Source organism: Variovorax sp. AC103, from assembly GCF_979254005.1.
Genome location: NZ_CEEDFC010000012.1, coordinates 167,749 through 215,043, shown reverse-complemented (window position 1 = coordinate 215,043; position 47,295 = coordinate 167,749). Strand labels below are relative to the sequence as shown.

The window sequence follows — 47,295 nt, the reverse complement described above, 5'->3', positions numbered from 1 at the left end:
GGTTAGGGTTATCACGTGGGTCAGATTTAGATGGAAATCACCGGGCCAAGTGGGTCACTTCTGGATGGAAATCAACAGATCTCTTCCGTGTCGTTCCGAAGTTGCGTCTCTTCCTCATCCGCGGGCGTGCGCACAAGAAGGACGACAGGGCGATAGCCGCCTCGCTGCGCCTCCACGCGAAGTTCAAATCGGAAGCCGCGGTACTCCAGGGAGTGGCCGTCGGAGCTGGCTCTGTCGTCGTTTGTCATGGGTGTGCTTCGCGAGATGCGCAAAGCGTGCGCTACCGTGGGCGAGACGGGAAGCAGGCACGCGGGGGCTGAGTCTGAAGGACGGGGCCCCGTGCGAGCCCGAGCTTGGGGAGTGGTCGAAGTCGCGCGCCCCCGAGTCGCGGCAGGGAGGCGCGAGGTCGAGCACTTGTCCGATGGAAGCACGCGGGCCGAAGTGTAGCTTGGGCGCAGAACCCATTCGAACCCGCAAACGAAAGGACCGCACTATGACAGACCCACAGCACGCAGGCCCCCGTCCGCCCTTCGACACACCGGAGCAGTCGCCGCCCGGCTTGGAGTCGAAGATGGAGCCCAAGCCGGACTTCGGCGAGACCTCTTATATCGGGAGCGGCAAACTCAAGGGAAAAGCAGCACTGATCACAGGCGGAGACAGCGGCATCGGCCGCGCCGTGGCACTTGCCTTCGCGCGGGAAGGCGCAGACGTGCTGATCTCGTACTTGGCGCAGGAAGAATCCGATGCACAGGCCTGCAAGGAACTGATCGAGCGCGAAGGCCGGGTGTGCGTCGCGGTGCCGGGCGACATTTGCGAGGAGGCGCATTGCAGGAAGCTGGTCGACACCGCCGTGCAGCGCTTCGGCAAGCTCGACATCCTCGTGAACAACGCGGCGTTTCAGATGAGCCACAAGGACCTGGGAGAGATCAGCGCCGAAGAGTTCGACCGCACCTTCCGCACCAACGTCTACGCCAACTTCTTTCTCTGTAAAGCGGCCGTGGCGCACATGAAGCCGGGCAGCGCGATCATCAGCACCGCCTCGGTCAACGCCGACAAGCCGAACGCCACGCTCGTCGCGTACGCGGCGACGAAGGGTGCTATCCAGAACATGTCGGGCGGCATGGCGCAGCTGCTGGCCGACAAGGGCATCCGCGTGAACTGCGTGGCGCCAGGCCCCTTCTGGACGCCGCTGATTCCTTCGACCATGCCGCCGGACAAGGTGAAGGAGTTCGGCACGCAGACGCCCATGAAGCGCCCGGGCCAGCCCGCCGAGCTGCAGGCGGTGTACGTGCTGCTGGCGTCCGACCAGGCGAGCTACATCTCCGGCGCCACCATTCCGGTGACGGGCGGCGTGCCATTCATCTGAGGCGGCGGCGATGTTCGCGCATGTGCAGATCGGCGCAAGCGACCTGACCCGGATGTGCGCGTTCTACGACCGCGTGCTGATTCGGTTCGGCCTCCAGCGGACGGTGCCGCTGGAGGCGGCCGGGCCCGCGGGCATCGTCTGGCGGGAGCCGGGGCGGCGCTGGCCGCAGTTCGTCATTGGCGCGCCCGTCGATGGCGGCGAGGCCACAGTAGGCAACGGCACCCAGGTGAGCTTCTTGGCAGTCTCGCGCGTGGTGGTCGACGACGCTTGGCAGGCCGCGATGGAAAACGGAGGTGTGGACCAGGGCCGACCCGGCTTGCGACTGCGCTATGCGTCGGACTTCTATGCCGCGTACTGCCTCGACCCGGAAGGGCACAAGCTCTGCTTCGTACACACGGTTGCTATGCTTGGCTGAGAGCACAGGCGGCCTCGATTGATCGTTATCGGGCTGCATTCATTCGCCGATTTTCGACGATCTCTTCGAGCACTTCTTCAAGGCTCGACCAGGTCGGAAACAAGATGGCGTCGTCCGAAGAACTCCAGCGGCCGCCGGCGGAAATCAGTTGCGCGGCGAGTTCCCCGTTAGCTCCCACGAGGGCAGATTGCGACCACCCAATTCTTGGCAAGGTTTCTCGCACTTCGCAGCCCAGTCGAGTCGCCAGTTTTTGGGCGCGCAGTCCGCTCCGACCTGCAGGAGAAAGCATGACAGTCCTCCAATTTCTCAGCTTCAGGTGCTGTGTTCGCTAGCTACACGAGCCTCCCATTCCTCGATGAACTGGTCGGCGCGAAACTGCAAGCGGGCTTGGGCTGCCTCTCGGCTGCCTTGAAGTGCAAGAACGAAGACACAACGAGTCTCTCTGCCTTGCCGCAACTCTGCCTTCCCCGAGACCGCACCGTCGAAGTTCTGCGTCAGCACGACATCGCAGTGCCAGCCGACAGGAAGATCGAAGTCGAGACAATGAAGAGACATAGCAAAATGATAGGCTTTCTAGCGAGTCGCCGCCAGGTTTCCATGGCTCACATGGTTTTTTGACGCTTGGCCAAAAGACTCATTTCTGTCTGGACGGAGAGCGCGCGTGTCGCACTTGGAGGTACTTGTCGCCCACCACTGCGCGGGCCCGATGGTAGAAGTACGAGCTACGTGCAATACCCAACTGTGCAAGGAGCTCTGGCAGGCCGTAATGCTCCTTGATTGCGTCAATCAGCAGTGTCTTCTCCCGGTTGGACAGGAGCTGCAGATCGACGCCCAGGCCTTTTTTTAACAGTTCATTGGCCTTATTCAAGAGGTCCTGCTCAAGGCGCAGTTGCCTGACTTCGCGGCGCAACGCATCAACTTCGCGATCGAGCTCGTCGCGCTCTTGAGCCCGCGGGGACTGATTGGTGTGTTTCATGGATGCGGGTGCCTCACGTCCCAGAAGCTGGTTCTTCCAGTTGCAGCAGATTCGCGTTGACGCCTTGGGCCATTGCCACTGCCGCCATCGACATGCCCGGCTGCATGCAGCTGGCCACAGCGTTCGCCTTGAATTCGTCGCTGTGAATGCGACGTCGCCGACGTGTGCCGGCTTGCTGATCGGGGATAGTGCTCAGGTGTCCACCAAGAGTTGTTGATGGGGACTAGGCTCCTATGCTCCGAGCAGGCTTTCAAGATGGTTGGACAGGACGCTCACAGAGATGTGGCATTGGCTCCCGCGCAACTCGTCTGGCCATTCGTGGGCAGCGCTTGAAGCCCAATCTATTCGTCGCCTTGCCAATTGGTTGCCGGTTCTTCCGATGGTCAGCCCATGGATCGAAGGTCTGGAACGAAAGAGTGCTCTCGCGCCCTAGGAATTTCTCAGTGCGAGCGGCTCTTGAGCCGGCAAGGTCGTCCTACACCTTGTTCAAGCAGCAATGGCCGAGCCGAGTGGGAGGCGAACGCTGAACTCGGTGCCGTGTCCCTTTCCGTCGCAACGGACATCGACGAACCCGCCATGGGCGTGAACAAGATCCCTCACCAGCGAAAGCCCAACCCCGAAGCCGCCCTCCGACTGCTGAGGATTTTCTTGGGTGAACAGCTCGAAGATCACCGGAAGCAGGGAGGGATCGATGCCAACGCCGGTGTCCTCTACCTTTATCACCGCGTGATCGATCTCCACGGTGAAGCGAAGCCAGATCTTTCCGCCCGCGGGCGTGTACTTGATGGCGTTGTGGAGGAGGTTGAACACGATTTGGTGCAGCCGCTGACGGTCAGCCAGGAGGGGGACAGGCGCAGCGGGAACCAGGACGGACAGGGTTTGCTGCTTCTTCGCAGCGTCCGCAACCACAACGTTTGCAATATCCACGATCTCCGCGCCCAGGTCGAACGTGGTCTTGGTCAGGCTCAACTTTCCCGCCCCGAAGCGGACGACTTCCGCCAGATCGTCCATCATCCGATCGACCAAAATGACTTGCCGGTTGATTACGTCGACAGGCTTTGCCAGGTCATTGATCACCAGCCCCTTCTTGTCCATGATTTCGGCGGCAATGCGTGCCGGCCCCAGGGCGTTGCGAACTTCATGCACCAGGCGCCCAAAGAATGCGTCGCGTCCTTGAATGGTCTCGTGAGCGCGTCGAAGCCGGTTCTCCGTGGTCTCGATCTGCGCCCGCAGATTGGTTCGATCTGCCATGACCTTCACAAAGCCAACGTGCTGACCCTGGTCTCGCAGGGCGACCATGCTGCCCGTCACCCAAATGCGCGCGCCGTCCTTGCGCACATGCCAGCGGTCGTCTTCCGAGCGATGCGCAGAAACCGCGACTTGGCGTTCCAACTGAGGCAACCCCAGTTCGCGGTCCTCCTCAACGAAGAGCACGTCGATGAGTTGCCCCACGATCTCGCTCTCGGCATAGCCGAAGAGCGCCGCCGCGGCGCCTTGCCAAGACGTGATCACGCCTTCCGCATCGAGCAAAACGAAGGCGATGTCGGGCGACTGCTGCCAGAGCAGGGCCGCTGCTCTTGCCGGGTCGATTCCCTTAGCAGAAACAGCTGATCCCGTGGGGTCCGTTGGACGAGGGGCCTCGTTGTTGTATGCCGTCATACGCCTATCCTAGGCGGATCACAGGCCCGCGGCGAGCGATGCCCAGCTTCGGCGGCCATTCTCTGGCCACGGTTTCCTCGCCATGGGCGCAGGAAAACTGGTCAAGCGGCGAGGCGGTGCTCGTAGTACGGGCGCGCGCGGTCATCGAGGATTGCGTATTGGGCGTCCAGATTGCCTTTGTCCGGCCTTAACCAAGCGTCGATGTTCTCAAGCTTGAGTGGTATGGGGCAACGATCATGGCCGGCCGCCGCAATCTCTGGCGGCGGCTCATCCATGATGACGGCGAACGACAGCAGGTCTGGCTGTCCCGGCGCAGTCCACTTGGACCACAGGCACGCCAGCCACATGTCCTGCTCCGGCCTTGGCCTGAACTCAAGGACGGTGTCCTTGCCTTCAAGATCGACATGCTCATAAAAGGCATTGATCACCATGACACCGTGCGACACGCCAAATTGGCCCCGCCAAAACCCTTCGAGGTTGTCGCGCCGGGCGTTGTACGTACCCGGGTAGAGGAAATCGAATTTCTCGGGCTTGCCCGCTGACCTGCACTGGTAGCGCATCGGCTTGATCACCCGATGCCCGTCTTCCCAGATCATCACTGGCGCATAGACGCCCGGAAATATCCGCGCATCGCGTGGTTCTGGTTCGGCTCGCCTCAAGTCGGCCAGCTTGCCAAGTCCCCATTCCACCTTGGTTGTGGCGATGCGCACATCCTCGGACGCTTTCTTCGTCGTCTTGACTAGCAGCTTGCGCTGGCCATCGGCCAGGCGCTTGCGCTGAGCGAAAAGGTCTTGCTCGAGCTTGGTGGCTTGCTGGGTGTTGAATGCATCGATGAGGTGTTTGATGCCCCGCTCGTCCTCGTTCTCGGGGCTCATGAACGCGGCATCCATCGCCTTGGGATCTTGGTCTTCGGATTCGACTGGCGCTCGTAGTACAGCGCTGCGAAAGCGTCCAGCGTCAGCACGCCCCCGAACATCCGGAAGAACTGCTTGTAGTCGGCACGAATCTGGGCTGAGTAGCACATGCGTCACCTCCTGCGAATTCGCCCAGCGGGATTGCTGAGTTCGTTCATCTGGCCCGTACCGAGCGGCAAGAGGCCAACCAAATTTGTAAACCTTCTTGCTCAAGCTGCACGGCGCAGAGATACTGTACATCCATACAGTAATAGGAGCCTCGATGGCCATCTCCCTGTTGTGGGCTGATGGCGAAAACACGCCCCCAGTCCCACAGTCTTTCACGCCTTCCGGTGTGGCGCAACGCTGGCCCGTCGGGCTCCCGCACGCCGTGGAAGCGGCAATCTGGCGGGGTGATGCGCTCGGCTCGCCGGTCACGTCCACGCTCGGCACCGGCTTCGAGGCGCTGGACGCTGAGTTGCCTGGCAATGGCTGGCCGTGCCAGTCGTTGACGGAGGTCCTGCAGGTCCAGCCCTCTGTACTTGAATGGCGCTTGCTTGCCCCCGCGATGCGTGTCGTGGTCGCCCAGGGCAAGCAGATCGTCGTCGTCGGCCCGCCGAAGGCCCCGCATCTGCCCGGCCTGCGCCATCTCGGCCTGGATGAACGCCAGCTGGTGTGGGTCAACGCGGACAAGCCGGTGGAGCGCCTGTGGGCCACCGAGCAGCTCATCAAGGCCAACGCTGCGGGCATGCTGGTGAGCTGGCTGCCCCAGGCCCGCCAGGAACAGATCCGCCGCTTGCAGGTCTGCGCCCAGAGCTGCGACGGCCCGGTCATCCTGTGCCGGCCGGAGTCGGCCGCGCATGAAGCGTCGGCTGCGCCGCTGCGCCTGCAGGCCCGCCTGGGCGTCGACTGGGAACTGCACGTTCACCTGCTCAAGCGCAAGGGACCGCCGCATGAGGGCGAACTGCGCTTGCCCTCTATCCCTGGCGGGCTGGAAACGGTCCTGACGCCGCGCCTTCGCTACCCGAGCCGCCTGATCGCGGCCCGCCAGTGCAGGGAGCTCTCCCATGCTGTGGGCAGCCCTTCTTCCCGACAGCCTTCCGGACGACCCGCAGCGGCGCACTGAGGCGCTCGACGGGCTCGCGACGTGGTGTCTTCAGTTCACACCCCGCGTCGCTGTCCTCGAAGCGCTTTTGCAATGCCCGGCGGTCGTCATGGAGATGGAGCAGAGCTTGCGCCTGTTCGGCGGCAAGCGCCGTCTGGTCGAACGCGTGCGCGAGGAATCCAGGGACCTCGGCGTGCGGCAGTTGAGCTGGGCGCCGACGAGCCTGGCCGCGCTGGCCGTGGCCCGGGCTGGGCTGTCCAACGGCTTTGCCAAACCGCTCGCCCAGCTCCTCGACGCGCTGCCGCTTGAGACGCTGACGCAGGTAGCCACGCACCAGGCGACGCTGGCCCGGCTGGGCTGCCGAACCTTGGGCCAGGTGCGCGCGCTGCCGCGGGGTGGCCTGAGTCGGCGGTTTGACTCTCAGCTGCTGGCGACGCTCGACCAAGTCTATGGTCTGCGTCCCGAGACCTACCCCTGGGCGCAGCTGCCCGAGACCTTCCACGCGAAGCTGGAGCTCATGGCGCGGGTCGAGCACGCCCCCGCAATACTGTTCGGTGCGCGCCGTTTGGTGCTCCAGATGGCCGGCTGGCTCATGGCACGGCGCTCGGGCGTCACCGCCTTCACGCTACGCTGGTGCCATGACGCGATGCGCTCGAAGTCTGCGGGCGATGGCGGCGAACTTACCGTGCGCACTGCCCAAGCAACCCGTGACACGGAGCACCTGATTCGGCTGCTGGCCGAGCACCTCGACAAGGTCGAGCTGCTGGCGCCGGTCGGCGACCTAGAACTGCTGGCCACCGAGGTGCAATCGCTGGAGGAAAAGAGCTTCTCCATGCTGCCTGAGGCACGGCAGTCGGGAGAAAGTTTGGCGCTCGTGCTCGAGCGCATCGCGGCTCGTCTCGGGCCGGACCGGGTGCTGCGCCCCGTGATCCTCGAAGACCACCGAATGGAATGGATGTGCCGCTGGCGGCCTGCACCGGAGCCGGCACCGCGCGCAAGGAGCTGCATGGTCGAAGTGCCGCAGCCCACCTTCATCCTGGCGAAGCCGCTGCGCCTGGCGACACAGAACAACCGGCCGCTCTACCAAGGCGTGCTGCAGTTGCTCGCGGGCCCGCACCGGGTCGAAGGCGGCTGGTGGGATCGGACCACGCAAAGCGAAGAAGGAGAGCGGGTAGGCGAAGGAAAAGGAAAAGGGGAGGGCGCGCCTGCACCCGCGTCACCCGAGACCACTCGACACAGCGCCCGCGACTACTGGGTGGCCGTGAGTGAACACGCGGGCGTGCTGTGGATCTTCCAGATGCGCTTGGCAAAGGAAGGGACGGCGTGGTTCCTGCACGGCACCTTCGCCTGAGTGATCGCGTATGGAACTGCCCGACTACGCCGAACTCCGCTGCGTGAGCAACTTCAGCTTCCTGCGCGGTGCGAGCCAACCGGAGGAGCTCGTCGAACGTGCGAAGCAGCTCGGCTATACCGCCCTGGCCATTACCGACGAATGCAGCCTGGCCGGCGTGGTGCGCGCCCACGTGGCAGCGAAAGACCACGGCCTCAAATTGCTCATCGGCAGCCAGTTTCTCGTCGAGCCCGAGGATCTGGAACAGGATGCAACGCCGTTCACGCTCACCGTCCTTGCCTGCAATCTGGATGGCTACGGCAACCTCTCCGAGTTCATCACCAAGCTGCGCCGCGCGTCGGAGAAGGGCATATACCGATTGCCGCTTGCGGACATCCAGGGCCGTGAGCTCGAGAACTGCGTGGTGTTGGCGTCGCCGAAGCGCATGTGCTCGCCGGCGCAACTTCGCTGGCTCGGCAACTGGCTCCTGAAGCATTTCATGGGCCGCAGCTGGTTCGCTGTGGAAAAGCTCCGTGTGCTCGACGATGAGATGTGGTTGCACAGACTGGGCGAAATCAGCGCTGACACTGCAATCCCGCTGGTGGCTGCCGGTGACGTGCATTTCCATGTGCGTTCGCGCAAGCCTTTGCAGGACGTGATGACTGCGACGCGGCTGGGCAAGCCACTGACTGATTGCGGGCTTGAATTGCAGCCCAACGCCGAGCGTCATCTGCGCACCCGACTGCGGCTCGCGCAGACCTACACGTCTGATCTCCTTGCAGAGACGCTCAAGGTGGCTGCACGCTGCAGCTTCAGTCTCGAGGAGCTCCGTTACCAGTACCCCGACGAGGTCGTACCCCAAGGAGAGACCCCGGCCGGCTACCTGCGACGCATCACCTACGAAGGTGCAGGGCGCCGCTGGCCCGATGGCATCCCCGCCAAAGTACAAATGCAGATCGAACACGAACTCGTGCTCATCGCCGAGCTGAAGTACGAGCACTACTTCCTGACCGTGGCCGACATCGTGATGTTCGCGCGCTCCCGGCACATCCTTTGCCAGGGGCGCGGCAGTGCCGCGAACAGCGTGGTCTGCTACTGCACGGGCGTGACCGAGGTCGACCCGGCCCGCATGAGCGTGCTTTTCGAGCGCTTCATCTCCAAGGAGCGCAACGAGCCGCCGGACATCGACATCGATTTCGAACACGAGCGGCGCGAGGAAGTGCTGCAGTACCTCTATGCCAAGTACGGACGAGACCGTGCGGCCATCACCGGCGTCGTGATCAGCTACCGGCCCAAGAGTGCGATCCGGGATGTGGGCAAGGCCCTGGGCATGTCGCTCGAGACGGTCGACGCCATCGCCAAGGGGCACCAGTGGTGGGATGGGCGCGAGCTTCGGCCCGAGAGGCTGCAGGAGATTGGTCTGTCGATGGAGTCCCTCCAGGTGCAGCAGCTGATGCACCTTACCGGGCAACTGATCGGATTTCCTCGTCACCTGAGCCAGCACACGGGCGGCTTCGTGCTGACCAAGGGCCCGCTGTGCCGCATGGTGCCCATCGAGAACGCGTCGATGCCGGATCGCACCGTCATCGAATGGGACAAGGACGACCTCGACGCGCTGGGCCTGTTGAAGGTGGACTGCCTCGCGCTGGGCATGCTCACTGCGATCCGCAAGGCGCTGGACTTCATCGGCCTGCGCAAGGGCTGCGTGTTCGGCATGCAGGACATCCCGGCGGAGGACAGCACGACCTACGACATGATCTGCAAGGCCGACACCGTCGGCGTCTTCCAGATCGAAAGCCGCGCGCAGATGAGCATGCTGCCGCGCCTGAAGCCGCGTTGCTTCTACGACTTGGTCATCGAGGTCGCGATCGTTCGGCCAGGGCCAATCCAGGGCGGCATGGTGCATCCGTACCTGAATCGGCGCCAGGGCAGGGAGGCGGTCGTCTATCCGAGCGAGGCCTTGAAGGAAGCTCTTGGGCGCACGCTGGGTGTGCCGGTGTTCCAGGAGCAGGTGATGCAGATTTCGATCCTGGCGGCCGGCTTCACGCCTGGAGAGGCCGATGGGCTGCGGCGCTCGATGGCGGCTTGGAAGCGCAAGGGCGGTCTGGAGCACTACTACGACAAGATCGTCAACGGCATGACCTCGCGCGGCTATGAAGAGAGCTTCGCCAAGGCGATCTTCGAGCAGATCAAAGGCTTCAGCGAATACGGTTTCCCGGAAAGCCACGCCGCCTCGTTCGCGTTGCTGGTCTACGCGAGCTGCTGGATTAAGTGCCACCACCCGGCCGAGTTCCTGGCAGCCATGCTGAACTCGCAGCCACTGGGTTTCTATTCGCCATCGCAGCTTGTGCAGGACGCTCGGCGTCGTGGCGTTGATGTTCGGCCCGTGGACGTGATGTACAGCGACTTGGACTGCACGCTGGAGAACATGTCACACGAACCTGCGGTGCGCTTAGGGCTACGCATGATCGGCGGGCTCAAGTCGGCTTCGGCGGACCGCATCGTCGAAGCACGCGCGCAGCTTGTCTTCGACAGTGCGGAAGACCTGGCGCTGCGCGCCCGTCTCGAATTGCATGAGATGAAGCTGTTGGCCGCTGCCGATGCATTGATGAGCCTGTCGGGCCATCGGCGCCAGCAAGTCTGGGAGGCTGCGGGGCTGCGCGCGGCGCCTGCGTTACTGCGCGATGCGCCGGTCGATGAAGACTTCCTCGAACTCGAGGAGGCACCCGAAGGCGAGGAGATCGTATTCGACTACGCGTCGACTGGGTTGACCCTGCGCCGGCATCCTCTTGCGCTGCTGCGCGAGCGCCTGACGCTTCGAGGACTGATGACTGCGCACGACCTGGAGGAGATTGAGAATGGCGACCAAGTGAGCCACTGCGGCATCGTGACGCTTCGCCAGCAGCCGGAGACGGCGAAGGGGACGATCTTCCTCTCGCTGGAAGACGAGACAGGCGTCGTGCAGGTGATCGTGTGGATGAGCCTGCGAGAGGTCCAGCGCCAGGAACTGCTGGGCGCGCGACTCATGGCCGTCCACGGAACTTGGCGGCGCGAAGGCGCTGTGAAGAACTTGATCGCCGGGCGGCTGGAAGACCTGACGCCGTTGTTGGGGAGGCTGGCGTCGGCAACTGCTAGCCGGGATTTCAGATGAGCGAGGGAAGGCTCATATAGGCGCCTCAGGTCTACAAGAACTCGCTGGGTGAAGATCCAGGAGGCAGGGCTGCAGTCTTATATCCGGCCTGTTGTCCAGGCATATGTCTACTTACTCTATTTTCGCTGACGGCATTCCCCTCTCCGACATGGGCGAGCGCGTTGGATGGGCGTTTCTGGCTTGGCGGTCCTCGCCGACGCTTGGGCAGCATTCAAACCGGCTTGCTGGCGGCACCGCTGGCCAACAGCCTTGCTTGCCGAAAAGCACACTTTGACATTACGCTCCGGCGAAAAAACGATGAGGCTTTTGTAGCGCAGCTATGACATCTCCCTTTGGTCACGATCCCAAGACACAGGACAGCGCGGCTCGGAGAACGCTTCCGCTTTTTAATGGAAGGAGCGAAATGAACGAGAAGATTCGGCTCAACGATGAGCAGTGGAAGAAGCTGCTCAGCATGACCAACCGAGACAAGATCAAGACACATGAGGAGCCAAGCCATCGGTGGAGCCGGTTGAGGTCATATGGTTTGTTGGCACACGACAGTGAAGGCCGCGGCTACCTGACCGAAAAAGGCATGCACCGTTTAGGCCAAGGCAGATAGGGTGCCGAGGACTAGCCTGCCGCTCGCGGTGTACCGATGACTTGGGCCTTTGCGTCAGCCTACGACGGGCTTCTGCCGGCGATCGGCTTGCGAGGGGGACCCATCTGTGGACATGGTCTCAGCTCAAACCAACGTGTTTGCAGAGAACGATCGGTCAACCCACCTTGAGACTGTTCCGTGAGTCGGAGACGATGCTGTCCGCTGCACAGCGCCAAATCTAGAGGCAGAGGTACCGCGGCCGGTTCTGACGACATGCATGTCGCGCGAGAAATATATCATTACGTGATATATTCGTGGCGTTTCTCATTCGCTCTTGGCCATGCCCACATCCGTCCGCAAGCTCAGCAAAAAAGACTTCGAGTCGCTCTCAGAATTCCGCTACCAGATGCGCCGCTTCGAGCGTTTCTCCGAGCGCGCCGCACAGGGCGAAGGCCTCACGCCGCAACAGTATTTGGTGCTGCTTCACATCAAGGGCGCGCCCGGCCGCGAATGGGCGTCGGTGGGCGAGATCGCCGAGCGATTGCAGCTGCAGCCGCATGGGGCGGTGGCGCTCGTCACGCGCTGCGAGGCGCTCGAACTCGTGGCGCGCCGGCCCAGCGAGATAGACCGTCGTCAGGTCGAGATTCACTTGCTGCCCGCCGGCCAGAAGCTGCTCGACCGCCTGGCCGAACTGCACCGCGCGGAACTCCTGTCGCTCAAGGGCGCGTTCAAGGTGCCGCAGATCGATCTTCCCGACGCACCATGACCCCAGCCTCCCGCCCCCCTCGTGGCGACTTTGCCCTAAACGCGCGCCTTCTGCGCATCACCGCCATGGCCATCGCCATCGGCGCCATCAGCACCGTGGCCGCGCGCGTGCTGCTCGATCTGATCCGGTTCTTCACCAACCTCTTCTTCTTCCAGACCTTCTCGCTGGCCGACCGCTCGCCGGCCACGCACACGCTGGGCGCCTGGGTGATCGTGGTGCCGGTGATCGGCGGACTCATCGTGGGCCTCGTCGCGCGCTACGGTTCCGACAAGATCCGCGGCCACGGCATTCCCGAGGCCATCGAGGCGATCCTGTTCGGCAAGAGCAAGATGTCGCCGAAGGTTGCGGTACTCAAGCCGCTGTCCTCTGGCATCGTGATTGGCAGCGGCGGCCCGTTCGGTGCCGAGGGGCCCATCATCATGACGGGCGGTGCCATCGGCTCGCTGATCGCGCAGTACTTTCATCTGACTGCCGCCGAGCGCAAGGCGCTGCTGGTGGCGGGCGCCACCGCTGGCATGACGGCCGTGTTCGGAACACCGGTGGCCGCCGTGCTACTGGCGGTCGAGCTACTGCTGTTCGAGCTGCGACCGCGCAGCCTGCTGCCGGTGGCCGTGGCCTGCGCAGTGGCGGGCTTCACGCGGCCGCTGCTGATGGACGCAGGGCCGCTGTTCCCCCTGCAGACGGCCGTGCCCGGCCCGTTGGCCATGCTGTCGTGCGTGGTGGCAGGTGTGCTGTGCGGGGCGCTGTCGGCGTCGCTGTCGCTCTCGCTCTACAAGGTGGAGGACTGGTTCGGCAAGCTGCCCGTGCACTGGATGTGGTGGCCCGCTATCGGCGGCCTGGCGGTGGGCATCGGCGGGTACTTCCAGCCGCGAGCGCTGGGCGTGGGCTACGACGTCATCGGCGACCTGCTGCACGGGCATCTAGCGCTCGGCGTGGTGGCCGCGCTGCTGGCCGTGAAGGCCGTCATTTGGGCCATCTCGTTGGGCTCGGGGACCTCGGGCGGCGTGCTCGCGCCGCTGCTGATGATGGGCGCGGGCCTCGGCGCCGTGCTGTCGCACGTGCTGCCCGGCAACGACCCGATGCTGTGGCCGCTGGTGTGCATGGCGGCCACGCTGGGCGGCGTGATGCGCGCGCCACTCACCGCCACCATCTTCGCCTTCGGCCTCACGCACGACAGCAATGCGCTGCTGCCGCTGCTGGCCACCTCGGCAGTGGCCTACGGCTTCACGGTGCTCACCATGCGCCGCTCCATCCTCACCGAAAAGATCGCCCGCCGCGGCTATCACATCTACCGCGAATACGGCATCGATCCGCTGGAGCGCCACTCGGTCGACGAAGTGATGACGCGCGAGGTGCGTAGCATCGACGCGGCCCTGCCGGTGGCGCAGGCGATGTTCAAGTTCTTCGGCGACGGGCAGGCACACCGCGCGTTTCCGGTGCTGCGAAACGGCGCGGTGATCGGCATGGCTGACCGCGCGATGCTGGCCGCGTTGGGCACACGCAATCCGATTGCCACGGTGGGCGATGCCTGCGCCGATGTGCCGCTTTACTTCGCGCTGCCGAGCGACAACTGCCGCATGGTCGCGACCCGTCTAGCGCGCCATCGGATCGAACGCTTGCCTGTAGTGAAGGACGCGCAGTCGTTGGCACTGGTGGGCCTCGTGGCGCGTAGCGACCTGATCAAGCCTTCGCTGGCGCATTTCGAGGAGGAAGAAAAGCGCGAGCGCATGCGCGGACTGCCCTGGCAGGCCTGAGTGCTGGCGGGTCAGCAGTTCAATGTTCACCGACTTTGTGCTCGACGCCTTGAAGACAAGCCCTGTACCTGGGAGTCGTTGGCGGGGCCCGACGAGGTCGCTTAAAGCGAGGGCTATGCGACCTCAGCGCAAGCGAAAAACGAAGTTCTTTTGTCCGGCAGCAAATCTTGCCGAGATGCGGTTAGCTGCCGCAGCAGTATCCTGCGCGCTACGCTTCCTGGACGCCGGTCGCCTTTGCACCGTTTTGCTGCATCGGGCGCGAGTCGGTCAAGGGGCGAGAAGCGTCTTGTTCGCATATCGCAAGGTCGAACCCCGGCGCTGGGCTCCGCCGCCAAGCGCACGTTTGAGCGACTTGAGCGATTTCGGTTCGGCGCCGTCAATGTGTCGGCTTCTTCCCACAGCGCCGCGGCACCCCCACCGACGGATGAGTCCTGGGCAAGGGTGAGCATTAAGGCTCTTTGGAGAGGGGATGTCATGAGACCGCGCCCGCGCGTCTTTCCCGTAATCGATGTGCTTGACAGAGCCCAGGCCGTGCGCAACGCCGCGCTGGCTTTCGCCCTCGGAGCCGACGGAATCTTTTTCGATAACGCCGACGATGACGATGGCGTCTTGTTAACTATCGCGACCCAGCTGAAGTCCGCGTGGCCCGACAAGCTACTGGGCGCGAGCTACGCGACGCTGGGACCGGTGAAGGCGCTTCAGCGGAGCGTGCGCAGCGGGCTGGATGCCACTTGGACCGTGCGCACGGATGTCACTGCAAGAATGGCCTCTCGCGACGCCGTCGAAGCCGCGACATTGCTGAAGTCTCGCCCTGCCCACCGATTTTTCGCGGCGATTGCGTTTTGCGCGCGCGACGTCGAAGCAGAGCCTGGCTTAGCGGCCATTCGCGCACGCGAGCTGGGAATGATTCCGACCACTGGCGGAGATCGCATCGGCGGGTCGTCGCGAAAGTTGGAAACGATACGCGACGCCATCGGCAACGCGCCCTTGGCACTGGCCGGCAACTTCGCCGCCGGCCAACTGGGCTCATTGTCGAGTCTTCCGAGCCATCTGCTTGTGCACACTGCGGGTGATGCCGGCTTTGCATATCTGGACGTCGACGCGCTGAAGACCTGCATGACGCGCGTGACTGCGGCGGCATTTGGAAGCGTGCACACCTGAGCATCCGAACGCATGCGGTCGGAGCATAGGGTCCGCATGCGGCTCCATGCCGCCGAGGCGGCTGTCCACCGCGCCGCGGCGAGCCTCAGCACGGAATGAAATCGCGGAGCAATTGCCCCGCCTGGTAGACGGTTCGAACTCGGCTTTGTCGATAGAAGCTCCATCGGATCGAAGTACACAGCGTGCCGGTTGGTTCGCAGTCCGGGTCGACTAGCGGAACGGCACGAAAAGAAGGGCGCCCGATTTTCGTCAACCGCCGCCGATGCCGACGGTGACTTTTCCGGACCCCTGGCACGCCTCGCATCGCGCGCCCCCATCCGTCACCCCGGACCCGCCGCACCGGCTGCAGATCTGCTCGCCGGTGCCTGGTGTGCCGGGCGGCGCTTCGTCGCCAGGACTGGTCAATCCTTTCGGTTGATCCTTGCCGTCGCCTGCCGTGGGAAACGGCCAACTGGTGTTCTCCGCGTTGGTCATGGTGTTCTCCTGCAAACCGGATTGAGAAATGGACGATGCCTGCGAGGCTCGGTCATGTCGCTGGGCCCTCACGGCGCCATGACCTTGTCGGGCGTCATCGGCGTGCTGCGCACGCGTCGACCCGTGGCGTGGAAGATCGCGTTGCTCACCGCTGCGGCGACGCCCACGATACCGATTTCGCCCACGCCTTTTGCTCCGAGTTGGCTGACCACGCGGTCGTCCTCGTGCACGAAGAGCACATCGATGTCATGGATGTCGGCATTCACCGCCACGTGGTACTCGGCCATGTTGTGGTTCATGAAACGCCCTAGCCGGTGGTCTGAATGGGTTTCCTCGTGCAAGGCCTGGCTGATGCCCCAGACCACCGCACCAGTGACCTGGCTGCGCGCCGTCTTTGCGCTGAGGATGCGGCCCGCAGCAACGGCACTCACCACGCGTGTCACCCGCACCGTGCCCAGTGCCTCGTCCACCTTCACCTCGCAGAACACGGCCGAGTGCGTGGCGCGCACGTATTTGCGCTGCTTGAGCACGCTGGGCAGCAGCAGGTATTTCTCCTCCACGCGCTCCGTGTCGTTGGCCGACATCAGTACCGACAGCGCAATCCCCTTGTCAGGCGATTGTTTCAGGCGGATGTGCTGGTCGGCAAATTCCACGTCCTCGAACCTGGCCTTGGCCACGGGGGAATGCGGCAACGCCCTGGCCATGCGAAAGAGCTTGCGCTGCAGCTTTTCGCACGCGCCTTGCACGGCTGAGCCCACGGTCGTCACGTGCGAAGAGCCGCCTTCGATGGGCGCGACCGGCAACGTGGAATCGCCGAGCTGGAAGGTCACCCGCTCCAAAGGAAGACCCATGGCGGCAGCCGCAATCATGCCCATGACCGTGTACGTGCCGGTGCCGATGTCCGTCGCTGCGCTGCTCACCACGAGGCGCCCATCGGCGTGAAATACCGCGCTTGCGCGCGCGAACATCTGCATGGCGTCCCAGGTGCCGGTGGCCATGCCCCAGCCCACGAGTTCGTGTCCGTCTTGCATGCTGCGCGGCTCCAGCGGCCTCGCAGCCCATCCGAAGCGCTCGGCGCCTTGCTGATAGCAGGCGGCGAGCTCCTTCGTGGAGTAAGGCATGTCGTCCATCGGGTTGCGCTCGGCGTAGTTCTTCACGCGCAGCGCGAGCGGGTCCATGCGAAGGGCGTAGGCCAGTTCGTCCATGGCGACTTCCAGCGCATGCACGCCGTGCGCAGCACCGGGCGCGCGCATGTCAATGGGGCTGTATTGGTCGAGCGAGACGATCTGGTAACCGAGCTTGATGTTGTCGCACGCGTACAGCTGCCCTGACCAGTTCACCACCACTTCAACGTAGTCTTCGAAGCGCGAGGTCTCGGCAAGCGCTGTGTGCACGATCGCACGCAGCGTACCGTCGCGCTCGGCGGAGAGCTTCACACGCTGCAAGGTCTCGGGCCGGTGGCCAAAGGTGAACATCTGCTGGCGCGTCATCACCACGCGCACCGAGCGCTCCAGATGGACCGACGCCATCATGGCCAGGATGAGCTGGTATTGCGGGCGCAGCCCCGACCCGAACGCACCACCCACATAGGGATTGCGCACCGTCACCTTGTGCTTCGGCAGTCCGAACACATGTGATACGTACCAGCGGCTGTTCTGCGAGCTCTGTGTCTTGTCATAGATCACATACCGACCGTCGGCACTGCGCAGCACGGTGGACGCAAAAAGCTCCATCGGGTTGTGATGCTCGACGCCGCTGTAGTACTCGGCCTCGATGGACACCGGCGCCTGTGCGAACGCGGCTTCCGCGTCGCCCTTTTCATCGGGCGGCGGTGAATAGCCAGCCTTCAGGCGGCTCGGTGTGTGCGCACGGCCAAGGTGCGCCATGAGGTCGGTCTCGTGCGGCTGCGCCTCGTATTCCACGTGGACCAGCGACGCCGCGTACCGTGCTGCCTCGAAGGTCTGGGCCACGACTAGGGCGACCGGCTGGCCGCTGTAGCGGATGAAGGCGTCGTGCAGCGGCTTGAACGGCGAGCCGCCCGGCGAAGTCATGTCCTTGTAAAACACGCCGAGGGAACGTGTTTTGGGGTGGTTTTCGTGGGTCAGGACGTCCAGAACCCCTGCAACGGCAAGCGCGTCGCCCAGTTCCATGCGGACAATGCGGCCCTTGGCGATGGTACTGTTGACGATCACGCCATAGACAAGCTCCTGATCCCCCTCCTGCACTGGATGTTCGGCCGCGTAGCGCGCCTCGCCGGTCACTTTCGCCCGGCCATCCACACGGGACACCGGCATGCCTAGGCTCACGGGACCGGTGCCGACCTCGGCACCCGGCGCCCGCAGGGCTTCGATCAAGTCAGTCATGGGTGCTGCTCCTTCGTGTCCGGTCGGCCGGGCCCATCGTTGGGGTCTTGCGAGTGGGCCTGCGTGCCGGCGGTGGCGGTCTCGAGCGCGCGCACGATCGCTCGTCGCGCCATCACGAGCTTGAATGCGTTGTCGCCCTGGCTTTGTGCGCCGCGCAGCAGCACGTCGGCGGCGGCATTGAAATGGGCGGCAATCGGTGGCTTGCCGGCAAGCACCGCTTCTGCCTCCGGCACACGCCAGGGCTTGTGCGCCACACCGCCAAGGGCTATCCGCGCACTGCGCACCAGCCCTTGCGGATCGAGATCGAGCGCCGCCGCCACGGACACCAGCGCGAAGGCATAGGAGGCGCGGTCGCGCACCTTCAGGTAGGCCGAATGGGCTTCGTACTGCGCTGCTGGAGGCAGCTCGATGTGCGTGACGAGCTCGCCCGGCGCGAGCGTGTTGACCTGATCGGGCCGCTCGCCCGGCAAGCGGTGGAAGTCGGCAAAGGCGATGGTTCTGCGTCCGGTCCGCGACTGAACATGCACTTTGGCCTCCAGCGCGGCCAGCGCCACGCACATGTCTGACGGATGCGTCGCGATGCACGCGTCGCTCGCTCCGAGGACGGCGTGCTGACGGGTCAGGCCGCCGATGGCGGAACAACCCGCGCCCGGCTGGCGCTGTTGCATGGCGCGCCCACGTCATAGAAATAAACGCAGCGAGTGCGTTGCAGCAGGTTGCCCCCATTGGTGGCCATGTTGCGGATTTGCGGCGAAGCGCCGGCCAGCAGCGCGGCGTTCAGCAGCGGATAGCGACGCCGCACCGTGTCGGTGTACGCGGTTGCGGCGTTGCGCGCCAGCGCGCCGAGCATCAGGCCGCCGTCCGCCCCGGGCTCGATGCCGTGCAGGTCAAGCGCATTGAGGTCGATCAGGCGCATCGGCCTTTCCACGTTTTCCTTCATGAGGTCGACGAGATTGGTGCCGCCGGCGATCCATTTGGACCTCCCTTCGCCGCCTCCGTGGAAAGCCTCAAGCGCCTCCTCGACCGAAGCCACCTCGACATACGCGAACGGTGTCATGGCTTCGGCTCCAAGGCAATTTCGCAGACCGCATCGAGGATCTGCGGGTACGCACCGCAGCGGCAAATGTTGCCGCTCATGAGCTCCCGCACGTCGTCCACCGAGCGAGCCTGCCCCTCCGCGATGAGGCCCACGGCCGAGCAGATCTGCCCCGGGGTGCAATAGCCACATTGCAGTGCATCGTGCGTCACGAAGGCGCGTTGCAGCGGGTGCAGAAGGTCTCCGTTTGCGAGTCCCTCGATGGTGGTGATGTGCCGTCGGTTTTGCATGACGGCCAGCGTCAGGCACGAGTTGATTCGCTGGCCTTCCACCAACACCGTACACGCGCCGCACTGGCCATGGTCGCAACCTTTTTTCGTGCCGGTAAGGCCAAGACGGTCGCGCAGCAGATCGAGCAACGTGACCCAAGGCTCCACTTGGAGCGCGTGAGCGGTCCCGTTGACGTGAAGAGTGACAGGCAAGGGTGCCGGTCGTGTGTCGGCAGCCGGTACGCTGCCCGGCGGGGGCGAGACCTTGGCGTCCATGCGCGTTCCTTTCGTGTGAATGGAGTGTCGACTCCCCGACAAAAACTGCTTCAACCACCGTGCATTCCGCCAGCGTTTGCTGCTGTCGGACAAATGCGCGATGCGGCGTCACTCTCGAACAGGGAGGCCGCGCGCCGCTTGCACATCGTCGGGTGAGAGTGCGGCAGGCGCGTTCAGCGGAGCGTCGGGCCCGGAAACGATGCCTCGAGGGCCTAACACAACGTCTGCGCCCACAACGTCTGCGCCCGACTTGCAGATCAGCTGCGACACCTCTTCGAAAGTCGGCGCCGGCCCTAGCGTGAGGACATGCCATAGCGGCGTCAATGCAAGCAGCAGACCCACGACGAGCGCGCACCAGCCCAGGAAGCCCGCGTGGCGGACCTGCTGAATATCGACCTCATCCGCCATGCCGTGCCGCCAGTCGCAGCGCTTGGGCTTCAGCCGAGTGGCGGCGCCTGCCCGAGCGCCACATCACCCAGCCGCCGACGATCATGGCGGCACCCCATGCAAGAAAGCCGATGTCATAGGCGCCGCGATGCGCCGCGCTCACCAGCTCGTTGACGTGATGGACACCCAGGATGTGGTGATCGACGACGCCCTCGAGCACATTGAAGATTCCCCATCCCATCAGGCAACTGCCCCACATCAACCTGCCGGACCAGTACACATGGCTGCGGTGTGCGATGCGCCAGAAGCCATGGAGCGCCAGCACCACGAAGATGTAGGTTGCACTGTGGAAGATGCCGTCCCAGAGTGTGTTGAGCCGCAGGTTTTCCAGGGTGGTCGGTGGATACCAGCTGCTCACCATGTGGTGCCACTGCAGCAGTTGATGCAGCACTATCCCGTCGAAGAAGCCGCCCAGTCCCAAGCCAAAGAGGATGCCGGCGTGCGTCGGAAATCTTCCGAGCGGGTTCGATGTCATGGGGCGAACCTCCCGTGGTGTTCCTGCAGCAGCGCGCTGGCGCCAAGGAACTCCGCGAGTCGGGCGTCGATCTCTTCCGGTTCCTCGTGATGCAGCCAGTGCGACGCCTCGGGAATGTGAATGACCTCCGCCTGCTCGCAATAGCACAGGGCCGCCTCGGCAAGACCGGGCTGCAGCGCAGTGTCCGCGTCTCCCCAGAGAATGCGCACCGGCGCGGTAATTTTCCGGGCTGTCGGCGTGCTGAGCGGCATGGCGCGATACCAGTCGATCATGGCGCGCAGCGCGCCGGACTCGGCCCACACACGGCGGTACTCCGCCAGCTCGGCGTCGCCGAAGGTGCCACGTCGACTGGACTGCGTGAGGGCCGCAGCCAAAAGCGCGTAGTTGTTGACGCCCAACACGGCTTCGGGCACGACCGGCAGCTGGAAGAAGCCCACGTAGGTGCTACGCAGCATTTGGCCGGGGTGTGTGAGCGCGTAGCCCAGCAAGCTGCAAGGATGGGGCGCATTGAGGATCACAAGGCGCTCGACGGCGGCTGCGTTGCGCGCGGCAACGTGCCAGGCGACGATGCCTCCCCAATCGTGCCCGACCAGCGCGAAGCGCGGTGCGCCCAGCCGCGTCGCGATGCCGACCACGTCGTCCGCAAGAACGTCCAGCGCATAGGCGGCAATGCCCTGCGGTTTGGACGAGGCGCCGTAACCGCGCTGGTCGGGCACGGCAACTCGCCATCCGGCAGCCACCAGCGGCCCGATGGCACGTCGCCACGCGCCCCAGAACTCCGGGAATCCGTGCAGCAACAGCACGAGCGGGGCGTCCGCCTCGCCCGCAACCGCGACGTGCAGTTCGACGCCCGAGAGCGACACGGTCTCGTGCGAGATGGGGGGAAAGGACGAAAGGGAGACTGTTGAAGTGGCCATGGCGCGAACTTCAGTGGCCCATGAAGCCGAAGACGGAACGGCTCGTCGCCTGGTCCGGCAGCACGTAGACCACGCCTTGCCGACTGCCAAGCGCGGGCTTCACGTACCGGTCGTAGAAGGCGGCCGGCACGTTGATGCAGCCGTAGGTGATGCGGTTGTCGGCGGGCGTCGGCGTGGCAAGGCGTTCGAGGCGGCGTTCGGCCTTGACCACCGGCCGTACGCGGTGCATCGACACAGCCGCGTCGTAGTCCACCCAGACGATGTCTTCCCCCGACAAGTTGCGCCCCGGTTCGCTGGCAAAGCGGCCGGCCGGCGTGGTGCGCTCGTTCGGCTTGATGTCGGACATCTTTCGCTCGCCGATGCCCGGCACGGACACGTCTCCGCGGGCAAGCCCGAGCAGCACGGGCGACGAGGCCAGCAGCGCGCCATTGCCCTGGAAGACGAAGACACGGGCCTGCTGCTTGTCGACGACGGCGAACGGGCCCGCCTTGTTGTCGCCCGCCGCCACCGCCGCGCGCGCGAGCCGAAGTGCGTCGTCCGGCTCGGCGCTCGCTGCCATGGGAGCCAGCAGCAAAGCGGCCAGCGCGCCGTATTGGACGAGGCGAGACGTCATGGTGCGCGCTCCGGCTGTCGCAGTTGGCCGTGTTCGGTCGGCGGGTGTCAATTGCGATCGGCGCGGGCGGGCCGCATCGGCCTGCTGTTCGATGCCATGGCATTGGTGTCGTTGTTGCTGCCCGTGCTCATGCTGCCGGACATCGGCGCGCTCCCCGAGGTGCCGCCGGAGCCCGAGCCCGAGGCACTGTTGTTCTGCGGCGTGGTGCCGGTGGTGCCCATCGGGCCGCCTGCCGGGCTTTGCTGGCCGGCCGCGGTGGCGGGATTGGGGGATGCCGTCGTGGGCGGATTTCCCTGTGCGAAGGCGGTTCCCGCGGCGGTCAGTGCAAGTGCCGCGACAAGCTTGGAAGTTCTGTTCATGGCGAGTCTCCTTGATGTCGGTGATGAATGCGGTGAGGCATCCGGAAGGCCGGTGCAGAGCGACCGGTGATTGGCAATTTGCGTGCAGCGTGCGCGGCCCGCGTCGGCGGCCTGCGACGTATCCGGTAGGAGAGCTTCCCGGCGCCTGGGGGGCTCTCTAACGCAGCTTCCGCTTGAGCGTGGTGACGTCGTGGGTCGTGACGGGCCGCGCCGCGTTGCCCCACGACTGGCGTATATAGGTGAGCACCTGTGCCGTCTGCACATCGGTCAGCGTCGAATCGAAGCCCGGCATCGCCTGTGGAGAAGGTCCGCTCGCGCTTCGTGGCCCTTTTCCGCCCTGCACGACCAGGCGGATCAACGAGGTGGCGTCGTCGCCCAACACCGACGCATTGCCCGCGAGGCGGGGAAAGACTTCTGCCACGCCCTTGCCGTCCGGCTGGTGGCACTGCGCGCAGAACGACCTGTAGACGCGTGCACCCACCGATTCCACGTCTGACGTGCGGTCGCCCTTGCGCGGCCCTGGCCCGACCGCTGCACCCGCAGCCTGGGGCGTGTACGCGCCTTCCTCGCGCTGCGCCGGCAGCGTCTTCAGGTACTTGGCGACCGCACGGGCATCCGCCTCGGTGAGGTGCTGGATGCTCTGCTCCACTTCCTCGGCCATCGAGCCGAATGCCGCTTTTCCGTCGGCATGGCCGGTGCGCAGGAAGCGGGCGATCGCTGCGGCGTCGGAACGCCCGAGTCCGGCACCTTGCGCCCCCGTGAGGTTGGTCGCATACCAGTCGTCGTTGACCATGCCGGTGAGGAACAGGCGCGACGTTTCGTCATGCCCGCGTTCCTGGTAGGCCAGCCCGCGCGGCGTGTGGCACGAGCCGCAGTGACCGAAGGATTGCACCAGGTAGGCTCCCCGGTTCCACTCAGCGTCCTTGCCGGGCTTGCCGACGTAAAGGCCGGATGGAAGGAAAGCAGCCTTCCAGAAGCGCAAGGCCCAGCGCTGGTTGAACGGAAAGGGAAGCCGCGTCGGCGGCGGCGCGTAGTCTGACGCGTGCACGCCGCGCGTCAGGTAGTCGAACAACGCCTGGAGGTCCTCGTCGGTCGCCTTGGCGTAGGCGGTGTAGGGCATGGCCGGGTACAGGTGCCGATTGCCCGGGGCTGTCCCTTCTCGCATGACACGCTTGAAGTCGTCGATGCCGTACCGCCCGATGCCGTGCACCTTGTCGGGGGTGATGTTGGTGCTGTAGATGGGGCCCATCGGCGTGGACATGGGCCGCCCGCCCGCAAACGGAATGCCGTCGCGCGGCATGGTGTGGCAGTTGGCGCAGCCGCCAATGCGTGCAAGGTATTCGCCGCGCTTCAGCGAGTCGGTGTCCGCGGGCGCGACAGCTTGCGCCCGCGCACAAGGGGCCAGCGTGCAGAGTGCCAACGCGAGCGCTGCCAGCCGACAGCAGACCCGGCTCGGCCTCACGGCACCTCCGGCGCAGGCGAAGGCGATCTCGACGGCGTGCTCGCATGCCGCTCGTCGAGCCACCGCGCGACCATGACGAGCGCGCTCGCGAAGTACGCGAGCCCGCCCGGCACCCACATGACGAGGCCGCCCATCTGCTGGTCCTGCAGCGCATCGATGCCGAGCGCGGCAGAGGGCTCGACGTACAGCGGATACCAAAGGTCGGGCGCAAGCGCGAGCAGCGCACCCAGCGCACCGGTGTGGACCATGGTGGTGAACAGCGACAGGAGGGCCGCGCCGCCGGGGTGGCGGAAGATCGTCCACCAGAACACCAACGCGCTGGCCAGAAAACTCGTGTGCTGAAGCGTGTGGATCCATGGATGCAGCAGCGCGCCCTGGAACAGCGCCGGCATGTGCCACAGCCACAGCGCTGCCGCGTGCATCAGCCAGGCGCCCACTGGCGTGGTGATCCCGTTCCAGGCCACCTTGAACGGACGCCAGCGCACCGCGGTGCCGACCCGTTTGCGCCAGCGGGCCCGCAGCGCCCACACCCATACACCCAGAGGCCGCCCGAGCACCAGCAGCGGCGCCGCCACGATCATGAGGAGCTCGTGCTGGACCATGTGCGCGGAGAACAGCGCCGCGCACAGCCCGTCCAGTGGAGAGACCAGCGCCACGCCAAGAAAGAGCCAGCCGCCGAGGAAAGCCGCGGCTTGCCGCGCGCGCAATGGGCGCGCGCCGGCTCGGCTGCGCTGCCGAAGTTGTCGATAGCCGAGGAGGTAGAGCGCCAGGCTCGTCCCGAGCGCGGCTAGCACCAGCGGGTCGAAGCTCCACGAAACCCAGGAGGGCGCGGGTGCCGAAGGGTCGAGCACGTGCGCGCTCGCGGCAGGGGCCAGCAGCAGGCACGTCCAGGGCATCTTGCGGCCCGCAGCGCGGGCTGGGCGGCGATACAACGGGAAGGGGAGGGGTGGCGTGCGGGTGCTCATCGTGTTACTGGGTCAGCCCAGCGGCGCGAGATAAATGACGGCGTAGATCGGCAGCCAGCTGCCCACCACGAAGTACCAGTACAGCGCGTTCTCGCTGACGTCCACGAAGCGCTTTCCTTCGAAGGGCCCCTTGTAGAGAAGCACCGCCAGCACAGTGGTGTCGATGGTGTCGGTGAGCAGGTGCGTGGTGTGCAGCCCGAGCAGCAGCCAGACGACCGATCCGTAGGCATTGGCGTGCCAGCTCACATTGAGCGTAGTGAATTCGAGCGCGCGCACGCCCAGAAAGACCAGCGAGAACGCGACGCACACGGCCAGCCATCGCCGCGCGCGCCGACGGTCCTGGCGCTCGGCGGCGCCCTTAGCCATCTGGTTGGGCCAAAGGCTCAGCAGCAGGACGGCCGTGTTGAGGGTGCCCCAGCGCAGCGCGGGCGGCACGGCATCGATCGGCCACACCGATGCCACGCCTCGCAGGTAGAAATACATCATCACGCCGATGGCGAAGACCGTGCCCTCGATCAGCATCAGCCCCATCGTGCTCCACCACATCAGGCTTCCCTGGCCGAACGAATAGGAGGGCAGGTGGCGCACGTCCAGACCGCCCGGCTTGCCCGACCCACTCGGCTCGCTCGGTCTGTCGGTGGTGGCCGGACCGCGGTCGCCGATGGCCGTCATGGCGATTGCTCCAGCGCCAGTGCCTGCTCGGTCTCCCTGCGGCCCGGCCAGAACCAGCCCACCAGCGCGACTGTGACCGGCACCGCGCCCCACACCACGGCCCAAGGGGTGTACACCGACCCGATGAAAAGCAGGGTCGTGGCCAACGCGCCCAACAACGGCCACAGGCTTGGCTTTGGAAACAGTGGGCGGCTCTCGGGCCGGGCTTCCAATGCGCTGGTCACCAGCACCTCGCGGGCATCGGCGGCGAGGCCCGACACATGGGAAGGCCGGCCGGACGGCATCCACAGCGGCTCGCGCCCGCGGATCACGGGAAGCGCGTCGAAGTTGTAGGGCGGGGGCGGGCTGGCCGTGCTCCACTCCAGCGTGCCGGCGCCCCACGGGTCCGCAGGGGCACGCGCGTTGCCGCGAACACTGAGTGCCACGTTCACGAGGAACACCGCCACGCTCGCTGCAATAACGAAGGCGCCCACGGTGGCCGTGGCATTCATGCCGTCCCAGCCCAGGCCTTGCGAGTAGGTCCACACGCGCCTCGGCATGCCATGCAGGCCCAGCAGGTGCATCGGAAAGAACGCCACGTTGAAGCCGACGAAGAACAGCCAGAAATGCCAGCGACCCAGCGTCTCGCCCAGCATGCGGCCGGTGAACTTGGGAAACCAGTAGTAGATGGCGCCGAACAGTGGAAACACCGCGCCGCCGAGCAGCACGTAGTGCAGGTGCGCCACTACGAAGTAGGTGTCGTGCACCTGCAGGTCGAGCGAGACCGACGCCAGCATCAGCCCCGTCATGCCGCCCGCGACCAGGATGACGAAGAACGCCAGCACGAAGAGCAAAGGCGTCCTGAAGACGACCCGGCCGTTCCACAGCGTTGCGATCCAGCAGAAGATCTGCACCGCCGAGGGCACCGCGATGGCCAGGCTCGCAGCCGTGAAGAAGGCCTTGCCCACCTCGGGCAAGTTGGTGGCGAACATGTGGTGCACCCACAGCCCGAACGCCAGGAAGGCGGTGGCGACCAGCGCCAGCACCATCGCGCGGTAGCCGAACACCGGCCGCCGCGCAAAGGTCGGGATGATCGAGGAGATGAAGCCCAGCGGCGGGATGAAGATCAGGTACACCTCCGGATGTCCGAAGAACCAGAACAGGTGCTGCCACAGCAGCACGTCGCCGCCGCGCGCGGGGTTGTAGAAATGCGTGCCCACCAGCCGGTCGAGGATCAGCGCCGTGCTGCCGAGCATCACCGAGGGCATGGCGAACAGCACCATGAACTGCGTGACCAGCGTCGCCCACACGAACAGCGGCATGCGGCCCAGCGTCATGCCGGGTGCGCGCATCTTGAAGATCGTCGTGATCAGCACGATGGCCACCAGCAGCGCCGACAGTTCGGTGAAGGTGATCATTTGCGCCCAGATGTCCACCCCCTTGCCCGGCGCGTAGTCCGACGAGGCCAGCGGCACATAGCTGAACCAGCCGGTGTTCGGCCCCGAGCCGAGGAAGAAGCCCGCGTAGAGAAATGCACCGCCCATCACGAAGACCCAGAATGCGAAAGCATTCATGCGCGGAAAGGCCACACTGCGCGCGCCGATCATGAGCGGCACCAGGTACAGGGCGACCGCCTGCATCACCGGCACGGCGAACAAAAACATCATGGTCGTGCCGTGCATCGTGAACAGCTGGTTGTAGAGCTCGGGGCTGACCAGGCGCAGCCCGGGCCGCGCGAGTTGCAGGCGCATGGCCAAGGCGAGCAGGCCGCCAAGCAGGAAGAACACGAAAGTCGCGACGATGAATCGCCGCGCGATGGTCTTGTGGTCGATGGCCCGCAAGCTGCCGCGCCAGCCCGGCGGATCACTCCAGGTGGCGTGCAGCGCGCGCAGCACGCGCGGGCCGGCATGCGGCCCGTCGCGCAGCGGCTCCGAATGCACGGCTGCCGACCGCGGGCTCATTTCAGGCTTCCGAGGTAAGTGACCAGCGCCCGCACGTCGTCCGGGGAGAGCCGGCTCGAAGGCATGGTGCTGCCCGACTTCAGCGACTGCGGATCGACGATCCACGCGCCCAGCGTGGCGGGGTCGTTTTTAACCGTGCCGGCCGCGAGCAGGGCGCGGCTCGCCACATGGGTCAGGTCGGGCCCCAAACTGCCCGCGGCCGTCGTGCCGCGCACGGTGTGGCATTGCGCGCAGTTCGAAGACAGGAACAGCTGCGCGCCCCGCGCGGCTTCCACATCCGACGGTGCGTCGGCCCGCGCCTGCTGGGCCGTGCGCCATTGCGCGTAGGTGTCCGGCGGATCGGCACTGACGCTGAACGCCATCAGCGCGTGCTGCAGCCCGCAGAATTCGGCGCACTCGCCGCGGTAGACCCCGGGCTTGTCGGCACGCAGCAGCAACTGCGTGCTCCGGCCCGGCAGCATGTCTTTCTTGCCGTGCAGGCTGGGGACCCAGAAGGTGTGGATCACATCGACGCTTTTCAGCGTGACGATGACCGGGCGGCCCACCGGCACGTGCAGCTCGCTGGACACGGCGAACTCGGGCTTGCCCTGCGCGTCGAGGTAGCGGGCCTCCCACCACCATTGCTGGGCAGTCATTTCGATTCGCAGCGCGTCGGCCGCGGGCAGGCGGGAGAGCGCACGATCGGTCCACATGTCGGCGCCGAGCAGCACGACGAGCAGCCCCGCCGAGCCGACGCTCGCCCACGTCGTCCAACGTTTCGCAGTCCGCTCGGAGGCCACCGGCTGCGGCGCCTCGGACGCAGCGTGTGCCGCACCGCGAGATGCGCGCGTCAGCGCAACCAGCAGCGCGATGAGGATGGCGGCGAAGACCGCCATGCAGATCCACAGGGTCAGTTGCCACAGGTCATGGATGCGCCCCGCCTGCGCGCCGGCCGGGCGCAGGGCACTGTGGGTCGCGGGACCGGACCAGCTGGAGAGATCGGAAAGAACGAAAGCAGATCGCGCGAACACGCGGCCCGGCCCTATGGCATCGGGCAGTGACAGGTCGATGGATGAAACGAGGCGCAGCAACCCAGGCCTTTCGTCGTTCGTCGTGGACAACCACTTCTAGCAAATGCCCAGCAAGTTGCCAATCGGCGGCAAGCGCGAACACGAGGCCGAGGCGGTGGCGGGATCGCGCGTCAAAGCACGCTTGTCGTCACGCTCGCACGCCGTCATTCGGTGGGCGCCTACATGTGCGTGGTTCGCCGGTTCTAGCGTTGAGGGTACATAACAGAGCCGGAGCACACACCGTGACCGACAAAACGCATTCCGAGCCGTATACCCACGCTGCGGGCGGATGGGGCTCGCTCAAGGCAGTTGGAACATACCTGCTGCGCGAACGCATTCCCATCACCGGCGCGCAGGCGCTGCTGAAGCAGAACAAGCCCGGCGGCTTTGCCTGTGTGAGTTGCGCATGGGCCAAGCCGGAACATCCCCACCCCGCCGAGTTCTGCGAGAACGGTGCCAAGGCGACGGCGTGGGAGCTCACGGCCAAGCGGTTGCCGGCCTATTTTTTCCAGACGCACTCCGTCACCGAACTGCTTGGCTGGGGCGACCACGAACTGGAAGCGGGCGGCCGCCTGACGGTGCCCATGAAATGGGACGCCGGGAGCGACCGTTACCTCGAGGTGCCGTGGGCGCAAGCCTTCGAGGAGATCGGCGCCGAACTGAAGGCGCTGCGCGCGCAGGACCCCGCATCGGTGGTGTTCTATGCCTCGGGCCGTGCGTCGCTGGAGACCAGTTACATGTACCAGTTGCTGGCGCGGCTGTACGGCAACAACAATCTGCCAGACAGCTCCAACATGTGCCACGAGAGCACTTCGGTGGCACTGCCGGAGACCATCGGCGTGCCGGTGGGCAACGTTCGCCTCGACGACTTCGAGCAGTGCGATGCCATCTTCATCTTCGGCCAGAACACGGGCGTGAGCAGCCCGCGCATGCTGCACCAGCTGCAGGACGCGCGCCGGCGCGGCATATCGATCATCACCTTCAACCCGCTGCGCGAACGCGGCCTGGTCGAGTTCGTGAACCCGCAGTCGCCCACCGAGATGCTCACGCCGGCCCACACCGACGTCAGCACGCAGTACCTGCAGCTGAAGAACGGGGGCGACCTGGCGGCGCTCAGCGGCCTGTGCAAGGCGTTGATCGAGGCCGACGACCAGGCGCTGGCCACAGGCGGTGCGCGCGTCCTCGATGCCGCTTTCATCGCGCAGCACACGCACGGCTTCGAGGAATTCGCCGCCGCGATGCGCCAGACCGATTGGGCCGAGATAGAAATGGAGTCGGGTCTGGCGCGCGAGGCGCTCGAAGCGGCCGCCTCCACCTTCGCCAATGCGAGGGCCGTCATCGGCATCTATGGCATGGGCCTGACGCAGCACCGCAAGGGCGTCGAGAACGTGCAGATGGTGTCCAACCTGCTGCTGCTTGGCGGCCACATCGGCCGGCCGGGCGCGGGCATCTGCCCGGTGCGCGGTCATTCAAATGTGCAGGGGCAGCGCACCGTCGGCATCACCGAGAAGCCGGAGCTGGCGCCGCTGGACAAGCTGGCGGAGCTCTACGGCTTCGAGCCGCCGCGCGAAAAGGGCCTGAACACAGTGGAGGCCTGCGAGGGCGTGTTGGCGGGGCGCGTGCGCGCTTTCGTGGGGCTGGGCGGCAACTTCGTGCGGGCGGTACCCGACACCGACCGCATCGAGCCGGCCTGGCGCCGGCTACGGTTGACCGTGCATGTGGCGACCAAGCTCAACCGAAGCCATCTGGTGCACGGCGAAGTGTCGTACCTGCTGCCTTGCATGGGACGCATCGAGATCGATCGTCAAGCCAGCGGCGAGCAAACAGTCAGCATGGAGGATTCGACCGGCGTGATGCACGCGTCCAAGGGCGTGGCGGAACCGGCGGCAGACACGCTGCTGTCGGAAGCTGCCATCGTCGCAGGCATCGCGAAGGCCACGCTGCCGGAGAACCCGCGCGTACCCTGGGACGGATGGGTGGCCGACTACGCGCTGGTGCGCGACCACATCGCGCAGGCGTTCCCCGAGATCTTTCACGACTTCAGCGCGCGGCTCGCGGCACCCGGCGGTTTCCCACGGCCACTGGCCGCCAAGGAACGCAAGTGGAAGACGCCGAACGGCAAGGCCAACTTCAAGGGATTCGGCAACCTGCATGCCGACCCCGACATGCCCGAAAGCGGCGCCGATGTGCTGCGGCTCATGACCTTGCGCAGCGACGACCAGTTCAATACGACCATCTACAGCCTGGACGACCGCTTCAGGGGCATTCACGGCACGCGGCGCGTCCTGTTGATGAACCGCGGCGACATGGAGCGCCTGGGCGTGGCGGAAGGGACGATGGTCGACGTCAGCACCGCGAGCGATGAAGAGCCACCGCGTACGGTTCCGGGGCTGCGCGTGACGCCGTACGACATTCCAGCGGGTTGCGCCGCCGGCTACTACCCGGAATGCAACCCGCTGATTCCACTGACGCACCACGCCGAGAAAAGCAAGGTGCCGGCAGCCAAGGCGATACCGGTGAGACTGCGCCTGGCTGCCTGAACTGAAGAAGGGCGTCGAGGCCGGTCTGTCCTCGGGCCCGTTCAGTTTGTGCCTGGTCTTAATAGAGCTTCGTCAGGAAACAAGCTCAGGCGACCGCGCCAGTGAGTTCGGCCATGAGTTCCTCCTTGCGGGCGGACAACGTTTCGCGCATTCCGACGAGATCGAGCTTGCGTGCCGCACGAGCTTTAACAAAGATCTCAGCACGCTCCTCCTTCACGTGGTGGTCAATGTACTCGCCCAGCACCGTGACCTTCGCGTCAAACTTCTCGTCCACGTCAGCGGCTTGCTCGATCTGAGCAATCAGGTCCTTCGCGCTGGCATGTTCGACCTCTGCCTCGTCCAAGAGGTCGGTGTCCTTGATGGCTTCACGAAGCGCAGGGTAGAAGATCTCTTCTTCAATCTGGGCGTGCACCGTGAGCTCTAGGCAGATTTGATTGGCCAAATCGCGTCTCTTTTGCTTTGCGCTGGCGGCGCGGGATTTCGTCAGCGCCTCGTAGTCCTTGAACATCGCCTTCACCTTGCGATGGTCCGCATCGAGCAAGGTGCAAGCGTCGGGGGATGAGCGGGCGGTTGCCATTGAGAACTCCTTTTTTTCATGTGGGAGCTGAACATTGCCGCCTTTGCGCCGCTATCCAAGTAGGACGAACGCCATCGCTGCGTGTTCATCCACAGAAAAAAGCCCGGCACTGGGCCGGGCAAATGCACGCGATTTGGCTAGGCCAAATTCCCCACGAGCAACTGAGCTCGCAGCGAGCAGGATCAGCGATAGACGCTTTCGCCGCGAGTTTTCCAATTCGTTTCGAGATGGGCAGCGTCGTCGTCGTTTTTAGCGCGCAACCCCATCAGGATGCCGCCCTTCTTGATGCCTTCTTCATATTCCTTCACGCGCTCTTCGGGCATATTCCAGCCGACGAGCGCGCCGATCAGCCCTCCGCCTGCAGCGCCCGCACCCGCACCCGCAAGGGCCGCTGCGATCGGGCCGGCGATGACAATCCCGAGCCCTGGCAGCGCCAAGCTGGTGCCGACCGCCGCGATGGCCGCGACGATGGCTCCAACGGTTCCGCCGATCGCGCCACCGATGCCGGCCCCTTCGGCCGCTTTGTTGCCAAGCTCGGTTTCCTTGCCTGCCGTGGTGCCGGCGAAGTGACGATCGCGGGTTTCATCGGACATCACCAAATTCAGATCGTCCTTGGTATAGCCACGCTCGTGGGCTGCACCGTACGCAGCCTCAGCGCTTGCGCGATCGGGGAAAAGGCCGGTGACGAGGCGTCCGTCGCTGTCTTGGGCGCTGTTTGCGGGAATGATGGGTGTGTTCATATTGACTCCTGTTGATGGAAAAAGGCTGCGAAACAGACGAGCGTCAGTTCCGGTCGGCTCGGGCTGGCCGCGCGCCGGTCTGCGGCGCGGTGGCGTCAGTCGTGCTAGCAGAGCTGGTCGACGAGCTGGCTGCGGGTGCCACTTGCCGGGCCTTGTCGACGGCAGACGGAGACGTGCGCACAACCGTGCCAGTGTCCGAGCGAGGCACCGCCTTCTGCGTTGCTTCCGCCGCAGCCTGTGGGGTCGTGCCAACCGCTGCGGGCGTGCCTGCATTGGCCTGAGCCAACGCGTTGCTTCCCATAAAAGTGATAGCGGACATGAGTGCGATGCGCGACAACATTGTGTTCATTCAGTCTCCTTGGTGAATGCGTCTGACCTGACGGGTGTGTCCGGAACGCCAGTGCAATGTGACTACAGAATGAATGCGAGTCGGGCCGTCGAACCCCTGCCAAAGCGTAGGAGAAAGGCGTGTGACGGAATGCGTTTCACAGAAGGTGCGCACGGACCTGTTTCACAATCCTCGTCCCAGCGGAGGTGAATGCCTACAAGGAAAAAAGCCCGTAGCGTTAACCATCGGTGCTTCGAAACTCCGGCCACTTGCCCTATCGCTTTTGTTGAGCGGGGAGTTGTTCTTCGCGGTCTCGACCATCGCAGCGTGCGGTTGAGTTTTTTCTGTACTGAATGACTGATCTTTTCGATATCTATGCTCGCGAGTACCCGATTTGGCACATGGTCGTCCGTGGGACTGCGGTGTATTGGTTCTTGCTGCTGGTGTTCCGATTTGTGCTCCGCCGGGACGTCGGGTCGATGGGGGTGGCAGATTTGCTGTTCGTGGTTCTGGTTGCCGACGCGTCGAGCAATGCAATGCAGGGTGAATACAAATCCATCAACGATGGACTTGTCCTTTTGTCGACCCTCATTGCGTGGAACTTTGGTTTGGATTGGCTGAGCTATCGATCGAAGCTGGTTGCGCACCTGGTGGAGCCAACAGCGGCGGTCCTGGTGCGAAATGGTCGGCTAAACATGCGGACGCTGCGTCAGCAAATGATCACAGTCGAGGAGCTCAAGGGAAAGCTCCGAGAGGAGGGTGTGGAGGACCTGGCACAGGTAGGCATCGCTCGCCTCGAGAGTGACGGCCAATTGAGCGTGCTCAAAAAGGACGGCGGGAAGACAAACCCGCCGCCAAAAGATGCCGGGCCGCCTGGTGGCTGATCGCAGACCGAGCGGCCCGGCTCCGGGAAAGCTGGCGGCGGACCAAGCGGCCGGCGGTGCTGCGTTGCTCATCATCGACATGGTGAGCCGCTGGGAGTTCGAGGACGCCGACAAGCTACTGCCGCGCGCGAAGGCCATTGCGCCCTTCATCGCGAGGCTGAAGAAACGCGCGCGCAGTGCGGGTGTGCCTGTAATCTACGCGAACGACAACGCGGGTCGGTGGCGATCAGATTTTCGGGCGCTGATTGCCGAGGCACGGGAAGCGGGCGGGTCGGGCCGGGAAATTGCCGAACTGCTTGCTCCAGATCAGGACGACTATTTCCTGCTCAAGCCGAAGCAGTCTGCGTTCTTCGGCACGCCCCTGGAACTACTGCTTCAGCACCTTCAAGCCAAAAAGCTGCTGCTCACCGGTGTTGCGAGCGACCAATGCGTCCTGGTGACTGCTGCAGAGGCGGTCATGCGCGACTTCGGAGTCACCGTTCCGCGGGATTGCGTTGCTTCCCAGACACTGGCGAGGAATCGGCTGGTGCTACGCCAGCTTAAAGATTTCCACAACATTCCAACCACGCCTTCATCACGTTTGCGGTTCTGAAAACCAGCTGGGAAGCAATGAGCGACGCTCTCGACTTGATGCACTGGGGAGCATTCGCTCTGTCTTTGTGGCGGCCTGGCTCGTCGCGTCCACCAAGGAGCGCCGTAGAAACGTTGGCTTCTGGATATTCCTTCTAAGCAACGTGGCGTGGACCATCTGGGGCGTGCATACATCGGCCTATGCGCTCATCGCCCTGCAGGTCTGTCTGGCGGCGCTCAACATCCGCGGGCTCTCCAAAACAAAGAAGCCTGGCTCGTAGGTCGCGGTGCGGCCAAGTGGCGCAGAACGCTTCAAGGCAATCCCCTGACCAAGCCCGAAGCGCTTCATCTGCGCTCCTGTAAAGCAGCTTGCTCACGCACAAAGACTGGGCTTTCCTACTTTTCGCGGGCTCCGAAAGCCTGACATACGGGGCATGAAAAACATACTTCTTCGAGTAGCTGGTTTGTTGCTCATTTTGGGAGCCGTGGGCCTAGGCGCGACGGGCAAAGCTGCGGCGCAGCCCACCGGAAACCCAAAGGGAACCGTCGCGCCCCCCTCGAGCGACGCACAGAAGGCGCCGGCCGCTCGAACCCCCACCGGGGGATTCGGCGAAAGCGGAAAGATCATCACTGACGAGAGCACTGCCAAGGCCCGCACACAAACCAGCAAGCCTCCAGCCTCGATCGGCGGCGGCGGCAAGGCGACCCGCGACGGCGAGCCGGGCAAGTCCGGTAGCGGCGCCGCTGCAGGTGGCGCAGACCCCTCTGCCAAACCGGCGCCCCAGTAGCAATCCAACGCTCCGCAAGCACTCAATTCCAACGACAAGGGTTTCCATGGCCACCAGCAGCAGAACCTTGTGGAAAGGCGCGATCACGTTCGGGCTTGTCCACATTCCCGTGGGCTTGCACACCGCGAGCATCGAGCAGGGGGTCGACTTCGACTGGCTCGACAAGCGCAGCATGGATCCTGTGGGGTACAAGCGCATCAACAAGAAGACGGGCAAGGAGATCGACAAAGACAACATCGTCAAAGGCGTGGAATACGAAGACGGCAAGTACGTGGTGGTCTCCCCCGACGAGATCGAGGCGGTGTACCCGCGCACCACGCAGACCATCGAGATCCAGCGCTTCATCGACGCCAACGAGATTCCTTTCGTGTACCTGGAGCGGCCCTACTACGTGGCGCCCATCAACAAGGGCTAGAAGGTGTACGCGCTGCTGCGCGAGGTGCTGGTGAAGACCGGCAAGGTCGGCCTGGCCAAGGTGGTGATCGCAACCAAGCAGCACCTGGCCGTGCTGGTGCCTTCGGGCAAGGCGCTGGTGCTGAACCTGCTGCGCTGGGGCGACGAGGTGAAGACGCTCGAAGGGCTCGACCTCCCCGCAGCAGGCGTGAAGGGCGCCAACGTCACGGCTGCGGAAATGAAAATGGCCGAGCAGCTGGTTGACGACATGTCGGGGAAGTGGAACCCCGACGACTTCAAGGACGAATTCAAGCACGCGGTGATGAAGATCGTCGACAAAAAGGTGAAGGCAGGTGACACCGAGACGGTTATCCAGCCCGAAGAAGAGGCGCCCGGAGAATCCGCCCAGGTCATCGATCTCACCGAGCTTTTGGCGCGCAGTCTAAAGAGCGGCAAGGCAGTCAAGGCGCCAGCGAAAGCCGCAACCGAGGAAAAAGACGCTCCGAAGAAGAAAGCTCCCGCCCGCAAAGCCGCCGCAAAGAGAATGCAGCGCCGGCGAAAAAGCGGAAGGCGGCTTAGGACCTGCCATCCGAAGCAGCTTGTGCGAGTAGCCACCTACAACATTAACAACGTCGTCGCACGACTTCCCCAGTTGTGCGCTTGGCTTGATGTCACCAAGCCTGACGTCGTCTGTCTCCAAGAGCTCAAATGCACCGAATCGAAGTTCCCGTACGACGAGCTCGCCAGCGCCGGGTATGAAGCACTGGTGCACGGCCAGAAGACCTGGAACGGCGTGGCGATCCTTGCGCGCGGCGCAGCGCCCTTGGAGATACGCCGCCGGTTGCCCGGAGATCCAACGGACAAGCAGAGCCGATACCTGGAAGCAGCCGTGAACGGCATTGTGGTGGCGTGCCTGTATCTCCCGAATGGCAACCCATGGCCCGGTCCGAAATTCGACTACAAGATGTCTTGGTTTGAGCGCCTGAATCGGCATGCTTCCACATTGATCCGGTCCGGGCATCCTGCAGTTCTTGCCGGCGATTTCAATGTGGTTCCCACTGACGACGACATCTACTCGAGGGCGTCCTGGAAAGACAACGCCCTTCTGCAGCCAGAGCCGCGCGCGGCCTTCCGAAAACTGGTTAAGCAGGGATGGACAGACGCGCTCAAGCGAAAGAAGGGCGAGCGGGCCGCGTACACGTTTTGGAGCTACCTTCGCAACAGGTGGCCACGGGATGCAGGCTTGCGCATCGATCATCTTCTAGTCAGCGACGTTCTCCTCCCGCGTCTCAAATCCGCCGGTGTGGACAAGGCCATGCGCGGTCTTGATGGGACTAGCGACCATGCCCCAGCCTGGATCGAACTCGGTGGTGCACCTTAGGGCGTCGGCTCACGCAGGCCGTTCAGGGTCTGGGAAGGCGAACAGTGCAAGCCCGCTGGCGCGGAAAGCGGACCACGACCCTTCGGGTTGCGCAAGGCGGGTGGAAATTGCGTAGAGCACAGCAGGATTGGCACCAAGCCCGATGTGGCTCCCGTAGTAGACCTCGATGTTCTCTGCTTTCGCTCCTACCGGGATGGTGCTGGCACAGCATCGAGCTGCATGGCGCCGCTATGAATCGCCACCTTCACGTCGGGCAAAAAGTCAAAGCCTCATTCGTTGCACGGGCGTCGAAGGATCTCGTAGTCGATCGGCTTGAACGTGCCGTTGTTGGAGTTTTCGGACCGAGCACGCCGTCAGCCCACATATCAGGTTCATCTCCGCCCTGAGTTCGATGAAGTCGCCCGCTCGAAATGCGAAGGTTGCACCACGGCGCGAGCGGGGCAAATCATATGTGGCATGCAGGTCTGCGAGAGGTTACGCGCCCCATTGATAGTCGGGCGCGTCTGACGAACGTTGCGGCGCCCGAATTGAGCTTCTTCTAAACGCAGGCGTCTTCGCATGACGGCGATAGAGCATCCGGCGCGCCGTCGGAAGCGAGTGCCATCACGTCACATGGTCGCGCTCCGGCGGCACAGTGCCTGCGTGGACCTAGCTCTTCAGCATGAAAGTTGGTCAGGTTCTGTAAAGGTTTTTGCCTACCCTTGGGGCATGACTGAAAACAACATTCCTTCCTCTCAGCCACTGGGGTCGATGCCGCATACCGCGAGCGCAAGCTATGCCAAGCGTTCCCCAGTTTTAGCGGCCTTCGATCGATTCGCGAGTAGCGTCACTCGGTGGGCGGGCAGTCCCGCCGCTTTCTGCGTGGCCATCATCTTGGTGGTGGTCTGGGCCGCCGTCGGACCGATTTTCGGGTTCTCCGAGAATTGGCAACTGGTCATCAACACTGGTACGACCATCATCACCTTTCTCATGGTGTTCCTGATTCAACAAAGCCAAAACAAGGACAGCGTGGCGATGCACTTGAAGCTGAACGAATTGTTGGCTGCGAGCCAGAACGCCAGCAACCGAATGGTGGGCATCGAGGACCTTGACGAGCAGGCGCTACGCGAGTTGGCCGACTTCTACGTTCGTCTCTCCAAGCGCGCCAAAGAGCAGGGCGCGCCCAAGGGGCGCCATTCCATCGATGAGGAGTCGGAAGTGCTCTCGTCCCGCCGCGACGAACGTTGAAACGCGACGGGCCGCCACCGAAGGCCTATGAGTGGACGTTCGCATAAGAACGGATGGCGCCAGTGCCAAAATCGGGAAGTGGGTCGACCCGCCACGGCTTCGAAGAGCGGAGGTTCGCGTTGAAACTCGCGACGTGACGAATTGAGCTGGTCGACAAGGCGGGGGAGGCTCGGCCCGAGTTCCTGGAAGCCGTGCCCCTGGGCATCAGCTTTTGCCAGCTCGTGCTTCGAGACGGCGTGTTTCCGACAAGAAATTCGGCGCACGACGATCGCCTCGAGGGTCATCCGTTCAAGGGCGTGATGGTGGCCTATCACGGCGTTCCGATTCCGAGCCCGAGGGGAGGGCTGCTCGGGACGCTGTGCCACTTCGACGTTCTCGCGCAATCCCTCAGCGATGCCGAGTTTGAAAATCTGCGCGGCGTCGCCCGCATCCTCTCCGCCTTTCGTCTCTGGAGGCTCGCGTGCTTTGTGACTGGCGCGCTACTGCTCGTGTCTGGCGTCGGCCCGGATATCAAGCTTCAGGGCTCCGGCAGCAGCCGGAGCGGACAGTCAGACGCCCGCCGGATCGCCGCCGCCCGCATCGGCTCCGCTTCAGGAGGTCGCCGATGGAGGTCTTCCAGTTCAGTTTTTCGGGTGCCTTGCTGGCCATGTCATCGACCTGCCGGCGCGCCGGCGATAGCCCAGGTCGCCCTGGCGCAGCGGCCGCCAGCGCTGCCGCACCTTCGGCGCACGCTGCAAATGCGGTTTTTAACAACTTCAGGGATCGATATGTCGACGTCGAACAAATGCTCGAACACCGATGATTCCGCATCGATGAACATCTGGCTTCACCGGCAGGTGATGAACAAGGTCGCAGCCAACGGCGGCAAGGTTCCAGACGATTTGAAAGACTGAGCGTACGGCGGTCGCGCTGCTGAGCGAGAGAGCGCGACCTGACGCTGAGAGTCATCCTGCAGCTGCCTGCAGGCGCCGGTAGGCACTGAAGTGCCGGATGGCCATCTGCTTCTCACCCGAATCGGCGTACAACAGCGCGGCGTTTCGATGTGCATCGAGAAGGTCTGGTTGAAGCCGCAGAGCCCGCTCGTAGCTTCTGAGCGCGCCCTCGACATCGCCCGTGCCTTCATGCGCGACAGCGCGATTGAAGTGCATCAGGGGATCGTCAGGGCAGAAGCGAATACCATCTTCGTAGAGCTCGACGGCAGCTTCACATCGGCCGCCTTCGCACAGCATGAAGCCGAGGTTCAAGTAGGCGTGTGCGTAGGCGGGATCCTCGACCAGGATCTGCCGATACATGGCCTCGGCTTTGTGCGGCGCGTTCTCTTCCAACGCTTCGGCGCGCGCAAAAAGCTCCACCAAATCCACGCCGCTTTGGGTCGGCTCCTGCAGAGGCGGCAGGTGGCTGATGGAACCGCCGCCAGCTGCCAGCTGCAGGTCAAGAATCAGCTGACCAGACTCGGGCTCCCAGTGAGCTTCGGCAGATCGCACCGTCACACGGTCGCCTTCGGCCGTGATTCGTATGCCCGCGAGCGGGAATTCAGGAGGCATCGATGCCTTCAAAAGCCGCAAGGACCTCAGAATCTGCCGTGTGGGGATGCGCGCAGCGCGTAGTTCGTTGGCCGAGCGAAGCAGAACCTGGTCCTGGAAAGAGAACCGCCAACCTTTACCTTCCTCCTTCTCGGGCGTGACGAACCCCAGCTCGATGAGGCGGAGCACTGCATGCCTGGAAAGACCGAAAAACTGATTCGCGGCGCGCATGGATGCGGAAGTAGGATTCTTTGGGGCCGGTCAGCGCTTCATTTTGGCGCGTGGTGCGGGTACTGTCTTGGGGGTCGCTTTAGGAGCCCGCTGGGCCTTCGCCGCCGGCGGCCGGATTGGTGTCACGACCTGACTCGCGGCCGCGGACGCAGCCCGGGGCTTCTTGCCGGCGGCAGACTGCTTCTCCAAGCTGGCCATGAGCATCTGCGTGAGGTCGATCACCTGAGCTGAGCCGCCATCCTCCGGATGCTCGGCGGCGATGATTTCTTCGCCAGCGATCTTTGCGTCGATCGCCGCAAGAATGCGCTTCTTTTCTTCGTCCTCGAACATCGTCGGGTCATAGGCGTCCCGCGAGATCTGGTTGATCAGCTGCAGCGCCAACTTCAGTTCGGCCGCGGAGGGTTCCAGCTTTTCGATGTTGAGGTCCTTGAGCGAGCGCACTTCCTCGGCGTACAACAGCTGCTGGAGCACCAGGCCGTCGTCCTCGGCCCGCACCTGCACGACGTACTGCTTGGACTTCCAGGCCCACTTGGCCAGCGCGCAGCGGCCGCTTTCCAGCATGGCCTTCTTCAAGAGGTTGTACGGCTTGCCGCCGCGCTTATCTGGTGCCAGGAAATAGGGCTTGTCGTAGTAGATCGGGTCGACCGCATCCGCGGGGATGAAGGCGACGATATCGATCAGATGGCTGGCGCCTTCCTCTAGCGCCTTCAGTTCTTCCGGCTTGAAGATCACGAAGCGGTCTTCCTCGAATTCGTAGCCCTTGACCATTTCCGCACGCGGCACGATCTTCTTCGGGTTGTTCGCGGCGACGTATTGCTGCTTGACCCTCGAGCCTTCCTTGGAGAGCATATTGAAGTGGACCGAAGCCGAACTCTCGGTCGCGGTGTACAACCGAACCGGTATCGAGACCAAGCCGAAGCCAAGGGAAAGCGATGCGATCGATCTAGGGGCGGCCATGTTGTTCTCCTTGTCCAGAGAACAATGAACATGCCACCTTTCAAGGATTTGGGAAATAGGCCTGAATCGCCGGGCTCACGCCATTTGTCGGAAAGGTTGTGCAAAATCGTCCGATGACTTTACGAAGGCCTCCGTCTAGCAAGCCCGGCGAATATGCCGCTGCGTATGAGAGGGTGACCGATGGAGCGCTTTTCCGGCCTGGGCCGGACGGACGGGCTGAGACGTTCTTCGGCGACATCTGGGTGCCGGCGGGCTGGTCGAACTGCGACTTGCTCGAGCCTCTGTTCGTGCCTCGTGAATTAGGCGACAAGACCGATCGCGGTGTTAAAGACATAAGTGGGGATAGATGATGCCGATGGATTTTTTGCGCAGGATCGAACGATCTGAATTTCCGCTGGCAGTGGAAGACTTCAAAGACGTCAACTGCGCGGCTGTATTGAAAGCTGCGGGCCTCATCGAAGCTGAACTGGTTGAAGCGGTTCATGGCGATCTCGACACGTGCTGTGCGCTCATCAAATGCATCACGCCCGAGGGCCGGGCCGCGCTCGCAGGAAAGTTCCGCCCGGACGTCTAGCGCCGCGGGGAGAGACGTTCAAGGAAATCCAGGAGACCGTCTATTTCGGTGGACTTGTCGAAAATCGCGTCTGCCCCTAGCTCCAGCGCGCGGCGGCGCATTTCGTCGGTCGCATAGTTCGAGAAGAGGATGACGCACTGGCCCGCACGTCGATTTGCGCAGCTTGCAAGCACCCCGAGGCCGGACCCTTCGCGAAGGAACAGGTCCACCACAGCCAAATCCCAATCATCGTGACAGTCGAGCCAGGCAATGGCATCAGCTTCTGTTTCGGCGACGCCGTCCACGCGTGCCTCAGATAAAGCCTCGAGCGTCGGAATGAGGTTGTCGCGGATTACCTTGTTGTCTTCGACGAGCAATGCATGCAAAACCATGCTGCGAAAGCTAAGCTGCGCACCGGTCGTGGGTGTAGGAAAGACGACCGGCGGAAAGAAAGCATTTTGTCCGACGGGGGTTCGTAGCTGCAAAACCAGATCCTTGCACGACCGGCATTTCTCCTCCCTGCTGCCGGTCCTTTCCTGGACGGTGAAAGGATTGTGCCCAGGCTTCCCTGGGCACTTTTTTGTCAGCTGTTTAGCCTCCCAGCAAGCAGCAATCCCCGGAGCTTCCTCAGCGCGCCAGCGGGGCAATCTTCAATGGGTACGGCACAGGCAAGCATGAGGTTCATGGGGAGGCCCCAGTCTTCGACCAACTGGCCAGCGCAGTCGCGAAGCACGCCCTTTTCATCGGCAATCGCGCCATAGAGCGCCCGTACCCGATCGGAGTAGCTTCCAGCACCAACGCCGTATGCGACGACGGGGATGCCAAGTGCGTGAGCGGCCCCGACTTCGAAGACCGTCCCAGCGTCCGGCTCCGCGCCTCTGAAGGGTGCCAAGTTCGCAATCATCCCGTCTGCCCGTCGCAGCATCTGCATATTCTTTTCGAAGATCTGCTTCGGTGTGCCAGGGTTGGGGGCCGCATCGAATGGCGCCAACGCTTCCATTCCGAACTCATCACACGCGCGACTTAGCGTGCGGAAGTACTCGGCGGCATCGGAGCGGAACACATCGGGACCTGCGAGGTAGACAAGCGGTAATGACGGAGAAGACATGCCGGCAGTATGCCGAGCCTTCAGGTCGCGTCGATGTCGGGATCGATGCCACCGTCGCCGACCGGATCGGCGTCTTCGTCCTCTTTCGACATTTCGGCCCTCCAGCGCTGCGCCCCGGCATCAAATGCAGACTGCGCAGATCCGAACGTTTCTTCGGACGCGGCAAACTCTCTGATCTGGTCGATTTCATGGCGAGTGGCTTCGAACAGGATCCAGTGATAGCGGTCGGGGTGGTCCGGATCTTCAATGACCGTGAGCGAAAGATGAGACAGCTTCATGTGGGCTGGCCTCCACCGATGCGGCCCTTTTTGACCAGATCAATAACGCCTTCGGCAAACGCGATGTGCTGGTGCGAAAGCGACGCCCCGGGAACGAGAAGTCCGACGCGCTCCGCGAGCGCCTGCAGAACTGCTCGATTCGATTCAGGTGCTTTGGGGAGGGGAATGTCTGAATCTGCTTCGGGCATGGCAAAAATCCTCATGTGTCCCACGTTGGGGCTAAGAAAGAAAACGGACCAGCGCACGCCAACGCGCTTTCCAGCGTGCAAGCACGCCGGGACGCTGACTTTCGACGCGAACGCTGGCGAACTCCGAGGCTGTCCAATGGCATAGCGTCCTCTTGGCATCCGGCTGCCAATCACCGCTTGTACCGCAACAGCTTCATTGCCTCTGCCAGCGGCTGGCGCGTCTTCCAATAACCGACCCACGGGTCCGAGGTTTGGAAAGACAGGTGCTCGCGCGCGGTGCGCACGGTCCACTGTGCGCCGCTCTTCAGCTTGGGAAGGTCGTCCCAACTCACAGGCATCGACACTCCCAGGCCCGGCCGCGCGCGTGCGGAGAACGCCGCGGCCGTGGTCGCGCCGTGGCCATTTCGCAGGTAGTCGATAAAAAGCTTGCCGATTCGGTTGCTCGGGCCGCTCTTGGCCACGAACCGCATGGGAATCGTCCGAGCCATGTGCTGGACGATGGCTTGAGAAAAACCCTTTACCGTGTCGTAGTCGTAGCGGGGGGCCAGGGGCACGACGACATGCAGCCCCTTGCCACCGCTTGTCTTCAGCCAGGATTCCAGGCCGAGGGCCCTAAGCATCGTTCGCATGAGCGTCGCCGCCTCCTGGATGTGCTCCCAGGTCGTCCCCTCGCCGGGATCAAGATCAAAAATCATCCGGTCCGGCTTATCGATGGCCTTGGCCGTCGAATTCCACGTGTGGAACTCGATCACGTTCATCTGCGCCGCGCCGACCAGCGCCTTTGCGTTGCCCACCTCGAGCAGCGACGTATGCCCAGGCCAAAGGGCTTCCGGCAACTCGGTGATGCCGGGAATGCCGATTTTTTCACCGTGCTTCTGGAAGAACAGTTGCCCCGTGACGCCCGCAGGCCCGCGCACTAGCGAGCAGGGGCGGCCTTTCAGGTGAGGCAGGATGAAATCGGCAACCGATTCGTAATACCGCACCAAGTCGAGCTTGGTCACACCAGTGGTGGCGTCGATCACCCGCTCGCCGTGACTTACTTTGATAGTTCTCCCGCCATCGCTTGCACTGGTGCGGGACCCCGCCCTGTTGCCAGGGGCACTCGCGCCAGCTGGCGCGCCAATCACCTTGGGTTGCTCTCTCACGATGGCCTTTGCCGGCTTATCGTCGCGCAGCCCGATGAAGGATGCATGCCTGACCTGACCATCAGGGGTCCACTCGGCAAACGATACCTCCGCCAAGATGACCGGCTTCACCCACTGCTCGCTCCCGACCTTGCGCTTGGACCATCGACCCGGCTTCGAGGTGCCCTTGTCGAATGGTGATCCGTCGACAGCCAGCGGTAGGAGCTTCCGCTTGAATTCAGCCGCTTCGTCGCCGCTCCAGCCGGTCCCGACACTGCCCGCGGGGACGAGGTTGCCTTGATCGTCATGAATGCCAAGCAGCAAGCTTCCAATTTGCGCGCTGTTGTCCGTCCGGTCCGTATACCCGCACACGACGAATTCCTGACGGAGCTTGCATTTCAGCTTCAGCCAGGTCTCGCTGCGCCGCGACACATACGGCGCGTCGGCCCGTTTGGCGATGACACCTTCCAGCTGCATCTGGCACGCGGACTTCAGAATCGAAGCTGGGTCGGCCGGGAAATCAGCGCTGAAACGCACGTGCTCAGAAGCGCGCTCTTCGAAGAAATCGCGCAGCAGCGCGCGACGCTCCTTCAGCGGCACTTCCCGGAGGTCAGCCCCTTCGAAAAATGGCGCGTCGAAGACGAAGTACACGATCTGCTCGGCGCCCTTGCGCCGGTCGAAAGCGTTTTGCAGGGCATTGAAGTCCGGCGCGCCATTGGCGCCGAGCACCACGATTTCACCGTCCAGGTAGGCCGAGTTCAGGCCGAGCTCACCGAGCTCGGCGACGAGGCCTGGCATCTTGGGCGCCCAATCATGCCCACCGCGGGTGATGAGAGCCACCTTGCCCTCTTCGATGCGAGCCATGAGCCTGTATCCGTCAAACTTGATCTCGTACAGCCAGTCTCCCGTCGACGGGACGCCGGCGGCCAGCGTGGCGAGTTGGGGCCCGATCTTGGCGGGTAGATCAGCTTTGCGCGCGCTGGCCAGCGGATCTGCAGGCTTGGCAGTCTTTCGCTTCCCCGCCGCTGCAGGCGCTGCTGCAGCCTTTTTCAAAGGCTTGGAAATCACGCTGTCGGGTAGGGCGGTGACCACGTCGTACTCCGAGTGCGGCCGCGCGAATTCGTCTTTCTTCTTAAAAAGGATCCACGGTTCCTGCCGCTCCCCACCCTTGGCAATCTTCACAAGCTCCCACAGCCCTTCCAGCTTCTGGCCCCGCAACCTGAACACCAGCTTTCCGGCGGCTAGACCCTTGCGTGGATCGCCGACCGGCTCCCAAGTGCCGTTGTCCCAGACGATCACTGTGCCGGCGCCGTACTGCTTCGGTGGAATGGTGCCCTCGAAGGAGGAATAGGAAATCGGATGGTCCTCCACGTGGATGGCCATCCGTTTTTCCTTCGGGTCGAAGCTGGGGCCTTTGGGCACAGCCCAGGACAACATGACGCCATCCAGCTCGAGGCGGAAGTCGTAGTGCAGCCGAGAGGCGGCATGCTTCTGGATCACGAACGACAGCGCGTCAGGGTTAGCCAGACCGCCCTCTGCAGGTTCGGCAGTAACGGCGAAATTGCGCTTCGCTTTGTAAACGGACAGCGCATCGGCCTTCGGCATGACGCCCGCCGACTACTTCTTTTTCGCCAAGTACTCGCGGACCTTTTCGGCCGAGTTGCCGACCGCTTTCACGGCTTCACGCAGCTCGTCCGGCGTGCAACCCAGACTCTTTGTCCAGTCCCGGACTTCATAGTCCTCTCTGAGCGAAATGAGTTTGCGGTCGAGTCCGGTTTGGTTAGTGTTGTCCGACATGGGAATGTCCCCCAAAAAAGTTCACAATGCACGCCCTCGGATCGGCGATCTGTAGGCCGGAGACGCAAGGTTTCTTCGGAAACGGATTCGGCGAGGCCTCTAGCGTTTCTTCCGTGCGCGATGCAAAGGGCTTGGCGTGGTGCGAATGCCCTTACAAGCGCCTACGAATGTGCGACAGGGGAAAACGGGAGGATGGCTCTGTAGGTTCGGCTGCTCTGCCTAGCAAGTCGGCTTACATGTGACGCTATGGGCGTCCCCGCCCTCGGCGGACATCATTGACCCGGCCACGGACGAAAACAAGCCGCAGGTTGGCTTTGGAGGCAAACGCCGGCTCATACGGCGCTGCTATCGCGTAGACCAGCGACCGCGGATTGCTGGGCGGCACAACGCGGCCATGCCAAACATCGCATCCCTCCTAAAAAGTGAAATTTCCCGGGTCGCTCGCAAGGAAGCTCGCATTGAGATCGAAACGCTAAAGAAGGCTTCGACGTCCTACCGCTCCGCCATAGCCGAGCTGCGCCGTCAGGTGGCCGCCCTTGAGAAGGAGCTGCGCCGCGTGGCGAAGGGATCGGCTCGCGGCACGACCGCCGACGCCCCTGAAAACGCAGACGCAAGCAAACGCCGATTCAGCGCTGCCAGACTGGCTGCACACCGTGCGAAGGTGAGCCTTTCGGCCGCCAGCTACGGGCAGTTGGTGGGGGTTTCGGGCCAGACCATCTATCACTGGGAGCAAGGCAAGGCGCGCCCCGGTGCCGCGCAGTTAGAGCGTGTAGCGGCCGTCCGCGGCTTGAGTGCCTATGAGGTCGCCGAGCTACTCAACTCCTGAGAGCCAACCGGCGCCACGTAGATCATTAGCCTCCGCCGAGGACATCCTTCATCTGGCGCGCCGACAGCAGGTGTCGCTCGACGATTGGGACGACGAAGGCCGCCGCGCGGCGCAAATTCGGGTCGGAACCATTCGCCGCGTAGCCTCGCATCGTGGTCAAAGCGCTTGTGTGTGCCAGCACCTGCTGACGGGCGTATTCGCGGTCGAAATCGGAGCCGCGCAAGCTTTGCAGACTCGCAAGGAAGCGCATTTGGTCACCACCCACATGCGGCTGCGGCGGTGCCAGTCCAGAGGCCACCGCCGCATCGCGCAGGGCCTGCTCGATACGTGCGTGATCGGCAAGCATCTGCGCCGCGAACGTGCGCACCTGGGGGCTGCGGCTCTGGGCCAGGGCGTCTTGAGCCGCGGCCATTTCGTAGCCGTCGGACTGCGCTGCCGACTGGGCGAACTCCTGAGGTGTCGGCATCTTGGGGCCTGGAAGATTCTGCTCGCACACAAAAAATTCAAATCTTGGCTGCCGCGGGCTTTCTAGAAGCCGGGTTGGTTTACAACGGACAGGAAGGCGACACCGAACCGCGGGGAGCAGTGCTGGTGGTCAGCATTACTCCGCTCGGCCGAAGAGCACTCGAACAAGACTTGAATTAGAACGGGCGTAAACCACGTTTTCAGCAAATTTTGCTCGGCCGCATCTCAACTGATAAGGAACTCTTCACAAGTATTAGATCGTGAGGGGAAATGGAATTGTTTTAAGTTCCCCTTCGAAGCGCACCCGCACCCGCACCCGCACCCGCACCCGCACCCGCACCCAG

The 47,295-nt window shown here is 63.8% G+C and carries 43 protein-coding genes and 5 pseudogenes; 18 read left to right on the top strand and 30 right to left on the bottom strand.

The genetic code is table 11. The features are described from left to right. Nucleotides 1-71: 71 nt before the first annotated feature. A complete protein-coding gene (locus AC0IYU_RS19200; RefSeq protein ID WP_472120121.1) occupies nucleotides 72-248 on the bottom strand; it encodes a hypothetical protein in 177 nt (58 codons plus the stop codon). Between the two features lie 245 nt (nucleotides 249-493). On the opposite strand from AC0IYU_RS19200, the gene AC0IYU_RS19195 reads away from it, so the two are divergent. Both AC0IYU_RS19195 and AC0IYU_RS19190 read left to right on the top strand, forming a co-directional pair. Then, a complete protein-coding gene (locus tag AC0IYU_RS19195; protein WP_472120120.1) occupies nucleotides 494-1,366 on the top strand; it encodes a glucose 1-dehydrogenase in 873 nt (290 codons plus the stop codon). Nucleotides 1,367-1,376: 10 nt separating this feature from the next. Continuing rightward, a complete protein-coding gene (locus AC0IYU_RS19190) occupies nucleotides 1,377-1,781 on the top strand; it encodes a VOC family protein (protein WP_472120118.1) in 405 nt (134 codons plus the stop codon). Nucleotides 1,782-1,806: 25 nt separating this feature from the next. Here AC0IYU_RS19190 and AC0IYU_RS19185 read toward each other — a convergent pair whose 3' ends face one another. The 4 genes and pseudogenes from AC0IYU_RS19185 to AC0IYU_RS19170 form a co-directional block, all read right to left on the bottom strand. Beyond that, nucleotides 1,807-2,070: a hypothetical protein gene (locus AC0IYU_RS19185; protein ID WP_472120116.1), complete on the bottom strand. Its 264-nt coding sequence runs from the start codon at nucleotides 2,068-2,070 to the stop codon at nucleotides 1,807-1,809. 375 nt (nucleotides 2,071-2,445) lie between these two features. Beyond that, nucleotides 2,446-2,893 (bottom strand): annotated as a pseudogene (locus AC0IYU_RS19180) (transposase); the annotation flags it as partial. A gap of 350 nt (nucleotides 2,894-3,243) precedes the next feature. Further along, entirely contained in the window at nucleotides 3,244-4,416 is a 1,173-nt protein-coding gene (locus AC0IYU_RS19175) for a PAS domain-containing sensor histidine kinase (protein ID WP_472120114.1), read from the bottom strand. A 101-nt stretch (nucleotides 4,417-4,517) separates the two neighbouring features. Continuing rightward, a pseudogene (locus tag AC0IYU_RS19170) lies at nucleotides 4,518-5,440 on the bottom strand (SOS response-associated peptidase family protein). Between the two features lie 152 nt (nucleotides 5,441-5,592). On the opposite strand from AC0IYU_RS19170, the gene imuA reads away from it, so the two are divergent. The 7 genes from imuA to AC0IYU_RS19135 all read left to right on the top strand — a co-directional run bounded on the left by imuA (nucleotide 5,593) and on the right by AC0IYU_RS19135 (nucleotide 15,156). After that, nucleotides 5,593-6,435: a translesion DNA synthesis-associated protein ImuA gene (gene imuA, locus AC0IYU_RS19165; RefSeq protein ID WP_472120112.1), complete on the top strand. Its 843-nt coding sequence runs from the start codon at nucleotides 5,593-5,595 to the stop codon at nucleotides 6,433-6,435. Then, entirely contained in the window at nucleotides 6,377-7,765 is a 1,389-nt protein-coding gene (locus tag AC0IYU_RS19160; RefSeq protein WP_472120110.1) for a Y-family DNA polymerase, read from the top strand. Before imuA ends, AC0IYU_RS19160 begins: the two co-directional genes overlap by 59 nt. A gap of 10 nt (nucleotides 7,766-7,775) precedes the next feature. Further along, nucleotides 7,776-10,895 carry an error-prone DNA polymerase gene (locus AC0IYU_RS19155; protein WP_472120108.1) on the top strand — a complete coding sequence of 1,040 codons (3,120 nt, stop codon included), beginning with the start codon at nucleotides 7,776-7,778 and terminating at the stop codon, nucleotides 10,893-10,895. Nucleotides 10,896-11,298: 403 nt separating this feature from the next. Then, nucleotides 11,299-11,496, top strand: coding sequence for a hypothetical protein (locus AC0IYU_RS19150; RefSeq protein WP_472120106.1), 198 nt, complete (start codon nucleotides 11,299-11,301; stop codon nucleotides 11,494-11,496). Between the two features lie 319 nt (nucleotides 11,497-11,815). Then, a complete protein-coding gene (locus AC0IYU_RS19145) occupies nucleotides 11,816-12,241 on the top strand; it encodes a MarR family winged helix-turn-helix transcriptional regulator (RefSeq protein WP_472120104.1) in 426 nt (141 codons plus the stop codon). Next, nucleotides 12,238-13,995, top strand: coding sequence for a chloride channel protein (locus AC0IYU_RS19140; RefSeq protein ID WP_472120102.1), 1,758 nt, complete (start codon nucleotides 12,238-12,240; stop codon nucleotides 13,993-13,995). The genes AC0IYU_RS19145 and AC0IYU_RS19140 overlap by 4 nt, the downstream gene beginning before the upstream one ends. A gap of 531 nt (nucleotides 13,996-14,526) precedes the next feature. Then, entirely contained in the window at nucleotides 14,527-15,156 is a 630-nt protein-coding gene (locus AC0IYU_RS19135; RefSeq protein WP_472120100.1) for a hypothetical protein, read from the top strand. A gap of 249 nt (nucleotides 15,157-15,405) precedes the next feature. Here the strand turns inward: AC0IYU_RS19135 and AC0IYU_RS19130 are convergent, their stop codons facing one another. The 14 genes and pseudogenes from AC0IYU_RS19130 to AC0IYU_RS19065 all read right to left on the bottom strand — a co-directional run bounded on the left by AC0IYU_RS19130 (nucleotide 15,406) and on the right by AC0IYU_RS19065 (nucleotide 28,524). Then, nucleotides 15,406-15,630: a hypothetical protein gene (locus AC0IYU_RS19130; protein ID WP_472120098.1), complete on the bottom strand. Its 225-nt coding sequence runs from the start codon at nucleotides 15,628-15,630 to the stop codon at nucleotides 15,406-15,408. Between the two features lie 68 nt (nucleotides 15,631-15,698). Then, nucleotides 15,699-17,993, bottom strand: coding sequence for a xanthine dehydrogenase family protein molybdopterin-binding subunit (locus AC0IYU_RS19125; RefSeq protein ID WP_472120096.1), 2,295 nt, complete (start codon nucleotides 17,991-17,993; stop codon nucleotides 15,699-15,701). Further along, a pseudogene (locus AC0IYU_RS19120) lies at nucleotides 17,990-19,050 on the bottom strand (FAD binding domain-containing protein). The gene AC0IYU_RS19125 and the pseudogene AC0IYU_RS19120 overlap by 4 nt, the downstream one beginning before the upstream one ends. Continuing rightward, nucleotides 19,047-19,574 carry a (2Fe-2S)-binding protein gene (locus AC0IYU_RS19115; RefSeq protein ID WP_472120095.1) on the bottom strand — a complete coding sequence of 176 codons (528 nt, stop codon included), beginning with the start codon at nucleotides 19,572-19,574 and terminating at the stop codon, nucleotides 19,047-19,049. The pseudogene AC0IYU_RS19120 and the gene AC0IYU_RS19115 overlap by 4 nt, the downstream one beginning before the upstream one ends. Nucleotides 19,575-19,682: 108 nt before the next feature. Next, complete coding sequence (locus AC0IYU_RS19110; protein ID WP_472120093.1) at nucleotides 19,683-19,982, bottom strand: hypothetical protein; 300 nt, start codon at nucleotides 19,980-19,982, stop codon at nucleotides 19,683-19,685. Continuing rightward, nucleotides 19,972-20,496 (bottom strand): DUF2243 domain-containing protein, encoded by a 525-nt coding sequence (locus AC0IYU_RS19105; protein WP_472120091.1) that lies wholly within the window; start codon nucleotides 20,494-20,496, stop codon nucleotides 19,972-19,974. Before AC0IYU_RS19105 ends, AC0IYU_RS19110 begins: the two co-directional genes overlap by 11 nt. Continuing rightward, on the bottom strand, nucleotides 20,493-21,413 hold the full coding sequence (locus tag AC0IYU_RS19100) for an alpha/beta fold hydrolase (protein ID WP_472120089.1): 921 nt from the start codon (nucleotides 21,411-21,413) through the stop codon (nucleotides 20,493-20,495). The genes AC0IYU_RS19105 and AC0IYU_RS19100 overlap by 4 nt, the downstream gene beginning before the upstream one ends. A gap of 10 nt (nucleotides 21,414-21,423) precedes the next feature. Beyond that, nucleotides 21,424-22,026 (bottom strand): L,D-transpeptidase, encoded by a 603-nt coding sequence (locus AC0IYU_RS19095; RefSeq protein WP_472120088.1) that lies wholly within the window; start codon nucleotides 22,024-22,026, stop codon nucleotides 21,424-21,426. Nucleotides 22,027-22,073: 47 nt separating this feature from the next. Further along, nucleotides 22,074-22,385: a proteophosphoglycan ppg4 gene (locus AC0IYU_RS19090; protein ID WP_472120086.1), complete on the bottom strand. Its 312-nt coding sequence runs from the start codon at nucleotides 22,383-22,385 to the stop codon at nucleotides 22,074-22,076. 157 nt (nucleotides 22,386-22,542) lie between these two features. Continuing rightward, complete coding sequence (locus AC0IYU_RS19085) at nucleotides 22,543-23,685, bottom strand: c-type cytochrome (RefSeq protein ID WP_472120084.1); 1,143 nt, start codon at nucleotides 23,683-23,685, stop codon at nucleotides 22,543-22,545. A 158-nt stretch (nucleotides 23,686-23,843) separates the two neighbouring features. Continuing rightward, a complete protein-coding gene (locus tag AC0IYU_RS19080; RefSeq protein WP_472120082.1) occupies nucleotides 23,844-24,812 on the bottom strand; it encodes a cytochrome c oxidase assembly protein in 969 nt (322 codons plus the stop codon). Between the two features lie 12 nt (nucleotides 24,813-24,824). Then, entirely contained in the window at nucleotides 24,825-25,484 is a 660-nt protein-coding gene (locus tag AC0IYU_RS19075) for a cytochrome c oxidase subunit 3 (RefSeq protein WP_472120081.1), read from the bottom strand. After that, nucleotides 25,481-27,424, bottom strand: a complete 1,944-nt coding sequence (ctaD, locus tag AC0IYU_RS19070) for a cytochrome c oxidase subunit I (protein WP_472120079.1) — start codon at nucleotides 27,422-27,424, stop codon at nucleotides 25,481-25,483. The genes AC0IYU_RS19075 and ctaD overlap by 4 nt, the downstream gene beginning before the upstream one ends. Next, nucleotides 27,421-28,524 (bottom strand): cytochrome c oxidase subunit II, encoded by a 1,104-nt coding sequence (locus AC0IYU_RS19065; protein WP_472120078.1) that lies wholly within the window; start codon nucleotides 28,522-28,524, stop codon nucleotides 27,421-27,423. Before AC0IYU_RS19065 ends, ctaD begins: the two co-directional genes overlap by 4 nt. A gap of 191 nt (nucleotides 28,525-28,715) precedes the next feature. On the opposite strand from AC0IYU_RS19065, the gene AC0IYU_RS19060 reads away from it, so the two are divergent. Beyond that, complete coding sequence (locus AC0IYU_RS19060) at nucleotides 28,716-31,013, top strand: FdhF/YdeP family oxidoreductase (protein ID WP_472120077.1); 2,298 nt, start codon at nucleotides 28,716-28,718, stop codon at nucleotides 31,011-31,013. 85 nt (nucleotides 31,014-31,098) lie between these two features. Here the strand turns inward: AC0IYU_RS19060 and AC0IYU_RS19055 are convergent, their stop codons facing one another. Then, on the bottom strand, nucleotides 31,099-31,590 hold the full coding sequence (locus tag AC0IYU_RS19055; protein WP_472120075.1) for a hemerythrin domain-containing protein: 492 nt from the start codon (nucleotides 31,588-31,590) through the stop codon (nucleotides 31,099-31,101). A gap of 182 nt (nucleotides 31,591-31,772) precedes the next feature. Beyond that, a complete protein-coding gene (locus AC0IYU_RS19050; RefSeq protein WP_472120073.1) occupies nucleotides 31,773-32,330 on the bottom strand; it encodes a hypothetical protein in 558 nt (185 codons plus the stop codon). 681 nt (nucleotides 32,331-33,011) lie between these two features. Between AC0IYU_RS19050 and AC0IYU_RS19045 the strand changes: the two genes are divergently transcribed. From AC0IYU_RS19045 to AC0IYU_RS19020, 6 genes and pseudogenes are all read left to right on the top strand, one after another. Next, a complete protein-coding gene (locus AC0IYU_RS19045) occupies nucleotides 33,012-33,542 on the top strand; it encodes a DUF421 domain-containing protein (RefSeq protein ID WP_472120071.1) in 531 nt (176 codons plus the stop codon). Beyond that, nucleotides 33,520-34,134, top strand: a complete 615-nt coding sequence (locus tag AC0IYU_RS19040) for a cysteine hydrolase family protein (RefSeq protein ID WP_472120069.1) — start codon at nucleotides 33,520-33,522, stop codon at nucleotides 34,132-34,134. Before AC0IYU_RS19045 ends, AC0IYU_RS19040 begins: the two co-directional genes overlap by 23 nt. An 812-nt stretch (nucleotides 34,135-34,946) precedes the next feature. Then, nucleotides 34,947-35,468, top strand: a pseudogene (gene ku, locus AC0IYU_RS19035) (non-homologous end joining protein Ku); the annotation flags it as partial. Between the two features lie 63 nt (nucleotides 35,469-35,531). Beyond that, nucleotides 35,532-36,674, top strand: a complete 1,143-nt coding sequence (locus tag AC0IYU_RS19030) for an exodeoxyribonuclease III (RefSeq protein ID WP_472120133.1) — start codon at nucleotides 35,532-35,534, stop codon at nucleotides 36,672-36,674. 708 nt (nucleotides 36,675-37,382) lie between these two features. Further along, complete coding sequence (locus AC0IYU_RS19025; protein WP_472120068.1) at nucleotides 37,383-37,901, top strand: low affinity iron permease family protein; 519 nt, start codon at nucleotides 37,383-37,385, stop codon at nucleotides 37,899-37,901. A gap of 794 nt (nucleotides 37,902-38,695) precedes the next feature. Beyond that, nucleotides 38,696-38,794, top strand: a pseudogene (locus AC0IYU_RS19020) (DUF3597 family protein); the annotation flags it as partial. Nucleotides 38,795-38,845: 51 nt separating this feature from the next. Here the strand turns inward: AC0IYU_RS19020 and AC0IYU_RS19015 are convergent. Together AC0IYU_RS19015 and ku (AC0IYU_RS19010) are read right to left on the bottom strand one after the other, a co-directional pair. Beyond that, the gene (locus tag AC0IYU_RS19015; protein ID WP_472120066.1) at nucleotides 38,846-39,655 is read right to left on the bottom strand and encodes a tetratricopeptide repeat protein; all 810 of its coding nucleotides are present in this window, start codon (nucleotides 39,653-39,655) and stop codon (nucleotides 38,846-38,848) included. A 30-nt stretch (nucleotides 39,656-39,685) separates the two neighbouring features. Then, complete coding sequence (ku, locus tag AC0IYU_RS19010; RefSeq protein ID WP_472120065.1) at nucleotides 39,686-40,612, bottom strand: non-homologous end joining protein Ku; 927 nt, start codon at nucleotides 40,610-40,612, stop codon at nucleotides 39,686-39,688. 355 nt (nucleotides 40,613-40,967) lie between these two features. On the opposite strand from ku (AC0IYU_RS19010), the gene AC0IYU_RS19005 reads away from it, so the two are divergent. Beyond that, nucleotides 40,968-41,186: a hypothetical protein gene (locus AC0IYU_RS19005; RefSeq protein ID WP_472120063.1), complete on the top strand. Its 219-nt coding sequence runs from the start codon at nucleotides 40,968-40,970 to the stop codon at nucleotides 41,184-41,186. Here AC0IYU_RS19005 and AC0IYU_RS19000 read toward each other — a convergent pair. The 6 genes from AC0IYU_RS19000 to AC0IYU_RS18975 all read right to left on the bottom strand — a co-directional run bounded on the left by AC0IYU_RS19000 (nucleotide 41,183) and on the right by AC0IYU_RS18975 (nucleotide 45,660). After that, a complete protein-coding gene (locus AC0IYU_RS19000) occupies nucleotides 41,183-41,650 on the bottom strand; it encodes a response regulator (protein ID WP_472120061.1) in 468 nt (155 codons plus the stop codon). The genes AC0IYU_RS19005 and AC0IYU_RS19000 overlap by 4 nt on opposite strands. A 98-nt stretch (nucleotides 41,651-41,748) precedes the next feature. Then, on the bottom strand, nucleotides 41,749-42,273 hold the full coding sequence (locus AC0IYU_RS18995; protein WP_472120060.1) for a nucleoside 2-deoxyribosyltransferase: 525 nt from the start codon (nucleotides 42,271-42,273) through the stop codon (nucleotides 41,749-41,751). Nucleotides 42,274-42,293: 20 nt separating this feature from the next. Continuing rightward, on the bottom strand, nucleotides 42,294-42,551 hold the full coding sequence (locus AC0IYU_RS18990) for a hypothetical protein (protein ID WP_472120058.1): 258 nt from the start codon (nucleotides 42,549-42,551) through the stop codon (nucleotides 42,294-42,296). Next, the gene (locus tag AC0IYU_RS18985) at nucleotides 42,548-42,739 is read right to left on the bottom strand and encodes an aminoglycoside phosphotransferase (RefSeq protein ID WP_472120057.1); all 192 of its coding nucleotides are present in this window, start codon (nucleotides 42,737-42,739) and stop codon (nucleotides 42,548-42,550) included. The genes AC0IYU_RS18990 and AC0IYU_RS18985 overlap by 4 nt, the downstream gene beginning before the upstream one ends. A 170-nt stretch (nucleotides 42,740-42,909) precedes the next feature. Then, a complete protein-coding gene (gene ligD, locus AC0IYU_RS18980) occupies nucleotides 42,910-45,468 on the bottom strand; it encodes a DNA ligase D (protein WP_472120055.1) in 2,559 nt (852 codons plus the stop codon). A 12-nt stretch (nucleotides 45,469-45,480) separates the two neighbouring features. Then, entirely contained in the window at nucleotides 45,481-45,660 is a 180-nt protein-coding gene (locus AC0IYU_RS18975) for a DUF3606 domain-containing protein (RefSeq protein WP_472120053.1), read from the bottom strand. A 394-nt stretch (nucleotides 45,661-46,054) separates the two neighbouring features. On the opposite strand from AC0IYU_RS18975, the gene AC0IYU_RS18970 reads away from it, so the two are divergent. Next, entirely contained in the window at nucleotides 46,055-46,486 is a 432-nt protein-coding gene (locus AC0IYU_RS18970; RefSeq protein ID WP_472120051.1) for a helix-turn-helix domain-containing protein, read from the top strand. Between the two features lie 25 nt (nucleotides 46,487-46,511). Here the strand turns inward: AC0IYU_RS18970 and AC0IYU_RS18965 are convergent, their stop codons facing one another. Continuing rightward, nucleotides 46,512-46,952 carry a DUF4142 domain-containing protein gene (locus tag AC0IYU_RS18965; protein ID WP_472120049.1) on the bottom strand — a complete coding sequence of 147 codons (441 nt, stop codon included), beginning with the start codon at nucleotides 46,950-46,952 and terminating at the stop codon, nucleotides 46,512-46,514. Between the last annotated feature and the right edge of the window lie 343 nt (nucleotides 46,953-47,295).

Coding starts and splice junctions, on each gene's coding strand:
- AC0IYU_RS19200 (WP_472120121.1), bottom strand. CDS start 248: ATGACAAACGACGACAGAGCCAGCTCCGACGGCCACTCCCTGGAGTAC.
- AC0IYU_RS19195 (WP_472120120.1), top strand. CDS start 494: ATGACAGACCCACAGCACGCAGGCCCCCGTCCGCCCTTCGACACACCG.
- AC0IYU_RS19190 (WP_472120118.1), top strand. CDS start 1,377: ATGTTCGCGCATGTGCAGATCGGCGCAAGCGACCTGACCCGGATGTGC.
- AC0IYU_RS19185 (WP_472120116.1), bottom strand. CDS start 2,070: ATGCTTTCTCCTGCAGGTCGGAGCGGACTGCGCGCCCAAAAACTGGCG.
- AC0IYU_RS19175 (WP_472120114.1), bottom strand. CDS start 4,416: ATGACGGCATACAACAACGAGGCCCCTCGTCCAACGGACCCCACGGGA.
- imuA (WP_472120112.1), top strand. CDS start 5,593: ATGGCCATCTCCCTGTTGTGGGCTGATGGCGAAAACACGCCCCCAGTC.
- AC0IYU_RS19160 (WP_472120110.1), top strand. CDS start 6,377: ATGCTGTGGGCAGCCCTTCTTCCCGACAGCCTTCCGGACGACCCGCAG.
- AC0IYU_RS19155 (WP_472120108.1), top strand. CDS start 7,776: ATGGAACTGCCCGACTACGCCGAACTCCGCTGCGTGAGCAACTTCAGC.
- AC0IYU_RS19150 (WP_472120106.1), top strand. CDS start 11,299: ATGAACGAGAAGATTCGGCTCAACGATGAGCAGTGGAAGAAGCTGCTC.
- AC0IYU_RS19145 (WP_472120104.1), top strand. CDS start 11,816: ATGCCCACATCCGTCCGCAAGCTCAGCAAAAAAGACTTCGAGTCGCTC.
- AC0IYU_RS19140 (WP_472120102.1), top strand. CDS start 12,238: ATGACCCCAGCCTCCCGCCCCCCTCGTGGCGACTTTGCCCTAAACGCG.
- AC0IYU_RS19130 (WP_472120098.1), bottom strand. CDS start 15,630: ATGACCAACGCGGAGAACACCAGTTGGCCGTTTCCCACGGCAGGCGAC.
- AC0IYU_RS19125 (WP_472120096.1), bottom strand. CDS start 17,993: ATGACTGACTTGATCGAAGCCCTGCGGGCGCCGGGTGCCGAGGTCGGC.
- AC0IYU_RS19115 (WP_472120095.1), bottom strand. CDS start 19,574: ATGGACGCCAAGGTCTCGCCCCCGCCGGGCAGCGTACCGGCTGCCGAC.
- AC0IYU_RS19110 (WP_472120093.1), bottom strand. CDS start 19,982: ATGGCGGATGAGGTCGATATTCAGCAGGTCCGCCACGCGGGCTTCCTG.
- AC0IYU_RS19105 (WP_472120091.1), bottom strand. CDS start 20,496: ATGACATCGAACCCGCTCGGAAGATTTCCGACGCACGCCGGCATCCTC.
- AC0IYU_RS19100 (WP_472120089.1), bottom strand. CDS start 21,413: ATGGCCACTTCAACAGTCTCCCTTTCGTCCTTTCCCCCCATCTCGCAC.
- AC0IYU_RS19095 (WP_472120088.1), bottom strand. CDS start 22,026: ATGACGTCTCGCCTCGTCCAATACGGCGCGCTGGCCGCTTTGCTGCTG.
- AC0IYU_RS19090 (WP_472120086.1), bottom strand. CDS start 22,385: ATGAACAGAACTTCCAAGCTTGTCGCGGCACTTGCACTGACCGCCGCG.
- AC0IYU_RS19085 (WP_472120084.1), bottom strand. CDS start 23,685: ATGCCGCGCGACGGCATTCCGTTTGCGGGCGGGCGGCCCATGTCCACG.
- AC0IYU_RS19080 (WP_472120082.1), bottom strand. CDS start 24,812: ATGAGCACCCGCACGCCACCCCTCCCCTTCCCGTTGTATCGCCGCCCA.
- AC0IYU_RS19075 (WP_472120081.1), bottom strand. CDS start 25,484: ATGACGGCCATCGGCGACCGCGGTCCGGCCACCACCGACAGACCGAGC.
- ctaD (WP_472120079.1), bottom strand. CDS start 27,424: ATGAGCCCGCGGTCGGCAGCCGTGCATTCGGAGCCGCTGCGCGACGGG.
- AC0IYU_RS19055 (WP_472120075.1), bottom strand. CDS start 31,590: ATGGCAACCGCCCGCTCATCCCCCGACGCTTGCACCTTGCTCGATGCG.
- AC0IYU_RS19050 (WP_472120073.1), bottom strand. CDS start 32,330: ATGAACACACCCATCATTCCCGCAAACAGCGCCCAAGACAGCGACGGA.
- AC0IYU_RS19045 (WP_472120071.1), top strand. CDS start 33,012: ATGACTGATCTTTTCGATATCTATGCTCGCGAGTACCCGATTTGGCAC.
- AC0IYU_RS19040 (WP_472120069.1), top strand. CDS start 33,520: ATGCCGGGCCGCCTGGTGGCTGATCGCAGACCGAGCGGCCCGGCTCCG.
- AC0IYU_RS19030 (WP_472120133.1), top strand. CDS start 35,532: ATGAAAATGGCCGAGCAGCTGGTTGACGACATGTCGGGGAAGTGGAAC.
- AC0IYU_RS19025 (WP_472120068.1), top strand. CDS start 37,383: ATGACTGAAAACAACATTCCTTCCTCTCAGCCACTGGGGTCGATGCCG.
- AC0IYU_RS19015 (WP_472120066.1), bottom strand. CDS start 39,655: ATGCGCGCCGCGAATCAGTTTTTCGGTCTTTCCAGGCATGCAGTGCTC.
- ku (WP_472120065.1), bottom strand. CDS start 40,612: ATGGCCGCCCCTAGATCGATCGCATCGCTTTCCCTTGGCTTCGGCTTG.
- AC0IYU_RS19005 (WP_472120063.1), top strand. CDS start 40,968: ATGGATTTTTTGCGCAGGATCGAACGATCTGAATTTCCGCTGGCAGTG.
- AC0IYU_RS18995 (WP_472120060.1), bottom strand. CDS start 42,273: ATGTCTTCTCCGTCATTACCGCTTGTCTACCTCGCAGGTCCCGATGTG.
- AC0IYU_RS18990 (WP_472120058.1), bottom strand. CDS start 42,551: ATGAAGCTGTCTCATCTTTCGCTCACGGTCATTGAAGATCCGGACCAC.
- AC0IYU_RS18985 (WP_472120057.1), bottom strand. CDS start 42,739: ATGCCCGAAGCAGATTCAGACATTCCCCTCCCCAAAGCACCTGAATCG.
- ligD (WP_472120055.1), bottom strand. CDS start 45,468: ATGCCGAAGGCCGATGCGCTGTCCGTTTACAAAGCGAAGCGCAATTTC.
- AC0IYU_RS18975 (WP_472120053.1), bottom strand. CDS start 45,660: ATGTCGGACAACACTAACCAAACCGGACTCGACCGCAAACTCATTTCG.
- AC0IYU_RS18970 (WP_472120051.1), top strand. CDS start 46,055: ATGCCAAACATCGCATCCCTCCTAAAAAGTGAAATTTCCCGGGTCGCT.
- AC0IYU_RS18965 (WP_472120049.1), bottom strand. CDS start 46,952: ATGCCGACACCTCAGGAGTTCGCCCAGTCGGCAGCGCAGTCCGACGGC.